This window comes from Gottfriedia acidiceleris (assembly GCF_004138285.1).
Taxonomy (GTDB): domain Bacteria; phylum Bacillota; class Bacilli; order Bacillales; family Bacillaceae_G; genus Gottfriedia; species Gottfriedia acidiceleris_A.
The window spans coordinates 1-57269 of record NZ_SCFN01000017.1; the positions used below are offsets into that span (position 1 = coordinate 1).

The 57269-nt window shown below is 34.6% G+C and carries 65 protein-coding genes and 3 pseudogenes (1 of these 68 running past the window's edge); 16 read left to right on the forward strand and 52 right to left on the reverse strand.

The annotated features are described in order from the left end of the window. Positions 1–69: 69 nt before the first annotated feature. Positions 70–444, reverse strand: a complete 375-nt coding sequence (locus EP747_RS18645; RefSeq protein ID WP_129691588.1) for a MerR family transcriptional regulator — start codon at positions 442–444, stop codon at positions 70–72. Between the two features lie 102 nt (positions 445–546). On the opposite strand from EP747_RS18645, the gene EP747_RS18650 reads away from it, so the two are divergent. Together EP747_RS18650 and EP747_RS24355 are read left to right on the forward strand one after the other, a co-directional pair. Next, a complete protein-coding gene (locus EP747_RS18650) occupies positions 547–810 on the forward strand; it encodes an NAD-dependent epimerase/dehydratase family protein (RefSeq protein ID WP_129691589.1) in 264 nt (87 codons plus the stop codon). Positions 811–839: 29 nt separating this feature from the next. Next, positions 840–995 carry a hypothetical protein gene (locus EP747_RS24355; RefSeq protein ID WP_165347145.1) on the forward strand — a complete coding sequence of 52 codons (156 nt, stop codon included), beginning with the start codon at positions 840–842 and terminating at the stop codon, positions 993–995. A 171-nt stretch (positions 996–1166) separates the two neighbouring features. Here EP747_RS24355 and EP747_RS18655 read toward each other — a convergent pair whose 3' ends face one another. The 5 genes and pseudogenes from EP747_RS18655 to EP747_RS18675 form a co-directional block, all read right to left on the reverse strand. After that, entirely contained in the window at positions 1167–2411 is a 1245-nt protein-coding gene (locus tag EP747_RS18655; protein WP_129691590.1) for an MFS transporter, read from the reverse strand. 125 nt (positions 2412–2536) lie between these two features. Further along, positions 2537–2917, reverse strand: a pseudogene (locus EP747_RS18660) (VOC family protein). Positions 2918–3002: 85 nt separating this feature from the next. After that, positions 3003–4025, reverse strand: coding sequence for an ROK family protein (locus EP747_RS18665; RefSeq protein ID WP_419179327.1), 1023 nt, complete (start codon positions 4023–4025; stop codon positions 3003–3005). A 177-nt stretch (positions 4026–4202) separates the two neighbouring features. Further along, on the reverse strand, positions 4203–4682 hold the full coding sequence (locus tag EP747_RS18670; protein WP_129691591.1) for a PaaI family thioesterase: 480 nt from the start codon (positions 4680–4682) through the stop codon (positions 4203–4205). Positions 4683–4929: 247 nt separating this feature from the next. Then, complete coding sequence (locus EP747_RS18675) at positions 4930–5274, reverse strand: DUF2199 domain-containing protein (RefSeq protein ID WP_235832937.1); 345 nt, start codon at positions 5272–5274, stop codon at positions 4930–4932. Positions 5275–5487: 213 nt separating this feature from the next. Between EP747_RS18675 and EP747_RS18680 the strand changes: the two genes are divergently transcribed. Both EP747_RS18680 and EP747_RS18685 read left to right on the forward strand, forming a co-directional pair. Continuing rightward, on the forward strand, positions 5488–5694 hold the full coding sequence (locus EP747_RS18680; protein WP_129691592.1) for a helix-turn-helix transcriptional regulator: 207 nt from the start codon (positions 5488–5490) through the stop codon (positions 5692–5694). Then, on the forward strand, positions 5691–6122 hold the full coding sequence (locus EP747_RS18685; protein ID WP_129691593.1) for a hypothetical protein: 432 nt from the start codon (positions 5691–5693) through the stop codon (positions 6120–6122). The genes EP747_RS18680 and EP747_RS18685 overlap by 4 nt, the downstream gene beginning before the upstream one ends. Before the next feature lie 252 nt (positions 6123–6374). Here EP747_RS18685 and ltaE read toward each other — a convergent pair whose 3' ends face one another. Next, positions 6375–7397, reverse strand: a complete 1023-nt coding sequence (gene ltaE, locus EP747_RS18690; protein ID WP_129691594.1) for a low-specificity L-threonine aldolase — start codon at positions 7395–7397, stop codon at positions 6375–6377. A 113-nt stretch (positions 7398–7510) separates the two neighbouring features. After that, complete coding sequence (locus tag EP747_RS18695; protein ID WP_129691595.1) at positions 7511–8518, reverse strand: helix-turn-helix domain-containing protein; 1008 nt, start codon at positions 8516–8518, stop codon at positions 7511–7513. 285 nt (positions 8519–8803) lie between these two features. On the opposite strand from EP747_RS18695, the gene EP747_RS18700 reads away from it, so the two are divergent. After that, positions 8804–9958: a tyrosine-type recombinase/integrase gene (locus EP747_RS18700; protein WP_129691596.1), complete on the forward strand. Its 1155-nt coding sequence runs from the start codon at positions 8804–8806 to the stop codon at positions 9956–9958. A 133-nt stretch (positions 9959–10091) separates the two neighbouring features. On the opposite strand, the gene EP747_RS18705 is transcribed toward EP747_RS18700, so the two are convergent. The 8 genes from EP747_RS18705 to EP747_RS18740 form a co-directional block, all read right to left on the reverse strand. After that, positions 10092–10361 carry a hypothetical protein gene (locus EP747_RS18705; RefSeq protein WP_129691597.1) on the reverse strand — a complete coding sequence of 90 codons (270 nt, stop codon included), beginning with the start codon at positions 10359–10361 and terminating at the stop codon, positions 10092–10094. Between the two features lie 3 nt (positions 10362–10364). After that, a complete protein-coding gene (locus EP747_RS18710; RefSeq protein WP_098861249.1) occupies positions 10365–10751 on the reverse strand; it encodes a hypothetical protein in 387 nt (128 codons plus the stop codon). Then, positions 10751–11122, reverse strand: a complete 372-nt coding sequence (locus tag EP747_RS18715) for a DUF2089 domain-containing protein (RefSeq protein WP_129691598.1) — start codon at positions 11120–11122, stop codon at positions 10751–10753. Before EP747_RS18715 ends, EP747_RS18710 begins: the two co-directional genes overlap by 1 nt. 320 nt (positions 11123–11442) lie before the next feature. Further along, the gene (locus tag EP747_RS18720; RefSeq protein ID WP_129691599.1) at positions 11443–12291 is read right to left on the reverse strand and encodes a MerR family transcriptional regulator; all 849 of its coding nucleotides are present in this window, start codon (positions 12289–12291) and stop codon (positions 11443–11445) included. Between the two features lie 79 nt (positions 12292–12370). Beyond that, entirely contained in the window at positions 12371–13534 is a 1164-nt protein-coding gene (locus tag EP747_RS18725) for an MFS transporter (RefSeq protein ID WP_129691600.1), read from the reverse strand. A 263-nt stretch (positions 13535–13797) separates the two neighbouring features. After that, on the reverse strand, positions 13798–14097 hold the full coding sequence (locus tag EP747_RS18730; RefSeq protein WP_129691601.1) for a hypothetical protein: 300 nt from the start codon (positions 14095–14097) through the stop codon (positions 13798–13800). 145 nt (positions 14098–14242) lie between these two features. Further along, positions 14243–14629, reverse strand: a complete 387-nt coding sequence (locus tag EP747_RS18735) for a cupredoxin domain-containing protein (RefSeq protein WP_129691602.1) — start codon at positions 14627–14629, stop codon at positions 14243–14245. 126 nt (positions 14630–14755) lie between these two features. Next, entirely contained in the window at positions 14756–15805 is a 1050-nt protein-coding gene (locus EP747_RS18740; protein ID WP_129691603.1) for an LLM class flavin-dependent oxidoreductase, read from the reverse strand. A 280-nt stretch (positions 15806–16085) separates the two neighbouring features. Here EP747_RS18740 and EP747_RS18745 point away from each other — a divergent pair, with 280 nt between their 5' ends. Continuing rightward, positions 16086–17069 (forward strand): glutathione S-transferase family protein, encoded by a 984-nt coding sequence (locus tag EP747_RS18745; RefSeq protein WP_129691604.1) that lies wholly within the window; start codon positions 16086–16088, stop codon positions 17067–17069. Between the two features lie 22 nt (positions 17070–17091). After that, complete coding sequence (locus EP747_RS18750) at positions 17092–17607, forward strand: GNAT family N-acetyltransferase (RefSeq protein WP_129691605.1); 516 nt, start codon at positions 17092–17094, stop codon at positions 17605–17607. 268 nt (positions 17608–17875) lie between these two features. Here the strand turns inward: EP747_RS18750 and EP747_RS18755 are convergent, their stop codons facing one another. Next, positions 17876–18364 carry a DinB family protein gene (locus EP747_RS18755; RefSeq protein WP_129691606.1) on the reverse strand — a complete coding sequence of 163 codons (489 nt, stop codon included), beginning with the start codon at positions 18362–18364 and terminating at the stop codon, positions 17876–17878. A gap of 183 nt (positions 18365–18547) precedes the next feature. Further along, positions 18548–18760 carry a hypothetical protein gene (locus tag EP747_RS18760; protein WP_235832938.1) on the reverse strand — a complete coding sequence of 71 codons (213 nt, stop codon included), beginning with the start codon at positions 18758–18760 and terminating at the stop codon, positions 18548–18550. Positions 18761–19000: 240 nt separating this feature from the next. On the opposite strand from EP747_RS18760, the gene EP747_RS18765 reads away from it, so the two are divergent. After that, positions 19001–19525, forward strand: coding sequence for a GNAT family N-acetyltransferase (locus tag EP747_RS18765; protein WP_129691607.1), 525 nt, complete (start codon positions 19001–19003; stop codon positions 19523–19525). 175 nt (positions 19526–19700) lie between these two features. Here the strand turns inward: EP747_RS18765 and EP747_RS18770 are convergent, their stop codons facing one another. After that, positions 19701–19895: a hypothetical protein gene (locus EP747_RS18770; RefSeq protein ID WP_088011853.1), complete on the reverse strand. Its 195-nt coding sequence runs from the start codon at positions 19893–19895 to the stop codon at positions 19701–19703. 113 nt (positions 19896–20008) lie between these two features. Between EP747_RS18770 and EP747_RS18775 the strand changes: the two genes are divergently transcribed. Then, positions 20009–20623 (forward strand): LysE/ArgO family amino acid transporter, encoded by a 615-nt coding sequence (locus tag EP747_RS18775; RefSeq protein ID WP_129691608.1) that lies wholly within the window; start codon positions 20009–20011, stop codon positions 20621–20623. A 55-nt stretch (positions 20624–20678) separates the two neighbouring features. On the opposite strand, the gene EP747_RS18780 is transcribed toward EP747_RS18775, so the two are convergent. From EP747_RS18780 to EP747_RS18800, 6 genes are all read right to left on the reverse strand, one after another. Continuing rightward, positions 20679–21374 carry a helix-turn-helix domain-containing protein gene (locus tag EP747_RS18780; RefSeq protein ID WP_129691609.1) on the reverse strand — a complete coding sequence of 232 codons (696 nt, stop codon included), beginning with the start codon at positions 21372–21374 and terminating at the stop codon, positions 20679–20681. Between the two features lie 195 nt (positions 21375–21569). Continuing rightward, the gene (locus EP747_RS25245) at positions 21570–21785 is read right to left on the reverse strand and encodes a protein tyrosine phosphatase (protein WP_328590745.1); all 216 of its coding nucleotides are present in this window, start codon (positions 21783–21785) and stop codon (positions 21570–21572) included. Between the two features lie 142 nt (positions 21786–21927). Continuing rightward, complete coding sequence (locus EP747_RS18790) at positions 21928–22443, reverse strand: YfiT family bacillithiol transferase (RefSeq protein ID WP_129691611.1); 516 nt, start codon at positions 22441–22443, stop codon at positions 21928–21930. A gap of 76 nt (positions 22444–22519) precedes the next feature. Next, positions 22520–23452: a manganese-dependent inorganic pyrophosphatase gene (locus EP747_RS18795; RefSeq protein ID WP_129691612.1), complete on the reverse strand. Its 933-nt coding sequence runs from the start codon at positions 23450–23452 to the stop codon at positions 22520–22522. Between the two features lie 255 nt (positions 23453–23707). Continuing rightward, positions 23708–23869, reverse strand: a complete 162-nt coding sequence (locus EP747_RS24360; RefSeq protein ID WP_165347146.1) for a hypothetical protein — start codon at positions 23867–23869, stop codon at positions 23708–23710. A gap of 67 nt (positions 23870–23936) precedes the next feature. Beyond that, positions 23937–24629: an SDR family oxidoreductase gene (locus tag EP747_RS18800; protein WP_129691613.1), complete on the reverse strand. Its 693-nt coding sequence runs from the start codon at positions 24627–24629 to the stop codon at positions 23937–23939. Positions 24630–24736: 107 nt separating this feature from the next. On the opposite strand from EP747_RS18800, the gene EP747_RS18805 reads away from it, so the two are divergent. After that, a complete protein-coding gene (locus EP747_RS18805; protein WP_129691614.1) occupies positions 24737–26086 on the forward strand; it encodes an MATE family efflux transporter in 1350 nt (449 codons plus the stop codon). A 47-nt stretch (positions 26087–26133) separates the two neighbouring features. On the opposite strand, the gene gpmA is transcribed toward EP747_RS18805, so the two are convergent. Together gpmA and EP747_RS18815 are read right to left on the reverse strand one after the other, a co-directional pair. Next, a complete protein-coding gene (gene gpmA / locus EP747_RS18810) occupies positions 26134–26925 on the reverse strand; it encodes a 2,3-diphosphoglycerate-dependent phosphoglycerate mutase (RefSeq protein ID WP_129691615.1) in 792 nt (263 codons plus the stop codon). Between the two features lie 169 nt (positions 26926–27094). Beyond that, positions 27095–27829 (reverse strand): GntR family transcriptional regulator, encoded by a 735-nt coding sequence (locus tag EP747_RS18815; protein ID WP_129691616.1) that lies wholly within the window; start codon positions 27827–27829, stop codon positions 27095–27097. 394 nt (positions 27830–28223) lie between these two features. On the opposite strand from EP747_RS18815, the gene deoD reads away from it, so the two are divergent. Beyond that, positions 28224–28934: a purine-nucleoside phosphorylase gene (gene deoD / locus EP747_RS18820; protein ID WP_129691617.1), complete on the forward strand. Its 711-nt coding sequence runs from the start codon at positions 28224–28226 to the stop codon at positions 28932–28934. A gap of 203 nt (positions 28935–29137) precedes the next feature. Here deoD and EP747_RS18825 read toward each other — a convergent pair whose 3' ends face one another. The 3 genes from EP747_RS18825 to EP747_RS18835 form a co-directional block, all read right to left on the reverse strand. After that, positions 29138–30583: a DEAD/DEAH box helicase gene (locus EP747_RS18825; protein WP_129691618.1), complete on the reverse strand. Its 1446-nt coding sequence runs from the start codon at positions 30581–30583 to the stop codon at positions 29138–29140. Between the two features lie 295 nt (positions 30584–30878). Next, positions 30879–31304 carry a VOC family protein gene (locus tag EP747_RS18830; protein ID WP_129691619.1) on the reverse strand — a complete coding sequence of 142 codons (426 nt, stop codon included), beginning with the start codon at positions 31302–31304 and terminating at the stop codon, positions 30879–30881. 325 nt (positions 31305–31629) lie between these two features. Then, positions 31630–32175, reverse strand: a complete 546-nt coding sequence (locus EP747_RS18835) for a GNAT family N-acetyltransferase (RefSeq protein WP_129691620.1) — start codon at positions 32173–32175, stop codon at positions 31630–31632. Positions 32176–32359: 184 nt separating this feature from the next. Here EP747_RS18835 and EP747_RS18840 point away from each other — a divergent pair, with 184 nt between their 5' ends. Beyond that, positions 32360–32776, forward strand: coding sequence for a hypothetical protein (locus EP747_RS18840; protein WP_129691621.1), 417 nt, complete (start codon positions 32360–32362; stop codon positions 32774–32776). 405 nt (positions 32777–33181) lie between these two features. Here the strand turns inward: EP747_RS18840 and EP747_RS18845 are convergent, their stop codons facing one another. Continuing rightward, on the reverse strand, positions 33182–33751 hold the full coding sequence (locus EP747_RS18845) for a class I SAM-dependent methyltransferase (protein ID WP_129691622.1): 570 nt from the start codon (positions 33749–33751) through the stop codon (positions 33182–33184). A gap of 196 nt (positions 33752–33947) precedes the next feature. Between EP747_RS18845 and EP747_RS18850 the strand changes: the two genes are divergently transcribed. Next, positions 33948–35015, forward strand: coding sequence for a pyruvate kinase (locus tag EP747_RS18850; protein ID WP_129691623.1), 1068 nt, complete (start codon positions 33948–33950; stop codon positions 35013–35015). Between the two features lie 47 nt (positions 35016–35062). Here EP747_RS18850 and EP747_RS18855 read toward each other — a convergent pair whose 3' ends face one another. Both EP747_RS18855 and EP747_RS18860 read right to left on the reverse strand, forming a co-directional pair. Further along, entirely contained in the window at positions 35063–35293 is a 231-nt protein-coding gene (locus tag EP747_RS18855) for a hypothetical protein (RefSeq protein WP_165347148.1), read from the reverse strand. Between the two features lie 446 nt (positions 35294–35739). Continuing rightward, positions 35740–36246, reverse strand: coding sequence for a sugar phosphate isomerase/epimerase family protein (locus EP747_RS18860; RefSeq protein WP_235832939.1), 507 nt, complete (start codon positions 36244–36246; stop codon positions 35740–35742). Between the two features lie 289 nt (positions 36247–36535). On the opposite strand from EP747_RS18860, the gene EP747_RS18865 reads away from it, so the two are divergent. Continuing rightward, a complete protein-coding gene (locus EP747_RS18865) occupies positions 36536–37069 on the forward strand; it encodes a hypothetical protein (protein WP_129691624.1) in 534 nt (177 codons plus the stop codon). Between the two features lie 634 nt (positions 37070–37703). On the opposite strand, the gene EP747_RS18870 is transcribed toward EP747_RS18865, so the two are convergent. The 5 genes and pseudogenes from EP747_RS18870 to EP747_RS18890 all read right to left on the reverse strand — a co-directional run bounded on the left by EP747_RS18870 (position 37704) and on the right by EP747_RS18890 (position 42749). Then, positions 37704–37898, reverse strand: coding sequence for a DUF2187 family protein (locus EP747_RS18870; RefSeq protein ID WP_129691625.1), 195 nt, complete (start codon positions 37896–37898; stop codon positions 37704–37706). A 1164-nt stretch (positions 37899–39062) separates the two neighbouring features. Continuing rightward, positions 39063–39854 (reverse strand): 3-hydroxy-5-phosphonooxypentane-2,4-dione thiolase, encoded by a 792-nt coding sequence (gene lsrF, locus EP747_RS18875; RefSeq protein WP_129691626.1) that lies wholly within the window; start codon positions 39852–39854, stop codon positions 39063–39065. Positions 39855–39857: 3 nt separating this feature from the next. Further along, positions 39858–40226, reverse strand: a complete 369-nt coding sequence (locus EP747_RS18880; protein ID WP_129691627.1) for a cupin domain-containing protein — start codon at positions 40224–40226, stop codon at positions 39858–39860. A gap of 18 nt (positions 40227–40244) precedes the next feature. Next, complete coding sequence (lsrK, locus tag EP747_RS18885; protein ID WP_129691628.1) at positions 40245–41807, reverse strand: autoinducer-2 kinase; 1563 nt, start codon at positions 41805–41807, stop codon at positions 40245–40247. Positions 41808–41811: 4 nt separating this feature from the next. After that, a pseudogene (locus EP747_RS18890) lies at positions 41812–42749 on the reverse strand (sugar-binding transcriptional regulator). 437 nt (positions 42750–43186) lie between these two features. Between EP747_RS18890 and EP747_RS18895 the strand changes: the two are divergent. Continuing rightward, positions 43187–43456, forward strand: a complete 270-nt coding sequence (locus EP747_RS18895; RefSeq protein ID WP_098809045.1) for an excalibur calcium-binding domain-containing protein — start codon at positions 43187–43189, stop codon at positions 43454–43456. A 276-nt stretch (positions 43457–43732) separates the two neighbouring features. Here the strand turns inward: EP747_RS18895 and EP747_RS25250 are convergent, their stop codons facing one another. Both EP747_RS25250 and EP747_RS18905 read right to left on the reverse strand, forming a co-directional pair. Continuing rightward, positions 43733–43918: a JAB domain-containing protein gene (locus tag EP747_RS25250; protein WP_328590746.1), complete on the reverse strand. Its 186-nt coding sequence runs from the start codon at positions 43916–43918 to the stop codon at positions 43733–43735. A gap of 242 nt (positions 43919–44160) precedes the next feature. Continuing rightward, complete coding sequence (locus EP747_RS18905) at positions 44161–44895, reverse strand: CPCC family cysteine-rich protein (protein ID WP_165347150.1); 735 nt, start codon at positions 44893–44895, stop codon at positions 44161–44163. A 1016-nt stretch (positions 44896–45911) separates the two neighbouring features. On the opposite strand from EP747_RS18905, the gene EP747_RS24365 reads away from it, so the two are divergent. Continuing rightward, positions 45912–46088 carry a hypothetical protein gene (locus tag EP747_RS24365; protein WP_165347151.1) on the forward strand — a complete coding sequence of 59 codons (177 nt, stop codon included), beginning with the start codon at positions 45912–45914 and terminating at the stop codon, positions 46086–46088. Between the two features lie 379 nt (positions 46089–46467). On the opposite strand, the gene EP747_RS18910 is transcribed toward EP747_RS24365, so the two are convergent. The 12 genes and pseudogenes from EP747_RS18910 to EP747_RS18965 form a co-directional block, all read right to left on the reverse strand. Further along, the gene (locus tag EP747_RS18910; RefSeq protein WP_129691630.1) at positions 46468–47268 is read right to left on the reverse strand and encodes a sodium:proton antiporter; all 801 of its coding nucleotides are present in this window, start codon (positions 47266–47268) and stop codon (positions 46468–46470) included. Positions 47269–47472: 204 nt separating this feature from the next. Continuing rightward, on the reverse strand, positions 47473–48336 hold the full coding sequence (locus EP747_RS18915; protein WP_129691631.1) for a kinase: 864 nt from the start codon (positions 48334–48336) through the stop codon (positions 47473–47475). A gap of 19 nt (positions 48337–48355) precedes the next feature. Continuing rightward, positions 48356–49324: an adenosylcobinamide-phosphate synthase CbiB gene (gene cbiB / locus EP747_RS18920; RefSeq protein ID WP_129691632.1), complete on the reverse strand. Its 969-nt coding sequence runs from the start codon at positions 49322–49324 to the stop codon at positions 48356–48358. A 358-nt stretch (positions 49325–49682) separates the two neighbouring features. Then, a complete protein-coding gene (cobU, locus tag EP747_RS18925; protein ID WP_129691633.1) occupies positions 49683–50219 on the reverse strand; it encodes a bifunctional adenosylcobinamide kinase/adenosylcobinamide-phosphate guanylyltransferase in 537 nt (178 codons plus the stop codon). Beyond that, on the reverse strand, positions 50216–51319 hold the full coding sequence (gene cobD / locus EP747_RS18930) for a threonine-phosphate decarboxylase CobD (RefSeq protein ID WP_129691634.1): 1104 nt from the start codon (positions 51317–51319) through the stop codon (positions 50216–50218). The genes cobU and cobD overlap by 4 nt, the downstream gene beginning before the upstream one ends. After that, complete coding sequence (gene cobO / locus EP747_RS18935) at positions 51319–51873, reverse strand: cob(I)yrinic acid a,c-diamide adenosyltransferase (RefSeq protein WP_129691635.1); 555 nt, start codon at positions 51871–51873, stop codon at positions 51319–51321. Before cobO ends, cobD begins: the two co-directional genes overlap by 1 nt. 15 nt (positions 51874–51888) lie before the next feature. Then, positions 51889–52458 (reverse strand): nitroreductase family protein, encoded by a 570-nt coding sequence (locus EP747_RS18940; protein ID WP_129691636.1) that lies wholly within the window; start codon positions 52456–52458, stop codon positions 51889–51891. A gap of 1 nt (position 52459) precedes the next feature. Beyond that, positions 52460–53245 (reverse strand): uroporphyrinogen-III C-methyltransferase, encoded by a 786-nt coding sequence (gene cobA, locus EP747_RS18945; RefSeq protein WP_129691637.1) that lies wholly within the window; start codon positions 53243–53245, stop codon positions 52460–52462. A 19-nt stretch (positions 53246–53264) separates the two neighbouring features. Then, positions 53265–54305 carry a nicotinate-nucleotide--dimethylbenzimidazole phosphoribosyltransferase gene (gene cobT, locus EP747_RS18950; RefSeq protein ID WP_129691638.1) on the reverse strand — a complete coding sequence of 347 codons (1041 nt, stop codon included), beginning with the start codon at positions 54303–54305 and terminating at the stop codon, positions 53265–53267. Beyond that, on the reverse strand, positions 54298–55818 hold the full coding sequence (locus EP747_RS18955) for a cobyric acid synthase (protein WP_129691639.1): 1521 nt from the start codon (positions 55816–55818) through the stop codon (positions 54298–54300). Before EP747_RS18955 ends, cobT begins: the two co-directional genes overlap by 8 nt. Further along, positions 55811–57181 carry a cobyrinate a,c-diamide synthase gene (locus EP747_RS18960; RefSeq protein ID WP_129691640.1) on the reverse strand — a complete coding sequence of 457 codons (1371 nt, stop codon included), beginning with the start codon at positions 57179–57181 and terminating at the stop codon, positions 55811–55813. The genes EP747_RS18955 and EP747_RS18960 overlap by 8 nt, the downstream gene beginning before the upstream one ends. A 17-nt stretch (positions 57182–57198) precedes the next feature. After that, positions 57199–57269 (reverse strand): annotated as a pseudogene (locus tag EP747_RS18965) (cobalt-precorrin 5A hydrolase); it runs 1050 nt beyond the window's last position.

Below are 57269 nucleotides of genomic sequence, written 5' to 3' on the forward strand. Positions count from 1 at the left end.
GGATATACAAATTTCTATTAAAAGAAGACCGTTTGCACACCACTTAATAATATAAATTAGTCAAACAATTTATACATTTTTAGTATCATTATTTAATGTCTTCCTGTATTCTAACATGATATTAAGTGTAACAAGCATTTGATCATATTCATTTCTCATCCGTTCGATTTCAGTAATTTTTTGAGATATCCATTCAATTACCTGTTGATTAGAACGGGTATTTTTATCTTTGTCCTCTAATATATCTTTTAGTTCAGTTAAAGAACACCCTATTCCCTGAAATTTTTTGATGAGTTTCAGTCGTTTAACCGCCTCGTCTGAATAATTACGATAATTATTTTCCTCTCTTTGAACGTGACGACTATCCAATAAGCCTTCTTTTTCATAAAACCGAATAGTGTGGACTGTTAAACCCATCTTTTTAGCTAACTCATTAATCTTCAAAAAAATTCCTCCTAAAACGCCTTGCCTTAGAGCCAACTCTATAGTTTATACTACAATTGTTCAAGCAACTATACAACTAAACAGTTTCAGGAGGATAAAATTATGCGAATATTTGTGACAGGTGCAACAGGATACGTCGGTACTGCTGTAGTACAAGACCTCATTAATGCAGGTCATAAAGTCGTCGGGGTTACTCGCTCAGACAGTGGTGCAATGAAACTAAGAGAAGCCGGGGCTGATGTACATCTAGGAAATCTTAACGACCTCGAGAGTATATATAACGGTGCCAAGGCTGCTGACGGCGTTATCCACTTAGCGTTTAATAATGATTTTTCTGATTTTGCTAGCGAGAAAAAATCGTCATAGGAATATTTTTCTTCTCAGGAATTGTTTCTATGATATCGAGTATTATATTTGGAATCTTGGGAGTAAAAAATAATGAGAAAGGATTCTTAAAATATGTTGGAATGCTAATTGTATTTCTATTCGTTATAGGGGTTACAATTATGCCATTGTTGCTAATGGCTATATTTGGTTTTAGAGAACCATAATGTTTTAGTAGATTTATAGAATGGATATCGATATTTCGCTGTTCATTTAATGGTTATTATAAGACTTAAATGAAAAAGAGGACGATTGATATAGTACGCCCTCTTTTTGTTTTTGAACAAAAGCATGTGTAATCCACATAAGAAAATACTCATTCCAATAAATCTTTCTAACTACAATTTTAGGGAATTAGATACTTTCGAGTCCATTTCCAAATTATTTTGTTTTCTAATTGGTTTCGCAGCTTTTGAAAGCAGTCCAGAGATAGTAACAGCAATTAATACGAAAATCAGAGCGCGAAGTAGCCCTACATATTCACCAATAATTCCTAAAAATGGTGGTCCTACTAGGAATGCAAGGTAACCAGCCGTCGATACTGCACTTACTCTTGCAGCTACTCTATGTGGATCGTCTCCTGCAGCGGATAGTCCAACTGGAAAACCAAATGCTGCCCCAAGTCCCCAAAAAACAATACCAAAAGTTGCTACTTCGAAACTGTGGCTCATTATAACAATCATCAGTCCTACAAAAGCCAAAAGTGCTGATGCTCGCAAAACGATAACTCGACCAAAACGGTCTAATATTTTATCACCTATTGCCCGTCCAATAGTCATTGAACCGACAAAAATACCATATGCAATGGAACCCATAGCTGGGGTAACATTGTAGCCATCAACCACAATAAGGGGTAACCAGTCATTAGCAGAACCTTCAACGAAAGCCATTCCAAGTACAATGATACCAATCATTACTGTGCGTCGCTCTTTCCATACAGCCATATATTCTTTCGTTCTGTTTACCTTAACAGAGTCACTATTAACTTCTTTACCTGTGTCGGCAGGTATGTAACGGTATAAAGACAAAACAGCAGTCAAAATGATAACCAAGGCTGTAAGTGACAAGTGAATAGGTACAGAGATTCCCGACTTAGTCATTGTCGAACCAACCAATGCTCCAAGAAGCGTACCCAAACTAAACGCAGCATGAAAACCGGTTAAGAGCGACTTTTGTGCAGCTCTCTCAACTGCGGTTCCCTCTACATTCATCGCTACATCACAAATTCCTTGCCCAAAACCGAAAACAACTAGCCCTAAAAATACCATAATACTATTTATCAGCCATGAACCACTGATACCAACAATTAAGAGTCCAAAAGAAACTACTGATAGACCAAAAACCATGACAAAACGTCCGCCCTTTTGAGCAATAAGAATACTAGCACTTGTCAATCCGATTATCGATCCTACGGAAAGCCCAAATATGATTACACCCATCTCTGCTGTTGTAGAACCTAGAGCATCCCTAATTGCAGGCGTGCGAGATACCCATGATGCGAATGCAAATCCAGTCAGTGCAAAAATGAAATAAATGGCGACCCGCCATAATTGAATTTGCCGGCTATTTAATGAAGAATCCATAATTAACCTCCTAGTTATAGAGTTATAAAACTTTTTAAACATGTTTAAAAAGTATGGTGAAAACAAACTTATTAAACTTATTTAAAAAGTGAAGAATCAAATACTTATTTAACATCTTTAATAAGTTAGACAGTCAACTCAATAAGATTCCCTTCAGGATCTTTTATAACACTCTCATAGTACCCATCGCCAGTCAAACGAGGCCCATTAATGAGGGAATAACCGCAATTTTTAAATTTGGCACTCATCTGATTGACGGCGTCTTCACTTCCTAAGGAGATTGCAATATGAGCCCAACCAATTTAATCATCGGGATTTGTCTTAACAATTCCCTCTTTACGCATAATCTCTAATCGTGCGCCAGATTCAAAAGTAAGAAAATAAGATTCAAATTTCTTTTCACTATTATGATATTTATTGTTTGACTTACAATTAAAAAAAGTTTCGTAAAACTCCCTCATCCCTTCCAGATCATTAACCCATATAGCAACATGTTCAATTTTCATTTATTTATCACTCCCCAGTATTATTTTTTTCTATATTTTAGAATTAATTGAGGCTCACCACCTTTTTTGACTATCTTTTAAATATTCAATCGATCATAAGTTTAAGACAAAGACTTTGTAATCCAAATAAATAGTCTTGTTTCCAATCACCCGTTGTAAGCACAGGGAGGTGTTCGGACGGAACGTAATTTGAGCTAGTAATTTTAATTTTATCTAATATAACTTTTTCAACTTCATCTTTACAAAAAATGATGATATGAGGGTTAATTATTGCTACAAATGAGGCGATTAACCTGCTGATTGCATCAATTTCATAGTCCTCACTTATGTTTAGGTTTTTAAGTCCTCTTCTATTTTTTAATGCCTGCCCAAAATTTCTTTCATCATACTGAGGAACGAATGAAACCTCTCCTGAGAAAAAAGTACTTCCTCTAACAACATCACCGTTTACCATAATTCCCGCACCTGGACCGTTTTGACCTGAATACAAATAAACAAGGGATTGCTTATCTTTTATATCTCTATTATTGTGAAAACCTAAAACAGCTGCATTCATATCGTTCTCTACTATGACAGGAATCGAAAAATGCTCTTCATAATATTCTTTTAAGTTAATGTTTTGAAACTGTTCGTATCCTGGGATATAAAACATTTTTCCATTATCAACCGCCGCTGGAACTCCAATCGACATTGAACTGATTTTTGGATATTTATTTATTATATTTTCAATAGTCATCGTTAAAAAATGCAAACTATTATCTATTAATGCACTTGGCGCATTGCCTTGTTCCTTTATTTCACCGACACAATTAAAAATTTTATAATTCGTTTCTGTTTTTTCTAAAAATATTACTAATCCTAACATATGTTCAGGATTGTAAGAATATCTTTTTGCCCTTCTTCCACCACTAGAGTTATCTAATCCAACTAAAAGAACTTCTCCTTCTTTTTCCATTTCTGTTAGAAACTTACTAATTGTCGGAAAACTAATTTCTAGCCTTTGACTTAATTCAATTTTAGTTGCACTTCCTAGTTTTAAAAGTGTTGTACGAATACCACGAAGGACCATTTTCTTCATAGTGCTTGGAGTTGCTAAAAATTCATTCACTAAATTCACCCCCTTAAAAAACTTATTAAACGACTTTAATAAGTTAATGACCTTAATTTACCATATACTCTTGATTAAAACAATTGAAATTGAATTATATAGAGAATTATAGATTTATATTTTTGAGTTAGTACATAAAAATAGAGTAGCGAAAAGCTACTCATAATCTTTAACTATTTATTTTAAAAATGTGCTAGGCATTACAACAAGAACTACCTCTCCACGAGCACAAAGAATATCATTTGCGAATAATTCTGTATGAACTTTCCATTTTTTAGGATGGATTTCTTCAACAGTTCCAACTGCTTTTAGTGGAACATCTTGTGGAGTTGGTTTAAGATATTCCACATTGAGGGCAGCGGTTACAAATCTAGGTGGTACTGAGCCATCTCCTATTTCGTTCCCATTCTTACGGTGTAAAGCAAGTGAGGCAGAACCTGTCCCATGACAATCAATTAACGAAGCTATTAATCCACCATAAATAAATCCTGGAATTCCCATGTACTTTGATTCCGGTGTAAAGATCGTAACAGTTTTATCACCATGCCACCCAGTCCGAAGATGATGACCATCTTTATTTAATCGACCACACCCATAACACCAAGCGAAATCATCAGGGTAAATATCTTGTATTGCTTTTTCAATTATTTCTTCCATCATTCATCCTCCATATTAATTTATTAAGTAAAATTCAACGTAATATGAGCAATTGTTCGTTCATATTGTACTATAAATATATACAAGGTCTTACTTATGCACAATAGTTTCCTGATAATTCCGTTAATATTAACTATACTTTTATAATAAAGTAATATTTTTTAAGTTTATAAATAACTAACTTTTGATACTAAAAATTATGTACACAAGGAGAATTAGTAACAGAACAACGTCTTATATTCAAACATTAGTTGAACAATTTCATTACTTTTTCATATGTATTTTCATAGTTCAAATTATTATAAAAATTCATTTCCCAAAAATCATTTATTTTATCGAAGTTCTCTTCGCTTAATGATACCCATACATCCCAAATAAATTTTTGATTTGTATCGATAATAGGAATTTCAATATTTCCACGAATAAAAAAATACTTATCATCAATAATACATAAATCATCGTTCATCTCGACTCGACCTTTGTGCTCATTAACTGGAATTTCAAAAAAATAGTCAGGAGCTGCACTTCCGTAATTCATCGGTAACTCCTCATGATATTTTCCACAACACTTGCATACAAAACCATTACTCAAGTGATTTCCCCCAATACGTTTACTAATTTGATAATAAACTAACTTTTATTTTTGATGAAGTGGAGAATCATTAATAAAACTAGACTGCCATTTACCAAAATAAAAAAAGCCGCATAATAACAGCTAAATGGAAAGTACGCTTGACATTACTCTTGTTGCACGATAAGCTTACTTTACGGAAAGTTAACTTTCCATAACAAAGGGGGGAACACGTTGCTAAACCGTTTAGAAGAAATCCGCAAACAACGCGGAATTAAGCAAGAGGAATTAGCAACAGCTCTTGAAGTGTCAAGGCAAACTATAGGTTCACTAGAAAACGGGCGTTATAACCCATCTATCCTTTTAGCGTTCAAGATTGCTCGTTTTTTCGGTATGAGTATCGAAGAAATTTTTATTTATGAGGAGGATGAAAGTATATGAAAAAAACTAAATCGATTTATTATCTTACTGTGGTAGCCTTAGTACTACTAGTAGGTGGTATATACTTCATCAAAACAAATGGAAATCCACAAGGTTTGCAGCGAGTGTTACCTTATATCTGTTTTGGCCTTGGCTGTAGTATTTTTGGTCACGGTATGGGAGAAATATTGATCCGCTTGGCTATGAAGAATAATCCCGTCGCAGCAAAGCAGCTAGAGATTGACAAGAAAGATGAGCGTAATTTGACAATCGCTAATCAAGCAAAGGCGAAAGCATATGACATGATGGTTATTATGTTTGGAGCTTTAATTTTAGCATTTTCCTTGATGGATATAGATTTAATAATGTTGTTGCCATTAGTTATTGCATATATGTTTTTCCTTGGATATAACAGTTATTACCGTATAAAGTTTTATAAAGAGATGTAATATAATTCATGTAATACCTTTAGCTAAATCATGTACACCGTAAGCATCATTTAATCCAAAAATGCCCTCTATTGACCATATGATTATATAATTTTCACCTATATTACCTTCAGCCCTATTTCCTTTATTTGATAATTCATTATTCAACTAAATTGCCAACTAGTTGAATAAAAAAAGTTTTCCATTTACACAAAAAGTATCCAAAATAAAAAAGAGGAATTTTCCTCTTTTTTTAAATTTCACACCGAAAATTTATATTGTTTTCATCACATCAATTACTTTATCAATATCATTTTTCGTAATCCAGTAATGTGTAGCAAAACGCATCATGCCATCTTCTTCTGGCGCAAAAGTGATAATTCCGTTCTCTTTAAAAATTTGTTCAATTTCTTCTGGACTTCTTCTCATATCAATCATTTGGAAGAATACTAAATTGATATGAAGTTGAGATGTGTCAACATTAATTCCTGGGATTTCACTTAGTCTATTAGCTAAATATTGAGCATTTTCATGATCTTCATGTAATCGTTTTGTCATTTTTTCTAATGCGATTATACCAGCGGCTGCTAAAAATCCAGATTGTCTCCAGCCTCCACCTAGTAATTTTCGTTTCTTTTTCGCTTTTTCAATAAAATCTTTACTTCCAGCAAGGATTGAACCTACTGGAGCACAAAGACCTTTTGATAAACAAAACATTACCGAGTCACTATATTGAGATAATTCTTTAACATCCGTTTTTAAATAAGTAGCAGCGTTAAATATCCTTGCACCATCTAAATGAACAGGAATATTTGCATCTTTTGCTATGCTATAAACTTGCTTCATATAGTCGATATCAACTACAGATCCATTTGAATAAGCATTTTCTAAACAGATTAGTGAGGTTTCTGGATAATGAATGTCATCAGGTCGGATAGAATGTTTGATTCGTTTAATATCCATCTTTCCGTAAGTTGTTTGTAATGTTCTTAGGTGAACACCTGCAATAATTGAAGCAGCACCTACTTCATGTTCGAATATATGGCAATCCTCCCCAAGGATGACTTCAGTACCACGATCACAATGTGTAAACAAAGCAAGCTGGTTACCAAATGTACCACTTGGCACAAATAAAGAAGCTTCTTTCCCAACCATAGAAGCAGCTAGAATTTCTAATTTTTGTACAGTTGGATCATCCCCATAAACATCATCGCCGACCTCGGCTGAAAACATGGCTTGTCTCATTTCATCTGTAGGATTTGTTACAGTGTCACTTCTTAAATCGATAAACTTCATTTTCATTCCCCTTTTTACTATTTTCAGAATTATCTAAACTAGTTTAATAGACGCATCGAGATTTAATTTCTAATACAAGTACCCATCTCGTTGTCGGAAATTGGAGGATAAATTTAGTTATTAAATGCGTTGTTTTTTTCAAATTCCTTTAAACCCATAAGCAAAAGCTTCTCAGTAATGTCCTCAATTCCAGTATGATGATCTAGTGCAATTTGTTTAATCTTTTCTTTTATTAAATCTTTCACAAAAATAGTTAGTTGCTCTTGATTACTCGTAAACACAATAAAACCTGGTCTAGTAGAAAGCTTACCATCAATTAAACAGTTTTGTAAAATTTCAAAATCTTGTTCAATTTGTACATCAAGATACGGTAGTTTAATTGGTTTTATTTCGACCTTAATTGAGTTGTTCATTATATAAAGATTCATATTTTGATGTCCAATGTGTTTATAAAATGAATCGATAATGCCAAAAATCGGGGCGCTAATTGATTGAGGTATTGGAAATTGAAATGAGATCATTCCTCTTTTAGTACTATGACTGGCTTTCTTCATTTCATAGGCCTTTCTAAAACCACGGCTTATAAGTTCTTCTTTGTTTAAAAGTTCTCCCATATTCGTTTTTGCTACGATTTCAGTATTTTCATTAAGCTCGATGATTCGGGCTTTTTCGTTCGAGTTTGGAATTTCATATAGACCGAATAAGTAAAATTCTAAGTCTTTTGTAAAAAATGACTTTTTTCTTGATGCATTTTTTTGTGAGAATTTTAGATTTTCAATTTCTTCTTCTGGAATAAATACAGTTAATCTACCTTTAAAATTTACTTTACTTGCGTTAATTTTTCCGGCTTTTATATATTGATGGATTGTTGCTTTTGATACTCCTAATAAATTAGCTGTTTCAAGAACAGTTAATCCTACCGGTTTTACAGTTTGAGACTTTAACTGATTAAGATCCTCTAGGTAAAACCTCATTGTCCCATCGATTTGCCAATCCTCATAAACAAGCTTAAGTTTCCCAGCCTTTACATAATTGTAAATCGTTTGTTTCGATACACCTAACAGTTCTACAGCCTCATTTGTTGTAACAATCTCTTTCGTATTTTGATCTTGTTCTAACATTGGAATTCTTCCTTTTTCATTGGTTTATAGACTCATTATATCATAATTATTTCCAACAAATTGTTAAAAAGTAATTAAACAGATACAAATTAATCTATTTATTTATAAATAATTAATTATACGTAATTTGTTTAAAGTAGAATAATAGTGTATTTTTCTACCTTAATCATTTCATGCATTTTAATATTTATAAAAAATTGAAGTGAATTATTTAACTGGAAAAAGTATTCGAATTAATACTATAAATACAATGATTTATGTATAATAGATTATGAGGTGAGTAATATGTTAGTAAAATCCAATCTACTTATTACAAATTCAATTCATTTCCCAGCTACGAATCTTATTGAATCCAACATAATTGAGTATTTAATAGATGAAACATACTTTCCTATTCTTCTACAAACAAAGTTTGAAAATGAAAAAAATCATCTGATGATCTATGAAAGTTTTTCTGATTTAGACATGATCTACTACTTTGTCCATCAAAGAAAAGATATTCAAAAATCGAAACAACGAAAAGATAGTACAAAGATGGAATACATACGAGAATTACTGCAGTTTTTTCGATACTTGATGAAGAGTGAAGAATTTTTGCGTCAGGATGTAGAATCTTATATAGAGACTTCATTTTTCAAAAATTTAAAACAAAGACACATCGATTCTTATCAACAATGGCTATCTACTTATCAGTACGGTTCAAACAAGAAACAATATCGTGTTACAACTCTTTCAAGAAAACTTGTGATATTAAAAAGCTTTTTTAAGTTTTTATTTGATAGTCATTATGTTCAAGTACCTTTATACACTCGAATATTGAATGCAAAAATTACAAAAGATGACCTACCAAATCGCGATTTAGAAGAAAGTGAAGTTAAAGCATTATTGAATTTTTATAATGGAAATATTTTAAAAACGACTATAATCAAATTATTAGCTACAACTGGTATGCGAATTCGGGAACTAGCTGAGGCAAATTGGGGTAAAGTTACAAAGGATTCAAACGGTTATTGGCTCGAAATTGTTGGAAAAGGAAATAAAAAACGTGAAGTTAAATTATTAAATCACGTATTTATAGATCTATGTAAACTAAGGAGTCGACGTGGTTTATCAAATCAAATTTCAAAAACTGATTCAAGTCCATTTTTTCCAAATAAACTGAATCAACATTATTCGTTTAAATATTTATCAAAATATGTAATTGAAATGATAAAAGATTCTGAGTTAACTTTTGTGAAAGATCATAATCGAACGAACAATATTAGTCCTCACTTCTTTCGACATCATTATGCATGTCGTTCAATTGAAAAAGGTGCCAGCATTTATCAAGTTAGTCGAAGTTTAGGTCATGAAAGTATTCAAACGACTGAACTTTATTTAGCAAAAATGATGAATCGAACACAAAATGCAAGTAATGTTTGGGATGATGAAGATTATTAATAAGAAAACCCCCATTTTAAAAAAAAGGGGGTTTTTATACTTTATGCTTGTTTACATAATATTATTATAAATAACTCGTTTAAAATATTTGGCGAAATATGAAAATATAAATTAGTGACTAAAAGATGGAACTTTAAAGCTTTACCACTACTTCAGTTCCATCTTTTAGCTTCGTATCAACAAGTATTAGTCCACGGTTTTTAGTAAGTCCCTGCAGTAACGGCTTCAAATCTTTTCTATCAATTTCAGGAAAATTGAATTTGTTACCATTTTTTTTAATTGCTTTATTTATTAAATGATTAAGCCATTTGGATGTGATGATCAAACTAGCTAAATTTAAAGCCGCATATGGAACGGGAATGGAGAATCGCTTTCCTTCTATTTTCACCTTGACCTTTAACATAATCTACTCAATCACAACAAAAACTTTATCACCGTTAGATGAAGTGATGTCAACGATTTGTCCGACCATTTCGTTTTCGATTGCTTCGATTAAGAGATCAACGTTAATATCTTTTACATATTTTTCAGCTTCAGGAATTTTTTCAGCAATATTTGTACCTACTTTTAAAACAGCCTTTACAAGATTAATCGGTACATTAACATTAACATTATCTCCAACTTCAGAGTTCACACGAATCTTTAAAATTTTATTTCCATATGGTTCTTTTTTTAAAGATACTCGTTCTGGCTGGTCTTTATCTTGTAAAATATTAATCAATTCACTTGCTTTATCCTTATCAATCTTTCCTTCTTCCATCAACGTTAAGATTCTTGAAATCTCGTCTTTCATTAAAAGTCCCCCTCTTTTAATAATTGAATTGCTTTCTCAGCCGTAATTTCGCCTTTTTCCAATAATGTTACAATTTTTGATTTATCTATTTCTGGTTTCTTTTGAGTGGAATATCCAAGAGTAGAGATAATTTCATCTAATTTTCCTCTGACGGTCGGATAAGAAATTCCTAGTTCCTTTTCGACCTCTTTGATATTTCCACGACATTTAAGAAAAATCTCAATAAAATGAAGTTGTTCTTGGCCTAGAGCCGCTAATTTCGATACTTCAAATTCATTTTCGATCGTTGTCTGACAATGATTACAATGTAGCTTAGTAATTTTAAGTGCCTTGCTGCAAACAGGACAATTAGTGAGTAAAGGATACGACATACTGTTCTCCTTTCTTTTATTTAATCATATCATACACTATATATTTAATTTTTCAAACAAAAATTTAAATTTATTTATAAAAATTTATATTTTAATTAAATTATTTAATATTTATATTTAATAAATTGATTCGTCGAACGTAAAAGTTTAATCTTTCTATAAATCTTTATCTTTTTATTCATTAATTCAATGTGTATATTAAATAAATTTATTTTTGGATCATAAAAGTAAAAAAAAAGACTCTTTAAGGAGTCTGGATAAAATCTTTAATTAGCTCGCTCATTATCTATGAGCTTTAGAGGATCATATTTTTTGTCTATCTATTCTCTTTCATCATCGACCAATACTCTCATTTCAATTAAAAATTCTTCTTTTTGATTCGGTGAATAATTATTATGTATTAATGACTCATATATATCACTTTTAATCGTTATTTGATGTTTGTCTATATAGTTAATAAGTCTTTGTAAGTTTGTAAAATAATCATCCGATGATACGCTTTTATAAGTAATGCATATGTATTTTCCTTCGGGTATTGTTGAAACCTCGGTACCCGGCAATAGTAGTGTAGTTTGTTTTTTTGTTAAAACGGGTGTAAATAAATATTGATATGTTACTTCATTAACATGTGTATAAAATTTATATGGCACAATGGCACCATACCCATTGTTCCTAAAACCTTCTGTAGATGCAGCAAATTTCTTCAATTTACTGTATGAGGCATTTAAAATATTTTTCGGGTCTATCCCTTTAGCTTTTGTCTGTATGATTTGCATTTCTTCTTCATACGAAAAAAACACTTCACCAAATTGAGGATAATCCTTTTGTTTTTGCAATCCTTTTTTTGCATTCGCGATGATTTTTTCAATTTCGATTAATGAATCTATTTTTTCCTTTACAATTTTTTCTTGTTCTGTTAAAAAGGAGAAAAATTCATCCCTCTTTAGCCCCTGTACTTCTTTCATCTCTTCTAATGGAGTACCAATATATTTGAGTGATTTGATTAAATCGAGAAGATGAATTTGTGAGTCTTTGTAATATCGATAATTCGTATCTGGATCGACATAGGCTGGTTTAAATAAGTTGATTTTATCATAATATCGGAGTGCTTTAATTGAAATATTAACTAATTTGGATACCTCACCTATTGTATAAAGTTTTTCCTTCACTTCAATCACCTCCACAATCTTATTTTAGCAAAAGAAGCATATTCTTTATTCGAAAAAAAGAATACGCTTTTTTGATTAATTATGCTGTTCGATATACTGGCATTTTCCAGGCAATTGTTAAACCAACACCACTCGCTAATAAGACTGTTGCAAAATAAAATGGATAGTTTAAGTCTATATCAAATAGGATTCCACCTATTATAGGTCCTATTACATTCCCAAAACTAGTAAACATTGAATTCATTCCACCTACAAAGCCTTGTTCATTACCTGCAATCTTAGATAAATAGGTTGTAACGGCTGGACGCATTAAATCAAAGCCTAAAAATACTGTAATCGTCACAAGTAAAATCATAAAGTATGAGTTCACAATTGTCATTAAAAACACTAGTATTGTAGAAAGGATTAAACTATATCGAATTAATCGAATTTCTCCCATCCATTTAGTTAATCGATCAAATAGTGCTACTTGAGCAATCGCACCAACGATCCCGCCGCCAGTAATCATGATTGCTATGTCTTTCGGTGTAAAACCAAATTTATGATTTGTGAACAGTGAAAATAATGATTCAAAAGCTGACAATCCAAATTGTGAAATCAATATAACCATAAACGAGATAAAATACATCGGTGCAAAAATCCGTTTAAATCCTGGTTTTTGTCCTTTTTCTTCATTACTGACTTGATTTCGTTCTGGCTCGGGAAGGACTGTAATAGATAAAATCCCTGCGAAAATCGCCAATCCTGCTGCAAAGAAGAAAGGTATGCGTGGACCATATTCTGCTAAAAATCCTCCAACACCTGGTCCAACAATAAAACCTGTTGAAATTGCAGCCGACATATAGCCGAGTGCTTTTGCTCTTGTTTCGACAGTTGTAACATCTGCTATAAATGCTGTTACAGCTGGCATAATGAATGCCGCACTTATACCACCTAGCATACGTGAAATAAAAAGAACCTCAATCGTTTTACCCATTCCGAATAAAAACTCTGAGATACTAAAGATTAATAAACCCGTTATAATCATTTTTTTACGTCCGAACTGGTCTACCCAGCGACCTGCAATTGGTGAAAAAAATAATTGTGTAATAGCAAATGCAGCTACCATATAGCCGACAATTGTACCAGATATATTTAACTCATTCATAATTGAAGGTGTGACTGGTATTACTAAGCCAATTCCTAAAAAAATAATGAATAAATTCATTAATACTAAAGATAACATTATGTTTTGTTTTTTCATCTTAACTCAACTCCTTTTAAAACTCTACAAAACATAATGTAAAGCCTCCTCCAAGGGGAGAGTCAATTGATTTTTTTATCATTTTTAAATTCTATTTTTATGAATTCGCTTTCTTAATTTTATTAAATTAAATCTTTTAATCTATTTCTTTAAAATATAAAAAAGAGCCTCTTTGAGAGAAGCTCATTGTAATTGGTACTTTGCATTAATCTATATAATATCATTGAAAGCTTTTAAAATTTTTATATATCTTAATGATAATCTTATTTAACGTGACGAGTTTTTTGAAACATTCCGAGAATGCTCGATGTGACAAAACCAAGGGTTAGCGCGAAGGTTATATGTTGGTACAGACCGACGTCATCAACAGCACCCATATGATGCCAAATATCGTTTGGTAGCGTTTTCCAAATATACCACAAGCATGATGTTACGATAACGGTAATAATTGGAATAGTCAGGCGCTTCCCAAGCGATGAAGCAATAAACATCATTAAAGCTAAACCAAGAATCGGTGTACTACCAAAAAACCATTGAAGTATATGAAAATCGATATTCTCCATCCATATCCCTCCTCATTCTAATTGTATGAGGAGTTTTTATTAAAAAGTAATGAAATGCCTTTATAAGTTAGAAATTAAGATGGCATTTCTTTAATGTGGAAGTTTATCAATATATAAATAAAGTCAAGGCCGGGTGGCCTTGACTTTATTTTACAATTACTTTTCCTACCATACCTACATTAAAATGGTACTTACATGTAAGATCATATGTATTTGCTTGTTTTGGTAACACTGAAATGGTTTTTTCACTTCTCGGTTGAACTTCTTCATCAATATTGAGCATTTTCACAGTAAATGTATGTGGTTTACTCCCTTTATTTCTCAATAATAAAGTTGTTTTTGTACCATTTGGAATCGTGATGTTTTTCGGATTAAAGTAATCATCATTCAACTCTACTACGATTGTTTGTGCTCGGTCATTTGCATCTGAACCTTTAGATTCAGCAAAAGCTTTGAAATTACCTGGTGTTGCCATCAACACAATCGTTGCTAAAAAAACAATTAGTCCTGATAACCAATTTTTTATTAACATTTGAACTCCCTCCTTTCCTATGCAATATTCTTTTCCATTTGATGGAATATTATCACGATTTTTTAAAAATAACTGGTATAAAAAAACTGTTCTCTTTAGAGAAAACAGTTTTTAATTTATTTCAAGTTATAGATTTGCTTCCCATTTTGCGATTTCTTCTCGTACGATTGGTGCAACTTCTTTACCCAATAGTTCGATTGCGTTCATTACGTCTGCATGTGGCATCGAACCAACTGGTACGTGAAGCATAAATCTTGTAATACCTACATTTTTTCGGAGGTGAATGATTTTTTGTGCTACAGTATCAGAATCACCAACATAAAGTGCACCTTCAAAGCTTCGTGCCGTATCAAATGCAGATCGGTCATAAATTCCCCATCCCCGTTCCTTTCCAAGCTTATTCATAACTTGCTGTGTTGATGGGAAAAATTTATCAGCTGCAGTCCTAGTATCCTCTGCGATGAACCCATGTGAATGGGATGCAATCTGTAGTTTGTTTACATCATGACCAGCATGAGCTGCTGCTTTTTTATAAAGCTCGACAAGTGGTGCGAACTGAATTGCCCGTCCACCTATAATAGCAATTACTAGTGGAAGTCCTAATAATCCAGCTCGAACAACTGACTCACTGTTTCCGCCGCTTCCAATCCAAATTGGCAGGGGCTCCTGTACTGGACGAGGATAGATTCCTATATTGTTAATGGCTGGACGATGTTTTCCACTCCATGTTACGAATTCAGATTTTTGCAAGGTTAACAGTAAATCCAGTTTTTCTTCAAAAAGTTCATCATAGTCGTTTAATTTATAGCCAAATAAAGGAAATGATTCGATGAATGAACCCCGTCCCGCCATGATTTCCGCTCGTCCATTCGAAATACCATCAAGCGTAGCAAAATCTTGAAATACTCTTACCGGATCTGCTGATGATAGTACAGTTACGGCACTTGTTAGCCGAATACGATTTGTTTGGAATGCAGCCGCTGCTAGTACGACAGCTGGCGATGATGCTGCAAAATCATTACGATGATGTTCACCTACTCCAAATACATCTAATCCTACTTGATCTGCAAGAATAATCTCCTCAACCACTTCACGCAATCGTTCTGCATGACTTATTACATCACCCGTATTTGCATCAGGTGTTGTTTCTACAAAAGTACTGATTCCTATTTCCATTAAACTATTCCTCCGAATTTCTGTAATTTTTAATCAGATTTTGAGTAGATTTACAAGTTTCTTTTGCTATATTTATTAATCTTTTTAAATATACCTCAAATTCGAGATAAATTCTAACAAAGTAGTATAACAGCGTTAACTAGTCATTATATGTATTTCGAGAAAAAATACATTTTCTGAATATTTAGAGTATAATAGAGTATTAGAATTACTTCTATGTTCCTCTTCAAAAATTCTAATCAAAAATATTATCCAAAGTAGTGAGAAAGGAAGTTTAGGTATGAATAAAACTAAACCAACTGAAGTAACAGTTGACGGTTTCTTTAAACGTCAGTTAAATCGTTTTTCTACACCATTTGGAAATAAACTAGGAGAACTCCCTGTTGAAACAGGTCGATATCGTCTCATTTGGTCAGCTGCTTGTCCATGGGCCCATCGCGCTGTTATTGTACGAAAAGTGCTAGGCTTAGAAAATACGATTAGTTTAGGAACCGTCAGTCCAATGCGTCCGAGATTGCCTCACTTGGATTGGGAATTTTCTTTGGATTCAGGAGGAGTTGATCCAATATTAGGCGTTCGCTATATGAGTGAAATCTATCAAAAATCTGATCAAAACTATTCTGGACGACCGACAGTACCTGCAATTATCGATATTAGTTCTGGTAAGGTTGTCAATAATGACTATTTTAGGCTAACAAATTATTTCGAAACTGTTTGGAAGCCGTATCATAAAAAGAATGCACCAGATTTATACCCAGTTTCCATCCGCCAAGAAATTGATGCGTTAAACGAAATCATATTCACTGATGTAAACAATGGTGTATACAAATGTGGTTTTGCACAATCCCAGAAAGCTTATGAAGATGCTTATGAAACGTTATTTAATAGATTAGATGAGCTAGAGCAACGCTTATCTAAACAACGTTTTTTATTTGGTGATAAAATTACTGATACTGATGTTAGGTTATTTACAACACTTGTACGGTTCGATGCTGCATACTTTACAGCCTTTAATACGAATCGAAATTTAATACGAGAGTATAAAAACTTATGGAGCTATGCACGAGATTTATATCAAACACCAGGGTTTGGGGATACTACTGATTTTGATGCGATTAAGCGACACTACCATTTATCGATTACCATTTCGCCCGACAAGGAAGAACCAAAAGTCTTACCAAAAGGTCCAGAACTTACGATTTGGAATTCGAAACACAATCGAGAAGATTTAAGTGGACAAAAAGAAAAATTCCTCATTCATTAAAGCAAAAGGAGATGCAATCGAAATGGTAAAAATAGAAATTTGTAATGCCGAAAAAGAGATGTTTCAGTCCATTCGAGAACAAAGAATTAACGCTTATTATGAATACGTGAACTTATTACCAGTTAATCATTGGAATGCTTTAAAGAATTCCTTATTCTCGAATGTTGATGAACAAGAAGGTGTGGAAATAATTGTTGCCACGCTTCTAGGAAAAATTGTCGGAAGTGTTGTTTTATTTCCTGCAAAAACAAATGCCTATGAAGGTTATGTCGACGAGCTTGATTACCCTGAAATACGAATGCTTGCTGTAGAGTCAGACTATCGCGGTCAAGGAATTGCTTCTGCGCTAATTTCAGAATGTATTAATCGGACTAAGGCAAAAGGATTCGATGCGATCGGATTACATACTGGTGAATTTATGAAAAATGCCATAAGTTTATATGAAAGTATCGGATTCAAACGATTGCAGAAGTTTGACTTTGAACCAGCAAATGATGGGATTATCGTCAGAGCTTATCAGTTGAAAATTAATGAATAAGATTAGATTTTAAAATTAGAAAAAATCACATTTAAAGGGCTGTCCAAAAATTCACCACCTGCAAACAGCCCTTTTTAGTTTATTCATATGTAGTATTAAAAAAACAAAGAGCCCTTTTATTTTTTAGCAACATATTTACTAGGTGGCAAAATAAGATTATCAGCAAAAAAAAATCGACTAAAGAGTCGACCTACTAAATTAGCTATTCATTTCTTCTACAGGATAAATTATTCCCATGAAATGTACAAATGAGTGACGTTTCACTTACTTATTTTTTATTCGAAATAGAAGCTAGTCCTCGTCCTATTAAGTTCGCAGAAATAGGTTTTTTACCTAATTCCCTTGCCCAAATTGATAATTGTCCGATGTGGTGAATTTCGTGAGCGATAACATGTCGCATGATTTCTCCCCAAGTATCCGTCAAAACTCTACCATCTGGAAGTGTATCGTAAAATAATTGATTTTCCATACGATTATCCCACTTGTTCACAAAGTTCTCGACTTCGATATGAAATTTTATATCTAATTTTCGAACCTTTTCCAAGCTATTATACTGTTCGAAATTCTCTTGAAAATCATCCTTACCTTGCAATAAGCGGATCCAACTCCACTCCACATCAACAATATGAAAAAGAGTATGTAAAATACTTCCCATTCCACCCGTTCGTTTTCTAAGAAGCTCCTCTTCACTTAACTCTTCACACCAACGATACCAATCTTCTCTAACCACCCAGTTATATTTAAAAAAAGTCTGCAAAAAAATCCTCTCCCCTTTATTAAAAAATTAACCAGTAAAATATACAACTATTAAAGTTTTCCTGTTAATTAAAGTAAATTACTAATATATAAATAATTATATGTATCCATGCCCATATTTTACACAAAAACATTAAACAACTCTTGTCTCCAGCTAAGAATATAAGAAATCCAAGTGCTTATATTACTGTGATGATATAACTTTTACTAGCTGAGGCATTATTGAACCGAGATGTTTCGAATATTGGAGTTGAATGACAGCATTACTATGGAAACTATTATAATCTTCTAAAATGATTTTATTATCTTTCATAATGATTAAAGCTGAGCCTGAACTTTGATTGCGTACTTTTATTTCTTCAACCCAGTTAATGATTTTATTGAATTTATCACACATATTCTTAAGCCACCTATCATTCATATAAATCTTTAATTTCAACAAAAAATTAGGATTTTCTTGTCCAAATAAAGCTGCATTGTAATTCACCTATGTAATTCTACTTTTTAAAACACATCAAATGATTTTGTGTTAAGCAACTCTCCTATTTAATTTGTGTTAATTAATCAGAAATATCATCTTCACTTAAGAATACTATCTTATTATGATGCTTTTTAATTTAAATTTGGAGTGAATTAGTTGTCAAAAACAGATGAATCAAACATTTTAATCGAGCCTTGGAACGAAGCAGATCTTAATTTACTTCTGTCATCAAATACGAATAGTATGATGAAATATCTTGGAGGACTAGAAAGTTTGAACCAAATTATGAGTCGGCACAAGCATTATCTTGAAATGAGTAGAATAGGTACAGGACAAATGTTTGCAATCATTTTACTTCCGTACAGAACAAAAATTGGAACTGTTGGCTACTGGGATCGAATATGGGATGGTAAACTTGTTTATGAAATTGGTTGGAGCATTTTACCACAATTTCAACGAAAAGGTATAGCAACAATTGCAGTAAAAAAAGCTATTAAGAAGGCTCAAAAAGAATCAAAGCATAAATATATTCACGCTTTTCCTTCTGCTAATAACATTCCATCTAATAAAATATGTGAAAAATTAAATTTCAAGTTTATTAAAAAATGTAATTTTGAATATCCAATCGGTCAATTTATGGTATGTAATAATTGGCGACTAAAGACAATAAAGAAAAAATGAAGTTAAGTCTAACGATGGCTTAGCTTTCTTTGTTTGAACCAAATTCCTTTTAGAACCCGTTATGTTTATCTATAATTCTAGTATTCTCACTAATTTTTCAATATAATAAGTAGATGATTTGATTACGCAAAAAAAGCTGATTCCAATTTAATATTGGCTCAGCTTTAAGTATATTTTATTCAAAATAAAATAATGAATCGTGAGAAGTATTTGTCTGATAGTAATTTACTAAATCTTCTACAGAGATCCCTCTAATTTCAGCAATATCATTAAAACTCATATCATAGTGATATGACAGTTCATGTAATGATAATGCTGGATTATTCGCTAATAATTCATAATCAGGTAAATTTTCAAATTGTTGTGACATACTCTTCACTTCCTTTTACAGTTTCTTACTATCCTTTCCTAAAATTTACAAATTTAGTCAAGATTCGTAAAAAGAAATGAATTGTACATAAAAATGATTAGTTAGGTGGTTCTATGATTCAAACTATTTTACACGCTGCTTTATTATCTTTTGGATTAATTCTTCCTTTAGGGGTACAAAACGTCTTTATTTTTCAACAAGGTGCAACTCAAAAAAGATTTATTAATGCACTTCCTGCTGTAATAACTGCATCGATTTGCGATACATTATTAATTACTTTATCTGTTACAGGGGTTTCAGTGCTAATTTTAACATCACCTTATTTAAAAACCGCTCTTTTAAGCTTTGGCGTTTTGTTTTTAACATATATGGGCTGGCAAACATGGAAAGCTAAATCTTCAAAAGTAACTACAAGTCAGGAGCATTTTTCAGTAAAAAAACAAATACTGTTTGCTACATCAGTTTCACTTCTAAATCCTCATGCAATTTTAGATACTATAGGAGTAATTGGAACAAATTCACTTCAATATGATGGAATTGAAAAAATTGCTTTCTTGGTAACTTGTATTGCAGTTTCGTGGATCTGGTTTTTGTCACTCGCAATAGCCGGTAGAACGGCTGGAAAACTTGATCAATCAGGTAAATTTATGCTGATTATTAATAAAATATCGGCTATCATAATTTGGTGTATTGCAATTTATCTAATTAAAGGTATATTAGCTGGATAGAAAATGCAGTTAATGGATATATCCTGAATCCTGCATTTTAATTTTTTCTATAAAATTAGAAAAAGTGGAAAGAAGACAATGTTAGAAAAGCTTCTATTAACCTCAATAATTTCTCTTTTTCTTCCTCGTTTAGCATTGAATTAGCTTTACGTATGAGGTTCATACCTTCTATCCAATCATTTTCATCCATTGGTACATACCCAGCTAATTGAAACAACTGCATAACAGGAACACCGAGTGGTTCTGCCAACTTTCGTATAATTTCAGTTGATGGAATACCTCTTTTACCATTCTCAATTTGTGAAATATATGAATGGGATACATTTGCTTTTGTTGCAAGGCATTTTATTGATAGTTTTTTTTGTAATCGTGTCTGTCTAATAAATTCAGAAAATATTTTTGAACGTTCCTCAATAATTTTATCCTTATAGACCACATCTATTTTCAGATTACCTTCCATTTCTTTCTTTCCAAGATTGAGTACTTCTTCTGAAATGTTTCGTAAAGGAGTTTTCAATCTTTCAGGTGCATTAATAATATAAGCACACCAAATTAATTCTTCAGCATTTCCACCAGTCACTTTTGCAATCGTTCTAGTTAATTTTTCCTCAGGTGGAGTCAACTTCGCATTTTGTAATTTGCTTAAATAGCTCTTGTCTTTTGAAAAACCCAACTTATTTAATTCTTTGGCTATATCAGTCAAACTTAAATTTGAATTTTTAATATATTGCCTTAATAATTTGTAGTACATACTCACACCTTTTTCTTATTTTGTTCTATTTTTATTTTTATGTGTACAACATGTACTTTGACACAGTTGAAAATTGGGTTATTTTGGAAATTTCTATTTTCATGACGAAATGCTTAGTAACTCACCTACCAAATAGGTAAAATGAACTAAACCCACTCTTTTGCTGAGTGGGTTCCTTAAAAACTTATAAATTTTTTACGCTTCCTGCCCATTTACCTGAATTATTTCGGATACTCTATTTTGGAGAATTTCAATTAATACTTCGTCCATAAACTGATAGTCATCAGCTATATCTAGATTGATAATCTTTTTTTCATAAAGTAAATCACCGAACTTATCGCGAATTCTTCTTAAATGTTTTTTCTCCATTACAAAAATAATATCTGCCCAACCAATATGTCCCTCTGTCACTTTTATCCTGGCACCAGCTTCTGTCCCTGCTGATCTTGCTTGGTAGCCATTATATAAGTGAAAAATTTTTTCTGCTGTAGGACTTCTCCATTGATTTTTGCTACAAATGAATAATAATTTAATTCTTCTTCACACCTTACTATTAATTATTTTTCACTAAATAAATATGAGCCAAGTGATGTTCAGTATGCCAAGCATATAAAGCTAAGATGAAATCTATACTAATATTGATTTTAAGCTCAGGGTGATAACAAGTTCGATTAAACTCTTCCTCTGTTAGTGATTCAAGTAAAACTACGTAACGTTCGTGAATACCTTCGATTATTTTTAAAGAACTATGAAAAGCAAAATTCGAATCACTTAATGAAATCCATGCATTTTCATCATATGCTTTGATAGTAGGATTTTCTTCAGTTAAAGCTAATTTAACTCTAATAAGGCTATTCATATGGCTATCAGCAACATGATGAATAACTTGTTTTGGTGTCCAACCACCATCACGATAAGGTGTGTTTAATTGTTCTTCAGTAAGTGATATGATTGCTTCTTTATATTTAATAGGAGCATCTCTTAGAATTTTAATAAATTCTTTACGTTGTTGATGAGTGTAGCTTGATGGTAAAGTAAATCTGCCAATCGGATATTTTAAATTTTCCATTTCAAATCCCCCGTTTATTAGCTATTTATAAAAAAACAACAAAGCCTTTCAAAAGACTTTGTTGTTAAATTACTAATTAAAGTGTATTAAATGTTTCAGTTAATACTGGAACGATTTGTTTTTTACGAGATACAACACCTTTTAACAAAGCAGTGTTGTTTTCTAAAGTTACATTGTATGCTTTTTCAACTGCATTAGATGCATTTCCTTTTGCAACTGCGATCGAGTCGTTTGTTAAAATATCAGTAACAACGAATAAGAATAAGTCTAATCCTTTATTAGCAACGATGCCGTCAAGTACATTTTCTAATTCAGCTTGACGAGAAAGTACGTCATTTGTATCAACTGCGTTTACTTGCGCGATTTCTACTTTATAGTTACCCATTTGGAATTCCTTAGCATCAAGTGAAACTAAAGACTCTATCGATTTATCAGCTAGATTTGCACCTGCTTTTAACATTTCCAGACCATATTCTTCTGCATTTACACCTGCGATTTCTGCAAGTTCTTTTGCAGCAGCAACATCTTGATCAGTACAAGTTGGAGATTTAAATAATAATGTATCAGAAATAATTGCTGAAAGCATTAGACCAGCAACTTCTTTCTGAATTTCGATATTATTTTCTTTATACAATTTGATTAAAATTGTAGCAGTACATCCAACTGGCTCACAACGGTAGTATAAAGGATCGCTAGTTTCAAAATTAGCAATACGGTGATGATCAATAACTTCAAGTACACGAACTTGTTCGATATCATCAGCACTTTGTTGACGCTCATTATGGTCAACTAAAATTACATTATTTGTTTCAGCTACAACTTTTTCTACTAAACGTGGTGCTTCAGATTTAAACGTATCAAGTGCAAATTGTGTTTCTGCACTTACATCACCTAAACGAATTGCTTCAGCATTTTCACCTAATGCCTTTTTTAATTCTGCATATGCAATTGCAGAGCAAATTGTATCTGTATCTGGGTTCTTATGACCAAAAACTAGTACTTTTTCCATCAAAAATTCTCCTAACTATATCTTGTTTTTCATTTTTTTATGTATTTTAATGCCAGGAATTGGCTTAAATATAAAACGCTTCAATAATAATACCATATCAAAATAAAAAAAAATAGCCAAAATGGCTATTCTTTACAGTTTGAAGTCAAAGTCAAAAAAACATGTCAATGAGACTAATTGAAAGCGCTTAATTTCCAGGTCACTAAGCCTACTCATCCTATGATACAAAACAAGTCTTTTCAAACAAAAGTTTATTTAATCTTCAGCATTTTTATATGACATTGTTTCCGTAATCGGTTCACTTTTTGGTAACCAATCGATTGGAATATCATCTGCAGCTTTATGATCTTCAAGTAATAATTCGTCAAAATTATTTTGATTTGATTCAATTGATTTGTGCTTTTTTGATTTGCTCATCTATTATACCTCACTTAGTCCTTAATGATTTGGATATAGTTTGTGTAAAAGGCGGCTTCGTTAATACTTATTTTATGTTTTTTATGATAATTTCAGGTATGGATATATTTTTGCGTGGTTTTATATTTTCAATTATGATTTCAGCTATATCTTCTGGATTCATCATTTTTGAAGTTTTATCTTCATCAAAAATACCTGCCCAAAAATCTGTATTCATTCCGCCCATATATGCTGCAAACACCGAAATTGGCGTTCCTGTTAATTCAACAACCAAACTTTCGGTAAAGCCTTTAACTCCGAACTTACTTGCGCAATAAACTGATTCAGTTGCTTTTCCAATTAGACCTGCAGTAGAGACAATATTAACGATCGTTCCACTATTTTGTTTTTTCATTTGTTTTAAAACTTCTTGTGAACAGAAAATGGTTCCCTTTAGGTTAATATCGATCATATTATGTACTGCTTCTTCATTTAATTCTTCTGCAAGTTCAAAAATTCCAACACCTGCATTATTAAATAATAAATCAACTTTTCCATATGTTTGAATGATTGTATCGAAGACTCTTTTTACATCTTCATGTTCTGAAACATCAACAGTATGTATTGAATAATTGTTAGGTAATTGTTTACCAATTTCTCTAAGTTTACTTTCAGTTCTTCCTAATAAACAAATGTGATCTCCATTCTCAGAATACTTTTTAGCTAATGACGCTCCTAATCCACTTCCTGCGCCTGTTATTATAATAACTTGATTTCCCAATCTTAGACCAACTTTCTTTATAAAATATTTATCCGAATAATTTCATTATAGCTATTAAACCAAAACATGATACAATTGTAAAAGTGTTTGTTTAGGAGGTCGATAAATTGAATACTACTAAAACGGATAAAATATCACGCTTTTTTAAACTACTACTTCCGATTTTAATCACTCAAGTGACATTATTTTCGATGTCATTTTTTGATACAATCATGTCTGGTAATAGTAGTCCAGGGGATTTAGCAGGGGTTGCGATAGGTGTTAGTATTTGGACTCCAATCAGTACTGGGTTAACTGGCATTTTAGTCGCAATTACGACAATGGTTGCCAATTTAAATGGTGCAAAACAGGATGAAAAAATAACGCCTCTTGTTATGCAGGCACTTTATTTGGCTGGGATTATTGCAATTGTCATTATTATTATTGGTATATTTTCAATTCATCCAATCTTAAATCATATGAATCTTGATCCGAAAGTTCATCGTGTTGCTCTTCATTTCTTATTCGCATTATCATTTGGAATTTTACCTTTATTTCTATATACAGTCATACGTCAGTTTATTGATGGTTTAGGTAAAACTAGAACGACTATGGTCATTACAGTTATTTCAGTACCAGTTAACGTAATTTTGAACTATTTCCTTATATTCGGTAAAGCTGGTCTTCCACGTTTAGGTGGCGTAGGTTCGGGGGTAGCGTCTGCAATAACGTATTGGATTATTTTTGGAATTGCTTTTTACATTATTAAAACTAAAAAGCCATTTAGCACATTCAATCTATTTAAAAAACTTCCTCCAATTTCATTTGCAACTTGGAAAAGTATTTTAAAATTAGGAGTTCCAATTGGACTTAGTATCTTTTTTGAAGTAAGTGTATTCTCGGTCGTAACATTATTATTAAGTGAATTTGATACTGAAACCATTGCTGCACATACAGTGGCAATGAATTTTGCGAGTCTTCTCTATATGGTTCCATTAAGTATTTCGATGGCTTTAACAATTGCTGTCGGCTATGAAGTTGGAGCGAAAGAGTTTCAAAATGCAAAAGAATATAGCAAAATTGGTTTAGTAATGGCAGTTTCAATTGCTTCATTTTTTGGTATCATCATCTATTTATTCCGATATGATGTAGCTGGATGGTATACAAATGATCCATCTGTACAAATTTTGGCAGGCGGATTCTTAATCTTTGCAGTCATGTTCCAACTATTTGATGCAATTGCTGCGCCAATCCAAGGTGCATTAAGAGGTTATAAAGATGTGAATGCCACGTTAATTATGATGATTTTAGCTTATTGGGTAATAGCATTACCAGTCGGGTATGCACTCTCTAATACAAATCTTGGTGCAAAAGGATACTGGGTTGGATTAATTGTCGGTTTAGGAGTGTCAGCACTAACATTATCTTTCCGATTAGTACAACTACAAATAAAAAAACTAAAGTTATCTGAAGCATAATGAAAAGGATGGGAAACACAATTGCTCAACCCATCCTTTTTTGTATCTTACTCATCTTGTATTGTTATATTAGGATGATCATCATCCAATTGGTCAAGTAATTCGCTAGGGATATGTTTTGGAATTACATCGGGTGGAAGTTCACCATCCATACCTAAATAGTAATGTCGAATAGGCTTTAGTTCGTTAGTCAATTCATAGACTAAAGGAATACTTGTTGGAATATTAAGCGAGGCAATTCCGTCAGCTGAGACTTGATCTAAATATTGCACGATTCCCCTCAAAGTATTTCCATGTGCAGATATAATAACCTTTTTGCCTGCTTTCAATGCTGGTACAATTTCTTCATCCCAATATTTTAATACTCTTTTTTCTGTATCCTCTAAATTTTCAGTAAGCGGGAATTCATCTTTTAACAAGTTTTTATAACGAGGTTCATTTATTTCATATCTTGGATCATCCGGTTTTAGAGCAGGTGGTCTAACATTCATAGATCTTCTCCAAATATTAACCTGTTCTTCACCATATTTTTGGGCTGTTTCGGATTTATTCAACCCCTGAAGTGAACCGTAATGCCGTTCATTTAATCTCCATGTCTTATAAACAGGAATCCACATCATATCAATTTCATTTAAAATAATCCATAATGTACGGATCGCTCTTTTAAGTACTGATGTATAGGCAATATCAAATGTAAATCCATTTTTTCTTAAAACGATGCCAGCTTCCCTTGCCTCGGAAAGTCCGCTCTTCGTTAAATCAACATCAGTCCAACCTGTGAACCGATTTTCAACATTCCATATACTTTGTCCGTGTCTGATTAATACAAGTTTAATCATATTGCTCTCCTTTAAAATCAACTAAATATGATATAGTTTGTTGAAATGTTCATAATTTGATTCACAATAGATTGGAAGAGCAAAATCTTATGTAATTAAAATTCTCAATTAAAAACTGTCATACTTCACCTAGTTAACAATTCTTTTTTTACAAATACTACTTTTTCCACTATTTGTTTATTCGATTTATTTTTATTGAGCTAAGTTCTATTGGAATATAAATCTTATTTTTAAGTACAATATTCCCCATTGAATCATATAGGTTTTCAATTAGTAAAACGAATAAATTATTAGTTGAACGTAATTCATAGTTTGAAGAAGGAAGAACTGATTCTGTAAATTTTATTTCGATTGTTGATGAATGTATTAACTTATAAATATCTTCTTCAAGTATTTTTAGTACACTCTGCTGGTCACCTAAGTTCATTTGATATTGGGAAGCTGTCTCACTTGGGAACATTGTAAAAACATGGGCGACAATTTTATTTTTAGATTTGTACCATCTATTAAACCTGATCATCACTGCCGAATCTTGATTAAATATCTTTTTAACATATTCAAAGTCATCTGAAAAACTAATTTCTAAATAAGCATCTACATCATCAATTGTTTCTGTACAACATTGAAAAACTGTATTATCTATTTTTTCTAAGCCAACACTTCTTAAATTCACATTTTGTTTTATGAAGTTACCTTGTCCATGGATTGTTTCAATATAACCGTCCTCTTTTAGTAAACCCAATCCTTGTCTTAGGGTCATTCTGCTAACATTCATCATCTTAGAAAGTTCTGGTTCAGAAGGAAGCTTACTTCCAATTGGATAGACTCCCTCATTAATTAGTTTAAATAGTTTTTCATAAACCCCTACGTATAAAGGTAATTTTTTTTTATTTTCAACGGACATATCAACACTCCTTATAAATATTATATCGAGTTATGAATTATTCGCAAACTTGTCTGTTAAAGTGGAAACGGTAAACACGATCATTTTTCTTTTAAATAACGTTCCCTGAAAATTTATAAGTATTAAATATAGAGTGCTTAGTTTTCTATTGATTTCTATATTTTGTTGAAATATAATTTAGTTGAAGAAAAATAGACAACTATGTATACAACTATACTTCGTAGTATTAATTTATCATTATTTTGAATAAGTTGTTTTGTTTTATTTTGTAAACGGAATCATATTAGGAAAGAATGATAACCTACAGATAATTTAACATGTGAAATGAGTAAGAATATTAGTTGTATAGGATTAGTTAAGTAAATTTTTAAAATAGAAATGGAGAGAAAATAATATGACAACGCCACATAATACAGCCAAATCAGGAGAAATTGCAAAAACAGTTTTAATGCCAGGGGATCCACTACGTGCAAAATTTATTGCGGAAACATATCTAGAAAACCCAGTACAATTTAATACTGTACGTAATATGTTTGGCTATACAGGAACATATAAAGGAAAACAAATATCTGTTATGGGATCTGGTATGGGCATGCCAAGTATAGGAATTTATTCATACGAATTATTTAAATTTTATGATGTAGAAAATATTATCCGAGTAGGTAGTGCAGGAGCTTATACAGATGAACTAAACATTCACGATATTGTGCTTGTAGATAGTGCTTGGAGTCAATCTACATTTGCAAAGACTCAAGCAGGCGTAGAAGGCGATATTCAGTATCCTTGTGAATCATTAACAAACAAAATTGAAGATACTGCAAAGCAGATAAATACTCCTTTTATTAAAGGAAGAATACATTCTAGTGATGTTTTTTATTATGAAAGTTCAGTTCCAAATTTTGTTGATTTTTATAAAGAGCATAAGTGTATTTGTACAGAAATGGAAAGCTATGCACTATTCCATAATGCGAAAGTCTTAGGAAAGAAAGCAGCTTCTTTACTTACTATTTCAGATTCTTTAGTTACTCATGAAGAGATTAGTGCAGAAGCAAGACAAACTTCATTCGATAAAATGATGAAACTTGCATTAGAAGCTTGTTTATAAAATAAAATTGATTTATTCCTTCTATTGTAGAAAGATAGTGAAGAACAAAAAGTCGATTTCCGCTTTTGGGAAAATCGACTTTTTTGTTCTTATATAACTAAACCCTTTAAATAATATTTAGGTCCTAAATGTTAGGCCCCTTTTTCACTATAAGCGAGTAATTTTTAAAGTGTTAGGAATTAAAGGGCTTTCTATATACTTCATTATTTAATTGCTTTACTCACTTTTAATTTTTTTCCTTTGACCGTCGCATTCTCCATGGCCTGTAAAACTAGTGATCCTTTTCCATTCAGAATATCAACATATGACATTTGATCATGAATGGTTATGATGCCGATATCATCTGCTGTGACACCGGGGATTTTTGCGATTGTTCCAACAAAATCAACAGCACGAATTTTCTTCTTTTTTCCGCCGCTGAAATGGAGTTTCATAATATCTTGGTTAATTCGGGCTGTTTTATTATTTCTTACAATTCGCCTGCTGTTTAGTTTTTCTTCGAAGATAGCTTTTCCACCAACCACCTCTTGATGACTCGGTGCCTCTATGGTAGGTAACTCAAAACCGATGTAATTTTCAATTGCTTTTACGAACTTACCTTCAAAACGTGTGGAAAACGTAATTGCTTTTCCTTTATTTCCGGCACGGCCAGTTCTTCCAGTACGGTGCACATAGCTCTCTTTTTCCATAGGAACGTCATAATTAATGACTAATGTTACATTATCTATATCAATCCCTCTGGCAGCTACATCGGTTGCGACTAGATAGCGGAAGTTCCCTAGTTTAAATCCTTCCATTACAGCAAATCGGTCTTCTTGTTCCAGTCCCCCATGGAGTCTTTCACATGAATAATTAGCTTTTTCCAGTTCACTATACACAGCATCAACGTGTTCTTTAGTCCGGCAGAAAATTAGGCAGCTGTCTGGGTTTTCTACAACCGTGACGTCTTTAAGGAGTGATATCTTTTCTTCTTCTTTCACTTCTATTAAAAAATGTTCAATGGTATCGGCTGTTACACCGGTTGATTCAATCTCTATATGAATAGGATCTTTCATATATTTATGGCAGAGATTTTCAACATCTTTAGGTAAGGTAGCAGAAAAAACCATCGTTACCCGGTTTAAAGGTAGCTGGTTGATGATAGATTCTACCTCATCGATAAAACCTCTATTAAGCATCTCATCAGCTTCATCTATGATAAGATATTTTATTTGATCTATATCGAGGGTTTCTCGTTCAAGATGGTCCAATACCCTTCCAGGTGTACCAACTACTACATGTGTTTTTTGTTCCAATTCTACCTTTTGTTTAGTAAGCGGTTCTTTGCCATATACTGCCACCGCTTTTATGCGTTTAAACCTTCCAATATTCGTAATATCTTCACGGACTTGAGCTGCAAGCTCCCTAGTTGGAGTTAGAATTAAAGCCTGTGGTTTTTTTTCCTCCCATTCAATCATTTCGCAAACAGGAATACTATAAGAGGCAGTCTTGCCGCTTCCTGTTTGTGATTTAACGATTAAATCTTGATTTTCCATTGCTAATGGTATGACTTCACTCTGAACTTCAGTTGGAGTTTCGTATTTTAATACAGCAAGTGCTCTTTTAATTTCATCACTTAGATGATATTCCGCATAACTTCTTTTAGTCATTTCTTAACCTCGTTTTTGTTTTTTTTCGATATATGTATAGATTTCTCTCAAAGAAAAATCATATTCATTAATTGAATATGATTCATTATACTTGAAAAATGCAAGATAAAACGGTTTTTATTTTCAATTTAAAAAAGTAATAGATCAAAATGGTAGGAATTTAGGAGTTGAACTCCCAAAAATAAAAAAAGAGTCACAAAAGTAACTCTTGTCGTTAAACTATTTATTCGTCAGTTCCTAGGAGTTATCTCCACACTTTGCCGGACTTATACGCTATACAAGAAGCATCATTTAACTATTGAGCTGACTGTGTTGAAACCTGCCATGTAACACCAAATTTATCGGTTACTTGTCCGTATAAAGGACTCCAAAAAGTTTCGTGTAATGATATGATCACTTTTCCACCATCTTGTAATTTACCGAATACTTCTTTCGTTGTTTCAACGTCATTAATTAAAATAGCTAAGGTGGTTTGGTCGCCAATTTGATAAGGTAGACCTGTAAATGTGTCTGAAATCATTAAATCTGTTGATCCAACTTTGAGATGTGCATGTAAGATACGATTTTTTTCTTCTTCAGATAGATTTGTATTTTCTTCCCCAGGCATGTCGCCAAATCTTTGAAGGACAAGGGTCTTTGTATTGAATGCATGTTCATAAAATGAAACAGCTTCCTGTCCATTCCCATTCAATATTAAATAAGGGTTTATACCTAAAATCATTAAAAACACCTCTTTTTAAAATTTTGGTCTAATCTCTTCTTTTTATTTCTTATTGTTAATCTCCTATAGCTATACGAGTTCGTCATGATTAAGTTCCCATTTAATAATTTCTATTTCAAGTCATTCATTCCTTCAAATTTAAAAGAGTTTATTTTAGAAAATTACCAATCGCTTATAAATAGAGCATTTTCAATTAATCTATTTGCTCAATTTTAAAATCCTAGAAAGCGCATAAAACACTGGATTTTTCAGAAAATACATTTTATAATATTTAAAATGTATTTTTATGAATCCCCCACTTTTTAATACTTATTATTTATAACATTCATTTTTTAAATCTACCCATTAATATTGTATTATAAAATCTCCCATCAGAAAGTAGTTTATCGTTTTTTAATACGCCTTCAATTTCGAAGCCTAACTTTTTATATAGGTTAATTGCTTTTTCATTCGTTTCTAAAACACACAAATTGATTTTATGAACATCATTAGAATCCGCCCAAGAAATTGATTGTTTTAAAAGATGTTTACCAATCCCGTATCCCCAATATTCTTTTAAGACACAAACTCCAAATTCTACTTTATGGGAAAGTCTTTTTAATTGACTTCCTTCACATCTAGAAAAACCTATTATTTTATCTTGAACTTCAGCTACTAAAAATAAATTTTTAATAGTTTCTGTATCTGAGATAATTAATTGTTCAAAGCCTTTTGGATCAATAAATGCTTCCCCTGCTTCTCGGTCTAAATTTTCTGTCTCTCCGTCAATCTGTACTCTCAAACTAGATAATTGTTTCGCGTCAGTAAGTACTGCATGTCTAATAATATATTGAAGGCCATTTATCGTAAATTTCTGATATTGTATTTTCATCATATACTCCTTACACTTGTATACTTTATTTTAATAGAAAAGAAGGATTGTTTGTGTACTACTTCTAGTGGATAAGTCACATTAATAAAAATGATTATTGATTCATACTAAAAGAGATCATCCTAATGTTAATATTAAAAGTTTTTAGTCAAAACTATATTAATATGAAAGAGGTGTATCATAAGTGGAATTTAGAAGTAGTGGAAGGCTTTCCAATTTTTTAGTTGCGATATTGTTTACGATTTGTATGATCACTTTCATCTTTTATGTACGAAGGCATGGATTTCCTAATACGATTAAGTCCTATATGATATTGATTATGGTAGGCATAATCTTTCTAGCTTATATTGGTTATATTCGTAGTATGGTTATCAGGATAAACGATCACGGTGTTACATACGAACATTGGGGTTTTAAGCGAACGATACCCGCACATCATATTACACGTGTTAATTTACAATATCGCTATAAAGAAACACCATCACATAGTGCTTATCTAGTAATTAACCATCCCGAAGAATCTATTTTCATCCCATCTATGATGTTTCAAGGTCAAATCGAACGAATAACAAAAGAAATCAGAGATATAATGATCTACTAATTAAATCTATTTAAAGAACTGAAGTGAAGCTTCAGTTCTTTGCATGCAGTTGAAAAAACAATCTGGTTAATTAATTTTAAAATTTTCGTAAAAGGAGCATGCGTGATGTTGATTTCCACTACAGGATGCTCGCTTTCCATGGGGCGAGACCTGAGCCTCCTCGTTCCCTGCGAGGTCTCAGCCTTCCCGCATTTCCCATAGGAGTCGAACATCCCTCCGTTCCAATCAACTTATTCATCAAAATTGCCCAAACATATTAACATTTAAAATCATTAATACAAAAAAATGATTATTTTATTCAATACATTTATTTTAATATACATATTCCTTATTGCCCCGTTTTATATTTCAACACTCAATTAAGAATTGAAATGTCAGTTCATAAGAATATATATCTTTATTAAATTATAGCTTTATTGCATCGACAATGATTGAAGGAAACAGGACTTTTTCCCCGTGATTTCTAGGATCGTATTTTTTTGAACGGAAAATAACACCGTCTTTACCATCCCATTCTTTACAATGAAAATTTCCTTCTTCATCGCAATATTCTAGTAGTTTAACTTCAAAACCCGCTGTTTCAAACATGTTAACTAGTGTTTTATAGTTATATACAATTTTATGGCTTGCAGCAGGATGATCTTTTGGTCCAGGTCCACCAACCTTAACAATACTTTGATACATTTCGTCTTGAAAAAATCCATCTGGTACCGCACAGCGAATATAGCCTGATGGTTTTAAATATTCATAACAAATTTTAGCAGCTTCTAAACCTTCATCATATGTAAGGTGTTCCCAAACATGTTCAGCTAAAATAGCTGTAATAGAATTTTTCTCGAATTTATTTTCCCAAGTTGACTTAACTAATAAATTAAGTTCTTCTTCCTGAGTTTGAATCCATGTTGGATTATTGTTATATTCACCTGCTCCAATTATAACTTTTAATTTATCTTGTTTAATCACTAGTAGATTCACCTCATACTAAATTTTGATCGATTAGTAGTGTTCTACAAAAGTTACATGAATTCCTTCTATAAAATGTAGAAAAATGTCAAAATTTAGAAATGAAGATTATTTGAGCTATTCTTCTTTAATTAACACTTCATAAATTATTTAGATTCTTCTAATTCATCTTGGGTATAATAATTCCAGTAAATGGAGGCGATATCAAATGACAATCGATCGAATTTGTACGATTGGACCAGCAAGTTTTGATAAAAAAATATTGTCTGAATTGATTGAACACGGCATGACGATCGCAAGACTAAATTTTTCACATGGAACTCATGATAGTCATCACACTGTAATCGAACTAATAAAATCAATCAGAAAAGAGACAGGAAAAGAAATCAAGATTTTAGGAGACCTCCAAGGTCCAAAAATTCGATTAGGAAAAATTGAAGGGGAAAAAATAAATCTTGAACCTAATCAAACTTTTACACTCATAATTGATGAAATAACAGGTGATCGTAATCAAGCAAGTGTTGATTATAAAGGATTAATAAACGATGTGAAACAAGGAGATCGTATATTAATTAATGATGGTGCCGTGGAGTTATTTGTTGAAAATATAGAACAAAATAAGATTGTCACTTCAGTGAAAACTGGTGGCGAAATTTCTTCACATAAAGGGGTTAATTTACCTGGAGTCGTTACAAGTTTACCTGCTATTACAGAAAAAGACCGAAAAGACATCGAATTCATTTTGCAAGAAGGTTTAGATTATATTGCATGCTCATTTATTCGACGGGCATCGCATTTACAGGAAATCAGAAGTTTTATGAATTCAAAAAGTGATAAAACACCTCAATTAATAGCAAAAATTGAAACGATCGAAGCAATAAAAAATTTCCAAGAAATTAATAAAGAAACAGATGCAATTATGATTGCTCGCGGTGATTTAGGTGTTGAACTACCCTATCAATGGATTCCTCTCTTACAAAGAGCAATGATTCATGAGTGTAATTCAAATGGGACATATGTGATCACAGCAACTCAAATGCTACAATCAATGGTAGATAATTCACTTCCAACAAGAGCTGAAGTAACTGATGTATTTCAAGCTGTGATGGACGGCACCAATGCCGTAATGCTATCCGCTGAAAGTGCTGCTGGCCACCATCCAATCGAAAGCATTGAAACATTAAAACTTGTATCTCAATTTGCTGAGACGGTAAAATCGAAATCTCCGTTTGATTTTGATGATATGCTTGAATTGATTAACTCAACTATCAAATAAACTTAACTTCCAGACAAAAACGCCCCAAAAGGGCGTTTTTAAAAATTTCACTTTTCTTTTTTATAAAATCGTTCGCCTGTATCTGGATTATAGTAAACTCTTGTTTTCTCCCCTGTTACCGGATCAATATTTACTTCGCTAGTTCGTTGAAATCCTTCTGGTATTTGGTTTCCATGATTTCGATTAAACCGTTTATCGTATATAAAATAACCAAGCAATAAACAAATAATTAAAAATAAAATTTGGATTCCATAAAAACCGAAAATAAATGTTTTCACTATATTTTCTCAACTATTAATGAAGTTAAACTAGCGACAATATCTATCATTTTATTCTCCATGTAAATAGACCTCCTAAAAGTATTGATGTTACAACACTAAACAATTCCACTCGCTAATAAATGTACGGTATTTTGATAGTTCGAAATCATAACTTTAAAGACCATGCAATATTTTAACAAGTTAGTTCTTCCTCTAGAATTACCTAATCACATTATGAATTTGATTATATCAATTTTATTTTTTTAGGTCTACGTAGCAATATGAGTAATTCCTCCTTTAACCCCTTTAGAAAAAACATCGACCCACTTTACTTTGATCTTTTAAATATTCTTTAAATATATCTTTTTACTCATAATTATCACTAATTAGATTTTTTTAATTATATTACATGAATATTGGAGAAATATTGAAAAAATACCGCGAATGTGAACTTATATTTATTCTTATTTACTTCTCAAATAGGCAATGCTTTTATCTATAAACGGTTCCTTTGTTCCTTCTATTAAAATATTTATATTTGGTTTTTTTTCCTTTATTAGACCAAATAGCTTATCGTAATTTAACAATCCATGCCCCACTGGCACTTGTTTTAGTGAGCCACCCCCAATAATAAAATCTTTCGCATGGAAAATAACCATTTTGTCTCCTAATATGTTAAATGCGTTTTCAAAAATCTCCTCCTGATTTATATAGTTATCTATGGTCAATAGATTAACCGGATCAAAAATAACTTGGAGATTAGGAGAGTCAATCATATCTAAAAGACGCTTCATGGTTGGGACAGAATAAATCGGATGATTTACTCCCGCTTCGATTCCAGCAATGACACCAAATTTTCCAGCCTCTTTAACAAGTTCTGAAACACTTTCAACTACTTCCATAAAAGGCTTTTCTTTAAAGTTTTCTTCTGTATATATAATTTCTGCATTGACGTTACCCGCTGTTGTCAAACTCACAAAATCATATTTTTTAATGAAATAAATTGAACAAAAGAAATGATTGCTTTTAGAATTGGTATATTTGCTGAATTAATCACATTTTCCAGAGGAAACTTAGCTTTTATCATTTTTAAAAATGAATGAAAGAGTTATTTTTAATATTATATTTATCTTTTACTTTCTCTCTCCTTCTATCGACAAATTTATATTTATTATCATGCTAATATAAAATGAATTAAGTTTTAATTAAAAGGAGAATAAATTATGATTAAGAAATTATATTATAATTATTGCTGCAATGATGCTTACTGCCTGTTCTGATTTTAGCAAAACAACAAAACAAAAAAATGAACAATCAACCGAAGCGTCATCTTCTGAAACATCAAAGAAAGCAATTAAAAAAGTTCTTGAGCACCTTTTTACTGGCCCAGATAAGAAGCTTATTGATCTAATGTGGAATCCTAAATATAGGACTGTTGTAAATAATAAAGAAGAAAACCCAACGTTCGATAAATATGTAGCAAAGGTATACGGACCATACATTACAGATTCTTATCTCGATCCCTTTGTTTCAACAATTCTTAGTCAATATTCGAATGCTTACGATAATGGATATAAGTTTAGTCTTAAGAAGATTTCAATTAAGCAAAGTGATAATGATTCAACTCTTTATACCTTCATAGCAGAAGTCAGCTATCAGAAAAATGAAGATGAAGAAAAAACTGCAAATGTAGAAGGTAAAGTCTACTTTTATTCCAAATATAAAGGAAAAATCTCGGTAATCAAAATCATTAATGACAATGGCTTATCGGATAATTTAAGAACGAAAAATTAATTTTTTTTTTACAAGTTTGCATTTTTCGGTTCAAGAAGTTTTATTAAGAATGTAAGTTACCTCTCAAGTTTTACGACCTCACACCTCCCCGTGAATACTAAACTTGTTAAGCCTATCTATATTTTTTCTTAGTTATCATTATTTTCCCCCCTCAAGAAGAAGGCAGCCACCCCCGGTTGCCTTTTTCTTATGAGAGATATTTAGAAAGAAGCTATTATGAATGAAGAAGAAACAATCTAATCGAATTGGTGAAATGCCGAATAGCCGAATAACTTGGGGAAGTAGATACTAACATACAAATGGGAGGGGGTAGAGAATAGCCTAGGGTTTTCGTTTCCACAACAAAAACTGGATAGCATTTTAAAACTATCCAGTACTTTCTTTTTATCCAATTACATTATTACTCTTATTACTTTTTATTAATTCATCACATTTTCAAAAGCATTAACAATTTCCATTACATATACTATTTCATTAGTCCCTTGTATTGGCCCCGCCTACGCCAAATACAATGATAGCCACACATGCCATCCACCTATTATTTAGTATAACAGAAAACGCTTACATTTTCAATTTTTAGAATATTCATTAAATATATTTTAATAACTCAAGAATAACTGCCTTTTCTTTTCCTTCAGACACCATCAATCACTTTGTAATTTTTATGTGATACAACTGTTCTGTTTCCTTCAAACACCAATTCCGTTTTATTATCAATTATATTTACAATAACTGTATTTTCATTGACCTTTTCAACAATCCCTTTAATTCCATTCTTAAAAAAGACATGTTCCCCTAACTCAGCTATCTTTTTTGCTTTGAATTTCATCTTCTTCTCCCCAATCATCATCATTATTTTTCTTAGTTTTACTTCGTTGTTATATTTTGATTTTTCTTAATCACAATTGAAAACGCCTTCATCAATATGTAGATGAACATTAATTCGTACCAAGTTAGCTAGATCCTTAATGAATAATACGACTAAATCCTTTTTGTAATTCTATCTTATTCAAATAACCTAGTGGACATTTTTTTATTCGTTTCATAAAATGATGAAAAATTAAGAAGTAATGATTTTAATTACTTTTTCTTGCAAACTACTTTTTTATTATATTACCAAAATTTTAGATATAAATATAGTATTTATATTAAATAATAAAATTTTAGGAGTGTAGCATCGACTTTTCATTTTTAACATTAAAGAAAGTACTTTTAGACATTGTGTAAGTATCCTAGAAAATGAAGGTTTTGACATCGAGAGGGATAGTAAAGAAACATAGAACTTTTTCAACTCATAAAGACATATGGGATTATGAAATTCAATCTGGGCTAATGAGGGATCTGGTTAATGCTAGAGTAGAAAAGGCATTAAAGGGGTATGAACAAAAGGCAGAGGAAAGACATGAAAAGTGCTTATGGAAAATAAACTATTAAAGCAAATGTTTTCAGCATTTACTCAAGAACAGAAACAAGCGCAGTTTGAGACAGCAAGTACAAAGGAAAAGAAAACATCCCTCAAATAGTGGCCGAATTTTTCGGAAAGTAAATCACTAACCTGTATGAAAACAACTTCCCACCAATCTATATATAAGAGAATGGAACGACAGTATCTTAGGGTATCGTCTTTTTTATTTAATTTGATACTACGGCTATTGAAAGATTTCTATAAACTACAAAAAAGATCAGTCTCTTTTTTAAAAGAACTGGGACTAACTGTAGTGTAATTGCATTTTCGAGTTACTATATAAACTGGGAAAACACGTTGCTCGTATCAATTTTCACTTATTAAAACTAACAATCTTTTAAATTAATAAAAAAGTGCAAGAAATTTTTACATCCCTACACTTTTCTTAATTGATTAATTTTTTTCGTGATATTGTTATTGTTTTTGGACTTGTCGTAACTTTAAAGCCTTGTTTACTAACCACTTCTGCTGATACTGGCTCTGTACAATAAGGGTGTTATTGTACAAGCTATCCTTTTTTTACACATTTTAAGCTTTTACTTTTGAGGAAGATTCATATAAATCTACCGCTTCATTTACTGTGAATCCTTTATGAACGATGGAATGTATCGCTTGGATCATTGCAAGAGGATGCTGAGATTGCCAAATATTTCTTCCCATATCCACACCAGCTGCACCTTGCTCCATAGCATTATACGTAATTTCTAGTGCTTCACGTATTGTATCAAATTTTGGGCCACCTGCAATAACTATTGGAACTGGGCACTTACTCGTTACCTGTTCAAAGTCGTCGCAGTAATAAGTCTTAACAATATCGGTTCCCATTTCAGCTAGAACTCTTGAAGCTAATGCTAAGAACCTAGCATCCCGTTTTTCAAGCTCTTTTCCAACTGCAGTAATTCCGAGTACAGGTATTCCGTAATCATGAGCATCAGTTACAACATGAGCTAGATTTGTTACTGTTTGAGTTTCATAGTCAGATCCGATAAAAACTGAAACCCCTACACCAACAACATTATGGCGAATTGCTTCTTTTATTGAAGTAACGATCCTTTCATTCGCTAGGTCCTTCCCTAACGTTGTAGGACCGCCTGAAACACGAAGAACCATTGGTTTTTCCGTATTTTTCGGAATACACGCTGCAAGTGTACCTCTTGTTAAATATAGCGAATCCGTGTATGGAAGTAAGTCTCTGACAGTTTCCTCAGGCTTTTCTAAACCTCTTATTGGCCCTAAGAAATAGCCATGATCTATCGCAAGCATAACTGCCCTCTTATTTGGTAAAATTTTGTTTAATCGATTTTGAAATCCCCAGCTCACTATCTATTCACTCCTTAACTTGATTTCTGGATTTTTTATATTAACAACATCTCTTTCCAAAATATGCGGAGATTTAATGAAGAGGGCTTTAAAGGTTTTATCAGTTTGATTGATAAGGTAATGAGCATCGCCTGGGCGGCATTGAATCATATCACCTGGTATTGTAGGAACTTTATTACCATTAATATAGAAATCTATCTGCCCTTCTAGAATATAGAAAATTTCTTCGCAAACTGTATGATAATGGTTTTGGAAGTCTTGACCTGGTTTCAATACAACCACACCAATATCTATGTTCGGACCTTTTGTTAAATATTTTGGCCCGTTGTCGCCAAACCGATAATCGAAGTCATTTTCGTGAACTTTCTTCATCCCTTCCCCCCTTTAACATTATTCCAAACCTGGTGCCTTCCACATATGAGTCGTTATACCACGATCAGCAAGTTGAAGCTGTTCTAAATATACACTTCTCCATTTTTCATAGATTTCTAGGTATTGGTCATGGTTTTCATTGTTAGGTATATGTGTCCTCTCCCACTTTACAACTTGATTAACTGCTTGATGGATATTCTCATAAATTCCTATGCCAATCCCCGCAAATAATGCGGTGCCTAGTGCTGCTGTTTCTTTAACTACAGGTACTTTCACTGGTACTCCAAGGACATCTGCTAGGGTTTGACTCCAAAGCTTTCCTTTCGAGGCACCACCTGTAAAAATAACTTCACTTGGATAATAACCAGTTTCTTCTTCTATAATCTTTAAGTTTCCTAGTGTGATAAGCGCAGCATTTTCTTGAATCGATTTAAACATTTCTTTTTTACCAGTCCTTTGAGGATCTAGAGTGAGATTAATAAATGATGGAGATGCATGGCGCCAAGCGCTATAATTCATCGTATCTGAAAATATAGGAATAATCCCATTTGCCCCGATTGGAACATTTTTTGACTTTTCTTCTAAAATTTCATACGGGTCTCGACCGGTCACTTTTGCTTCTGTTTTTTCCAAATCACAAAATGCATCACGAAACCATCTCATTACGAGCCCGGGGAAAAAAGCAATGGTTTCTAGCTGCCATAATTCAGGCACTGCATGGCAGTTAACCCGGATACGGCCACTTTTGTCAACTAAGGGCTGTCTCACATTGACTTCCTGCTGCCAAAAAGATCCACCTGATACAACGGCTTGCCCCGCTTTTACCGCACCGACACCAACAGAAGCCATTTGAGCGTCTCCGCCTCCACAAATAACCGGAGTTCCTGAATTCAAACCTGTATACGCCGCTACTTCATCTGTCACGTAACCGATAACGGTACCAGCTTCATTTACCGGCGGAAATAAATTATTTTTTAGTCCGCACATTTTTACTACATCACTTTCCCAATTCCTTTTCTCAATATCAAATATCCCTGTAGTACACCCATTTGAAGGATCCACTTGTAGTTTCCCTGACAATTTATAAAGAATCCAATCATTAATCATAGTCATGACCGTGGCTTTTTCATAAATCTCTGGTAAATGATTTTTTATCCACAAAAGCCTAGGCAGTGCCCCTAATGCAAACATTTGACCTGATAACCTATAAATCTTGTATTCTAATTCAGGATCTAATTCCTTTAATGCTTTGACTTCATCCGAAGCTCGAGCATCTACATTTGCACAAGCCCAAATTTCCTTACCCGTTTCATCATAAAGGACAACTCCTTCCCTCATACTCGTGGCACTTATCGCTTTTATATTTTTTGCGTCAACTCCTGTTTCTTCAATAACAGACTTTACACACTGAACAACTAACTTCCAGTTTGTTTCCCAATCAAAATCCATTGATCCTGGATACTTATCATTTGATAAATGGTTCCATTCTATTTGTGAAAACCCGACTTGATTTCCTAATTGATCAAACAAAACAGCGCGAATACTACCAGTACCAGCATCAAATGCCAGAATGTACGCCATTAATTTATTTCACCTCCATATTGAGTAATAAAATAGCTGTAGCTTCATCTGTTATTAACGTCGTAATATACTTACCTTTTAAAGCTCCGTAAATGGCATCAATTTTTTCTCACCACCAGCCACAGCTATAACATTTAAGGCTCTTAGACTCTTCAAGTCCGTTCTGATTAACCTTTTATGGTGTGGCAAATCGATAATTTTACCATTTCGATCGTAAAATTGACCTAAAATATCGCAGACTGCATTCTGATGTTTAATAAATGTCAGTTCGTTCATGGTCATTTTTTCTTCCTGAATAATCGTGGCATCAGGATATTTCCGCCAATTACAACAATGATATATTTTGTGAATTTAGCCAGCTCGAGAATGTCCTAAATTGAAGGCTCAGATAAGAATTTTCCTGCCATTTCTTCGGTTGAAGCCAAAAATGAAGCAGGAATTACATGAATATCCTGAAACTTTTCCAAACCGCCCTTTTTTTTGGCGACGATTATGGAGATAGTAATGAACTCCCCCAGTTAAGGTCACAATTGAACTATGACTAATGGGTTCAATTGTCAAGTATTCAATCGTTCTGGAAACGGCTCTTCCCCAACCTAGGCCAACCATATCAATTGGCCGCAGTTTGTTCTGTAAATACTGAGCAGCTGCCTTTGATAAAGAATCGCTCAAATCCACTTTATTTAGAGGGGTTGGTATAATATAGGCGTTTTTTAGATAAAAGGCTTCCTTGAATTCTTTTTCGATACTTAAACCATTTTTACCAATTCCTTTAATTTGGATTTGTACAATTCCTTCAGACCTGGCCCGCTCCAGCATCCTAACAACCTTGGCCCTTGACAATTCTAGTAAATCAACGATCTCATTTTGAGTTAAGTTCTCTTTATAGTAGTACCAGGCTACTTTCATCAGCATATTTTCCGTATAACGATCTTGGCTCATCTACTACTACACGCCTTAACAAAAGTTCCCCATGAAAAAAATTGTTCACCTGCTTATTAGAAATATATCCGTAATTTTAATAATAAGACCTTACAAAATAAGTTTCCGAACATTCAATATTCACTTCAGACTGTTAATATTTTTGTAATTTTTGCAGTAATAATTAACTACTGTTGTCATCAAATACAGAGGAATTATTCGTAATTTTATCCGGACGGTTTGTAAGCGTTTCCGAACTTTTTATTGGGGTAGTGACAAAAATCCAATGAATCGTACCGAAGTGACTCTACTAGAAATAGATCAGGTATTGAAGCAATCTATGGAATTTCTGTTTTAAGTGGGGGTTACTATGTCCCTACAAAAATGATAAAGGATTATTTTCGTTAAGTAGGAAAGGATAATTTCAAACAACACATAAAAGAAAGGTATGATTTACTATGAAAAAAGTATGTTCTATTTTATTATCAACAGGACTAATTTTAGGAATGTCTACAGGTGTAAGTGATACATCGCACGCTGCTACAAAAATCGTTAAATATAAAAATTGTAAGGCGTTGAATAAAGTATATCCTGGTGGAGTTGCACAAGCTAAGAACGTTAAAAATAAAGGTGGAAAAACTAAGTACAAGCCGTTTGTTTCAAAAGCATTATATGACAAGAATAAAGGACTAGATAGAGATAAAGATAAAATTGCATGTGAAAGATAATAAGTAGACTAATTAAGCCCTTCTCATAGTGAGAAAGGCTTATTTTTTATTATAAGTTTATTTATATGCTTTTTTAAAGAGACCACTAGATTGTATCCCTAAAAGTAGCATAAATTCTTTATCTTCAATTGCTTTAACTCCCAACAGCATGATGGTAAACATACAAAACAATTCTACTAAAAAAGATTGCTCTCTGTAGTCTTGTGGAACATGTTTAAGTGCTTTTTTAAGCTGTAATGATTCCCTTTATAACTAACGATGTTATAGTCAAGGACTTCAATGCCAATGATTTTTTCCTGCTTCAACAAGTCGCTTAGTTACTTCAATGACTTCCCTACTCGGTGTACTATCTCCGCTTGGTTGCTGATGAATAATATTAATAGAAGCCGCATTGTTTAAAATAGCCGACTTCATCACTTCACGCGGATGGGCAATACTAGAATTAAACTTTCCACATGGCACTTATGTAGCCCAACCACCTCATTTATTGTGTTTAACTGCAACTTACGATAAGCAAAATGGAGCGTTTCGTTCATTATGACTAAACTGCCATTTAGCTTAATAAAAAAATTAACCAACACAGCCGATCTTGTTGTTCAACTAATGCATGCGTTCGTATAATATGAATAATTTGCAATTTTTGGGCTAATTTTGATTTCCCCTTAAGAAAGATAGCTAACCGTTTCTATTCGAAAAACGACCAATTAATGGAATAAATTAGATTTCGTTCCTACAGCAATTACAAACTTGCCCATACTTAAAGCATTTTGAGATAAATCTTTTAAATCTTCTGCAAATTCTTTTATTTCCTGTTCCTCTCTAGTATTTTTTGTATACATATTTACTAACGTTTCACAGATATGGATTAATTCATTAATTTCTTGCGTGTTGAATTTCTTTTTCCCACGATCATTTAAGAAAAGCAGCATATCAACTTGTATAGAATTCTTTGTTAAATCACGAGAAAAAAAACCTTCTTTATTCATAAGGAAATAGTGTGCGTTATCTCCCAAATTTATATATTCATCCGATTTAGGCACTTCTTTAAACGTTTTGGCCACGCAGAAAACAATTCCATCCAGATACCCTTTTTCCCTCATTAAATTGTACTCGCAACACTTTGCTTTTCTCCAAAGCTTCCTATATGTTACCGGATCGGAATTGCCTTTTTTTAATTCTTCATAGGCACTGATTAACGCTTTTTTCGCTTCAATCTTCTGAGGAGTTTGCATATCGAGAATTCTTTTTTCACTATACATAATGTAATACTTATTAAAGTTTCTTCTTGATTCCGCGATATAGGAATCATTGTTTGGATCGACATCTTCAAAATTTTCGCCGAATGGCAAGTCTTCCCAATGACATAACATACAGATATCACATTTATCACGTTCTTCTAATGTTGGGTAACCACAACACGGACAAATTTCACGTTTCACTTTAATCCCTCCTTACAATTCTAATGGAAGGTCTCGCCAATATCCCGTGGACCCAAATCCCACCAACCGGCACCATCATTTCTTATCAACTGTGGTATATTACTGAAGAAGGGTTGATTTCGAGGTCTATTGTCGACACTAATCATCACCTTTCTTGCTGGTCATTAGTCTAATTTTATGCAGTTCCAGTTGGAATTAAAATTTGTCCTTAGAAGCAAAACAAATAAGCATCTATTAAGTTTCTGTAATTCCATATGTATGTCTTATTACACTAACCTCTATTTAGTCCAATAAAAAAAGACCGCCGTAGCAATTACAGCTTTGCATGAAGTTGGATTTCTTCTTAGTTCACCTAAAACATAATCCATTTGGTTGGCGTAACCATATACAGGCTTAGCAAAATAATGTTATTGACTAAAAAGGTAAGATTTGGGACGATTGGGCAAATCCGAAAACTAGTAAAATTCTCAAAATCGTTTCCGTTTATTTTAATAACAATAGTTACTTTCTTTTACCTATTAATTTGGAAGGGAGTTCTCCTTCACCACTTAAGCAGCTTGACTCTTAATTAAATTAGCCGTTTCCATTAACACCCCAGTAAGACCGTCAGCAGTTAAATTTAAGAATGGAATTGTGATTGATTCAGCGGTCTCCGTTCGGAAAGATAAAGAGTAATACCAGATTGGTATGCTCTTTTATTTTTACATAAAAAAGAGATGGAGAGGATTTTAAGTAGATCACTAGCTACTGCTAGGGACCTTGTTTTTACCATCACAACAAAGTATGCGAAAATCCGTAAGAATTAAAGAAGCCTCTCGATTTAGACAATCTCTTAATTACATTGCGCAAGAGAAGGAGGCACTTCTACTTCATGACCATTTAATCTCTTTTGTTTAGTGTATAAATGATGTTTCTCTTCATTCGCTTATTTTATGAGTGCATTTCACCGCTTTATTTGGTATGCTTAACGGACAGTTATTGACCGGTTCAACTAAACTGAAGGAAGAGGGTGTCACATGGGGAAATTGAATGCAGTCGAAAAGTTACAAAAAGAATTAATTAAGACGCGCGAAGCCATCGACGTCGTAAAAACCATCTTAGCGAAAAAACATGATCCTCAGCTGGCGGAACAGTTAACGAAATTAATTAACGAACACAATGAAATCGTGACACAGATAAAAAGCATCCAGTAAGGATGCTTTTTTGGTTCCGAATGTGGGACACTAAAACCAACAGACTCGAAGGACCAGTCTACCTATTCATTATTTAATATATTCTGATCTCTAGTTGTTTAAGACGAAACCATTACAATGCCGACAGTAAGAAATCCGAAACGAAAAGAAATCCATTCACGTCATTCCCAAAACTCGCAATGAATGCGTCAAAAAACCTTGAAATGACAAGGTTTTTTAATCATATTTTCTCGACTAAAACTGCAGTTCCATATGCGACAATTTCACGGTACATCTGCATAATCTCATCCTAATAGATTCATATTTTACGCAATTTTATGGACGATTATTATAGAGAATAAAAGAGCTCTGACACTATAAAATTGTCAGAGCTTTATAATTAATTCATAGTATTTATTTTGTGATTCTGTTTTTTTGAGTAAACGCTTATAAAGATAAATGATGTGACTAAGAAAATGAAAAGAATGACTCCCACGATTTCGAAATCTAGTTCTGCCCAAGGGTTAAAAAAAGTAAATGCCAGATAGAAGGAAACTCCGTATGCCAAGACAACAATCACCCAACCCATTAGTCTTGACGCAGCTTGACCGATTTTGCTGGACTGGTTAACCATTTTATAGATAATCATCGAATCAATTGTATCCGTAATCATCATACCAAACATAAAAACTAGCCCTAAAAATATAGGGGTATATTCACTTACGCTTCCTGCCGCCAAAGACCAGACGGCGGTTTGACTTACTGTCTCGGCAGCCAAGGCAAACAAAGCTCCCACTAAAATAATAAGAAAAGGATTTGTAGTCCCCTTGGCAATTTTTGGGATAAACTTTCCCTTTAGTCCGCTAAGTTGAAACTCTTCGTGATTGTTTCTAGTGCGTAACAGATTATATGTATTTAACGTTCCAATTAGGAATAAAGAAAAAATCGACACCCATGAAGCAATATTATCAAAATAAGCAGGGAATGAAAAATTCTGTATCACCATTCCTAAAATACCTGCTGTTAATGCTACCATTCCTCCGTGACCCAATGAAAATAATGTTCCCACCCAACGTGCAAACGAACTGCCCATTCTCCAATTATAACGAGTTTGTCCATCAATAAAGGCAAGATGATCAGCATCCAACCCATGCCTAAGCCCCAATACAAAAACAAGTAAAAACATTGATAAAGTTTCCATAAAAAAAATTCCTCCCTTTTTTAAACAGTTGCAACATAAAAAATCAATCCTAACCCTTTGACAGATTGAGGATTTATGAGGACATCCGGGAGAAAAGTGCGGTCAACTCTCCTTTTATAATTGAAAAATCACTTTTCGTTCCTCTTGACTAAACATGTTACCACCCTTTTGTAGTCAAACTTTGTGAATCATTCAAATCATTATCTATTCCTTGCTTTCATAATGAAATAAATTTATAGGTACACCTTTGTAAGCGAGTGACATTTCCCTAATTAAGTGTGAAACTACCAATTCACTGTTTGGAAGATTTCCATCTAGTAAAATACCCCCGACCGTTCCACTGTGGGCGACAACGATTCCGCCCTGATAGCGATCGGCCAACTGATCTAATAAAGGAAAAACAGGCTTTGGCAATATTTTTTGATTCACCCTTGCACTTAGGGTTGCTGCATCGCCAATATAAGTTATATTTTTTTCCTTAAACCCTTTTGTAACCAGATCAAAAGCTTTAATAAATTGCTGTTGATCGTCCTGGCTGTACACTTTCGGAACTTCATTAAATTCTATTGTGTTGATCATACCACCAAGATCGATACCAACGAGGATGAATGGGGGTAAGGTCCCAAAGCTTGCAATCAGCTGACCTTTAATATATTCATAGACCACGACTTCCTCATACATTACCCCATCGGTAGGTTCCACTTTTGCGGCAATCATCGAGATCATTTCATTTGTGAGCGGAAAACTATAGCTGTCAGCAATTGCTCTTAATGAAGCAACAATATCCGCAGAACTGCTAGCCATCCCTTTGCCGGCAGGGATATTGGAATGTATTTCAAGATACCCACCTTCTCTTATCCCAAAAAGTTGGAGTAACGATTCACCCGCTTTCTTCGCTTTCATTTTTGAATTTACGACCCTTATCTGGGAAACGGCTGCGTCAGGAACAAATCTAGCCTCACTTCGTAAACTCTGGATAGGCAAAGTGATTAAAAACGGACGCTCTTCCATGATACCTTGGACCAATTCTCCAAATGTGCCATTGCAGCTTCCTCTTCCTAGTTTCATTGTACAGGCTCCTATCCCCTTACTTCATGGAAAGCTCCACTAATATCGAAAGTACCATAAATAATACGACACAGATAATGGAGGTAGTTTTCATAACCGTTACTGTATGTAAAATATCATCTGCTTTGATCTTCCGTAATGGTTCGCCCATCTTTGCCCGTTCAGAGACTTTACCGAAATAATAATTCGTTCCTCCAAGTTGTATCTGAAGTGCACCTGCAATCGTCGCTTCTGGGTAACCGCTATTTGGACTCGGATGAAGTTTAGCATCCCGTTTTATCATTTTCCAAGCGCCTTGTATATCGAGACGTTTAATCGAACAAGCAAGCAGCATCATTCCAATCGTTAACCGGGCAGGCAAATAGTTTAATAGATCATCTAGTCGAGCCGAGGCCCAGCCTAGGTTTTGATATTTTTCATTTTTATATCCTACCATCGAATCTAACGTATTAACCGCTCGGTACAACATTGCAAGCGGGGCACCCCCGATAAGGGCAAAGCATAACGGTGATATAATGGCATCGACAATGTTTTCGGCTACGGTTTCCACTGCCCCCCGCGAAATTTCACTTTCCTCAAGGTTTTCTGTATCTCTTCCGACAATCATTCCCAGACTTTGTCGTGCAGACCTTAAATCCTGATTTTTCAAGTGTCGGAATACTTCCAACCCTGCATCAGCCAATCCTTTTGTCGCGATGGTCGTTGAAATTAACCAGATTTCCGCAATGACAGCAAGAACGTGATTCACCTGATTGAGGCCGAAAAGCAGCAAAGCAACGATTAAATAGCTGCCGCCAGCAATCAAAATAGGAAATAAGAGTCCTGCCAGTTTCAAATACCTTTCCTTTACGATGAAAAAACGAATCGCTTTTTCCAAACGACTAATAGACTTCCCAATGATGACCACCGGATGTAGCAGCTTTCGGGGGTCACCAATGATTCGATCAATAAGATAAGCAATAACAATATTAATGGCATGAACTAACATCGAATTCTCAGCCCTCCTGATTCCTTACTGCTTCACATATGGCCTCATAAACAAGGCAGCCAATCTCCGTGGGAACTGAAATAAGAGATGCTCCTCTTTTTTCACTATCGTTATTTCCGGCCATATTCTAGATGTATACTGATTCTGCTTGCGAAATGGCTGCACCTTTTTCTCCTCGCTTTTATCTTTAATTTGATATCTAAACAACTTCGTTTGATCATTCCACTCCATTACCATAGCTATTCAAACTGCCAATCAACAAACCGATCATTGCAAATAAACAGGGCTTTTTTTCCAATCGATTTTTGAAACCTCTATCTTCGGAACAGGAACATCAGGGCTGCTAGGAACGCCTTCATTATTTTAGCCTTAGTTGCAGACCGGAAAAGACGGTGTATGCTTCATCTGCTTCTGCTGCCAATAATTGATTGATTTTTCCTAGAACATCCTGAAAAAAACGCCCCAACGACGATAACGCGACACCACCTAGACCTACCTCATTAGAAACGACAATCACATGCTGATGATTTTCTTGTATTACCTTAATCCAAAGATCCACTTCCTCTATTAAACTGGTTTTCTTGTTTTCATCCTTCAGTTCCTGATCTGTTAACCACATACAATGATTGGACAGCCACGAAGAAATACAATCAACTAAAATAACATCGTAGCCTTGATAGACGGTTTGAACGGAAGTTAGTTCGTTCGGTTCTTCTAATACGTCCCATTCACTTGGGCGCCGCTTCTTATGGCTATCAATTCTTTTCTCCATTTCTTGATCGGTTTGAACTCCGAACGCAACATAAAGGACTCTTCCTACATGACTGAAAGCCAAGCGTTCCGCAAATTCACTCTTTCCGGAGCGAATTCCTCCAGTGACATAGGTTAAGGTCATGATGGATTCACCTCTTTACTTACTTCAATTAAAGCTTGGATTAAGCATTGATTTTCTTCTTCGGTTCGAATCGCAATCCGAAAATCCTGATCCGTTAGCCCCGGATACATGTTACAGGAGCGTATTAAGATTCCTTTATGACCCATGAGCCACTGTAATTCAGCCGCCGTGATGCCAGCTGTTATCCTAACTAACAGAAAATTCGCTTGTCCCGGAAAAACCTTCCACCCAAGCTTTTCTTCAATGGCTAGTTTGACAAAGCTTCTTTGCTCCTGAATTAGGGTAATCGTTGCTTCCTCGTATACTTTTTCGTTTAGGACCGCTTCACCAGCCAATAGGGCCATTTGGTTGACACTCCAAGTTACTTGTTTTGCCTGCAGCTTTAATATCAGGGTTGGATCGGCCACCATATACCCTAGCCGGAGACCAGGGATCGCATAGAACTTTGTCATCGAGCGTACCAGGATTACTTGTTTCCAACGTTGCAAATCCTCAAGCAGCGTGATTCGTGTGTCGATCGGAAGAAAATCAATGAATGCCTCATCTATTATCAAATATGTATTTGTCTTCTTTGCCTGTTCTGCCATCTCGACAAGTTCTTCCTTCGAATATGTTACACCAGTGGGATTGTTGGGATGTCCGACAAATACAAGATCGGTTTTCGCTATTAATTGAAGGAATTCCGATTGATCAGGCTTAAAATCATTTTCTTCCCTGCCAACCAATGAATTGATGGTAGCACCATAAGCTCTAGCAAGCTGTTCGTATTCCGAGAAACAAGGATATACGGCTCCCACTGTTTCAGGCTGCAATCCTAAAATCGCAAGGGCGATACACTCAGCTGCTCCATTTCCTATCAAAATCTGTTCTGGTGAAACGGAGTGTTTTTCCGCCAGCTTTTGTTTGAGAACACGATGGGCGGGATCGGGATAATGGAAGATCGACTCCAGTTGCTTCTTTATCAACTCAATTACACTAGTAGGTGGACCGAGTGGATTGATATTCGCACTGAAATCTAACAACTGCGATGAATCTTTACCAAACAATTGTTGAGCCGTCAGTAAATCGCCACCATGTCCAAATTTTTCAATATAGACCATTAAAACTCAATTCCCTTCACGGCAGGAATTCCTTCGTTATAATAATGCTTAACGGGCCTCATTTCGGTTACTAAATCCGCACAAGCGATGATTTCCTCTTTGGCGGACCGTCCGGTAATCACCAAATGCATCCCCTTAGGGCGCTGCTGAATCAACTCAATTACTTCTGTTAACGGAAGGACATCGTCTATTGGGAATTTATCAATCGCGAGCGCATTATTTAGTTCATCTAAAATGACAACATCATAGCCGCCAAGGACCTTTTCTTTTGTATAAGACCACGCGGTTTTTAGGGCTGCTCGATGTTCCTCTGGTGTTTTCGTCCACGTAAAGCCGATTCCTGTCTGCACGATTTCAATCCCTAATTTTTTGAACGTAATTTTTTCCCCATACGTTCGTTCAGGCGATTTAATAAATTGAATCATAAGCACTCGTTTTCCCCGTCCTGCGGCACGAACTGCGAGCCCAAGGGCTGACGTCGTTTTCCCTTTTCCATCACCGGTGTAAACTAATGTAAGACCGCGCTTTGCTTTGTTTTCAGTTACCTCTTCCATACGCTTCACTCCTCGTTACAGCCAGACTGTCTTTTCTTTAAAGGATGTCCGAGCCGGCACCTTCGCCTTTTTTAATACTGCTAGATCGGGATAACCGATAAACAAATTACCGATGATTTTCTTGTTTTCGGGTGAGCCAATAAACTCATACATTCGTTGGTCACGAACAAGTCCGACTCCCCTTGTCCGCCAGACCAGACCTAATCCCAATTCTTTGGCGGAAAGCCACATCGAATGGATCGCACAGCATACGGCATATTCATTATCGGCAGATGCCTCTTCATCGTCTGGAACGATGTCAGCGGTAACGACGATATGGACCGGTGTTGTTTTTAGTACCTTTAATGAGCTTTCGATTAAATTTGGTTTGGTTGGAAAGCGTTCCTGTAGATATTCATTGGCCAACTCTTCATAGCGTTTTTTTGCTTTGCCTTTAATCACATAAAAGCTCCATGGTTCACGCATCCGGTCATTCGGTGCCCATGTCGCTGCTTCTAATAAGGTGTGAATCTTTTCGTCCTCGACCTCTCGAGCCGCATAATCACGGATCGCTCTTCGGCTTTTGATTTCCGCTAAAATCGACATCTTAGACCCTCCCTATTCCAACTAATTGTTTTTCTTCTGCTTCTTGAAACCAGCGTAATTTCTCGCGAAGGCCGACCACATCACCCACGAGAACAATTGCTGGATGAGTAATCCCGGCTTCTAGAACCCGGACTTCGATATCCTTTAAACTTCCGGTCACCGTTTTCTGCTTGGCCGTGGTCCCCCATTGGATAACGGCGGCTTTCGTATCAGGGCTTTTTCCGTTCTCTATTAATCTGGAAACAATATAAGGTAAATTCCCAATTCCCATATAAAAGGCAATCGTATCGATTCCTTGAGCGAGAGCTGACCAATTTAATTGATCCTCACCCTTTTCTGCACGGCCGTGGCCTGTGACGATCGCGAAAGTGGAAGCATAATCGCGATGGGTCACAGGAATTCCGGCATAAGCAGGCGCTGCAATACCAGCTGTAATCCCTGGCACTATTTCATAGTGAATCCCATGTTCTGCGAGAATTTCCGCTTCTTCACCGACACGGCCAAAAATGCAGGGATCGCCTCCTTTTAATCTAGTGACAGTCTTGCCCTGACTGGCTTTTTCAATTAACAGCTGGTGAATTTGATCTTGAATGATCTGATGTTTTCCTGGCAGTTTTCCACAAAATATCAACTCTGCCTCCGCCTTTGAATACTTCAACAGTTCCTCATTTACTAAACGGTCATATAAAATCACATCCGCCTGTTGGATACACTCCATCCCGTAAACCGTGATCAGCTTAGGGTCTCCCGGTCCAGCACCAACAAGATACACTTTTCCATTTGTCATCTTCTCGCTCCTTCCTAAATCACTCATTTGAAATTCCAGCTGATGCAAAAGTTGCCATTTCTTTCAGCATTAAGGTCGCTGATTGTAAGATTGGAAAGGCCACTGCTGCTCCACTTCCTTCTCCTAACCGCAAATCTAAATCAAGTAGTGGCTTCTTGCCTAATAACTGCAGCGCAATTTCATGTCCAGGCTCGACGGAACGATGGCCAACAATCATATACTCCGCTGCTGTCTCACAGATTTCCCTTGCCAAAAGAGCTGCAATCGTGCAAATAAACCCATCTACCAATATCGGAATCCGATTTTGAGCGGCGGAGAGCATTGCACCTGTCATTCCGGCAATTTCCAAACCACCAATTTTTGCTAAGATATCGATGGGATTCTTCCGGTCAGGGTTCCTTTCCTTTATCGCCCTTGTGATGACCTCTTGTTTATGACGAATTTTTTCTTGTGCAATCCCTGTTCCTCGACCGACGAGTACATCGATGTCCTGCCCGCTTAAAACCGCTGCAATCGCACTACTTGACGTTGTATTACCGATCCCCATTTCACCAACAATTAGGCATTTGATTCCTTGTTTAATCATCTGTTCTGCCCGTTCATAGCCAACAGCGATGGCTTGTTCGGCCTCTGCTCTTGTTATTGCATCTTGTTGGCAAAAATTGTTGGTTCCATAGCGAATTTTCCTATTCACTAACCCGTCAGCCTCAATATCTGCTGCCACACCGATATCGACGACTTCAAACATGGCTCCGATTTGCCGGCTAAAAACATTGATGGCCGCACCGCTGTTTAAAAAGTTTATGACCATTTGCACGGTAACTTCCTGTGGGAAAGCGGACACCCCTTCTTCGACTACACCATGATCGGAGGCAAAAACTATCACACCGGGCGGTGACACGACCGGGAATGATTCAGATGTCATTTCCGACAGATGAATGGCTAATTCCTCTAATCTCCCCAAACTTCCCGGAGGTTTGGTTAACGTTTCGATATACTCACGAACTTGCTGTCCCATTTCTCTATCAAGAGGCTGAATTCCTGTTTTTACGCTATTCATTGGATGATCTCCTTTTTTGATAATCCTTCATTAAATGTTCAATGACATTTAGTTTAACATGTGCCCTTACATGTTCTGCCAACCGGTCAAACGCTTCTTCCCGCAATTGGTTAAAAGATGGGCGCATGTGGATGGGCTCCAATCCCTTTTTACGGCGGATCTGATTAAGTAATTCCTCACGAAATTCATCATTATGGAAAATTCCATGAAAATAAGTGCCAATGATGGTTTCGTCTGGGGAATGACAACCATCCCATTTTTCATTTGTAAAAATAAGCCCATGGGACGTTCCTGTCGCCGCGGTTTTACCCATATGAATCTCGTAACCTGTCACATGAAAGTTTTTTCCGAAAAGATGCAACTTCCCATTTGATAGGATCGTCGTCTTTTCTTTCGTAATGGTAGTTTCAATTGGCAGAAACTGAAGTCCTTCGATTTCTTTATGGAGAGACTCGATTGCCAACGGATCCTCAATTTTATCACCGAGCATTTGATAGCCGCCGCAGATCCCGAAAAGAACGGAGTGTTTCTTTTTGTGTAATTCTGCTATTTTTTGAGCGATGCCGCTCTTTCGTAAAAACAGTAAATCTTCAATTGTATTCTTGCTGCCCGGGAGAATGACTAAATCTGGATGGAGTAATTGATCCGCTCTCGTTATAAAACGGACATGACAATCCGGCTCAGCAAAAAACGGGTCGACATCGGTGAAATTTGAGATTTTCGGATACTGAATCACCGCGATATCCAATTCTTTTTCAGTATTTTGAGTATATGTATATTGATTTAAAATCACAGAATCCTCGGCATCAATATTTAGATTCTCCAAGTAAGGAATCACGCCGAGAATGGGTTTTCCTGTATACTCCTCAAACCACGTTAAACCAGATTCTAGCAGGCGGAGATCACCGCGGAATTTATTGATGATTACACCAATTACTCGATCGCGGTCCTCTGGTTCCATCAGCTGAAGGGTTCCTACTAAACTAGCAAACACTCCGCCTTTTTCGATATCCCCAATTAAAATCACAGGGGCATCCGCCATTTTGGCGACCCGCATATTAACCATTTCCCGGTCATTCAGATTAATCTCGGCCGGACTACCAGCCCCTTCAATTACAATTCGTTCATAATTTTGGGACAGGGTGGACAGTGATTGTTGAATAAGTTCCAATCCCGTTTGAAAGAATTCCCGGCGGTACCTTCCTGCTTCCATATTTTTATATGGTTTACCATGGACGACAATTTGGGATTGGTTATTCCGGTTCGGCTTTAGTAGAATCGGGTTCATATCGGTGGTTGCCTGAATACATGCGGCTTCGGCCTGAACTCCCTGTGCTCTGCCGATTTCTTTTCCATCCACTGTGATATAGGAATTTAATGCCATATTTTGTGATTTAAACGGAACCGTTTTATATCCGTCCTGTGCGAAAATCCGGCAAAAGGCGGTCACGATAACACTTTTGCCAACATCCGAATTGGTACCTTGAAACATAAGTGGAAGAGCTTTAGTCATTTTGTTTGAACTCCTTACATTTCTCCACCCAATTTTCGACAAGCTCAGGGCATGAGCCAAAATGAAAATGGGTATAACCTGCAATTAAATTCCCTTTCCTATAGCCCTCTTGCTTAAACCCACGCATTCCTTTCGTTTGGTAGGCCGGTTCAAAAACCGTTCTCGGATGAAAGGTGGAGTAGTGAAATTCATGGCCTCTTGCACTCAGATTTCCCGCTAACAAGAAATTTTCTTCTTCTGCAGTGATTTCCCGGTATCCCAAAGTAGCTAGTTTTGTCTGCATTTTCACCTTTCCAGGAATGATTCCGACCATTTTGTAACTCGTTTCATCCGTTGTTTCCAACGATTCAGTTAAGTACATAAAACCGCCGCATTCCGCCAAGGTTGGCAGTCCTTTTTCAATGGCCGTTCGAATCGAGTTGTTTACCTCTGTCTGTTTGGTCAGCTCCTCCGCAAATTCCTCTGGGAAACCGCCACCGATATACAAGCCATCGACTTGTTCCGGCAGGCATTCACCTTTTAATGGAGAGAACTCGATTAGCTCGGCTCCGGCGGCTACTAACATGTCGAGGTTTTCCTGATAGTAAAAATTAAAAGCAGCATCTCGTGCGACTGCAATTTTAACAGTTGCCTGCTCCGCTCTTTTAAACTGGGATTCTTTTATCTTTAAAAAGGGGGCCTGTGCCAAGTCATATATAGAATCTACATCAACGGTTTCAAGGACTAAATCACCTAATTGCTCAAAAAATGGATCCAATTCTCCCCGTTCAACGGATGGTATCAACCCTAAATGCCGTTCCGGAATCGAGAGTTCCTCGTTTCTTTTCAAATAGCCAAGGACGGGAATACCGCATTCTTGCTCAATCGCGGTTTGAACGATTTTAAAATGGCCTTCGCTACCCACCCGATTGGCGATCACTCCGACAATATTGGCTTCCTTCAGAAACGCTTGAAATCCCTTCACAATGGCCGCCGCACTACGGGCCATGCTGGCACAATTCACGACCAAAATGACCGGACTTTCGGTGACGAGACTGATTTCGGCAGTTGATCCTGTATTATTTAGAGGATTTTTCCCATCAAAGAATCCCATTACCCCCTCGATGACGGAAATATCCGCCCCATTACTTGCTCGGTTGACAATTTCTTTGACCATCTCGTGGTTGAGCATCCAGCTGTCAATGTTTCTTGACGTTCTCCCCGTGACCGCCGTATGATAGGTCGGATCGATATAATCTGGACCGCATTTAAAGCCCTGAACGGTATAGCCTTTTTTCCTTAAAGCAGACATCAGCCCGATTGTCAGCGTTGTTTTTCCGACACCGCTGCCTGTCCCTGCAATTAAAAGTCTACGAGTAGACATTCTATTTCCCTCCTCTCTCAATAGGGAATCACCGCTACTGATATGGTGACATTACCTGATTTCTTCTTCATCAACGTTAGATGTTCCG

What these genes read in the sequence shown, in the direction of transcription:
- EP747_RS18650 (WP_129691589.1), top strand. Translation starts at nt 547, where the DNA reads ATGCGAATATTTGTGACAGGTGCAACAGGATACGTCGGTACTGCTGTA.
- EP747_RS24355 (WP_165347145.1), top strand. Translation starts at nt 840, where the DNA reads ATGATATCGAGTATTATATTTGGAATCTTGGGAGTAAAAAATAATGAG.
- EP747_RS18655 (WP_129691590.1), bottom strand. Translation starts at nt 2,411, where the DNA reads ATGGATTCTTCATTAAATAGCCGGCAAATTCAATTATGGCGGGTCGCC.
- EP747_RS18670 (WP_129691591.1), bottom strand. Translation starts at nt 4,682, where the DNA reads ATGGAAGAAATAATTGAAAAAGCAATACAAGATATTTACCCTGATGAT.
- EP747_RS18685 (WP_129691593.1), top strand. Translation starts at nt 5,691, where the DNA reads ATGAAAAAAACTAAATCGATTTATTATCTTACTGTGGTAGCCTTAGTA.
- ltaE (WP_129691594.1), bottom strand. Translation starts at nt 7,397, where the DNA reads ATGAAGTTTATCGATTTAAGAAGTGACACTGTAACAAATCCTACAGAT.
- EP747_RS18695 (WP_129691595.1), bottom strand. Translation starts at nt 8,518, where the DNA reads ATGTTAGAACAAGATCAAAATACGAAAGAGATTGTTACAACAAATGAG.
- EP747_RS18700 (WP_129691596.1), top strand. Translation starts at nt 8,804, where the DNA reads ATGTTAGTAAAATCCAATCTACTTATTACAAATTCAATTCATTTCCCA.
- EP747_RS18705 (WP_129691597.1), bottom strand. Translation starts at nt 10,361, where the DNA reads ATGTTAAAGGTCAAGGTGAAAATAGAAGGAAAGCGATTCTCCATTCCC.
- EP747_RS18710 (WP_098861249.1), bottom strand. Translation starts at nt 10,751, where the DNA reads ATGAAAGACGAGATTTCAAGAATCTTAACGTTGATGGAAGAAGGAAAG.
- EP747_RS18715 (WP_129691598.1), bottom strand. Translation starts at nt 11,122, where the DNA reads ATGTCGTATCCTTTACTCACTAATTGTCCTGTTTGCAGCAAGGCACTT.
- EP747_RS18725 (WP_129691600.1), bottom strand. Translation starts at nt 13,534, where the DNA reads ATGAAAAAACAAAACATAATGTTATCTTTAGTATTAATGAATTTATTC.
- EP747_RS18730 (WP_129691601.1), bottom strand. Translation starts at nt 14,097, where the DNA reads ATGGAGAATATCGATTTTCATATACTTCAATGGTTTTTTGGTAGTACA.
- EP747_RS18735 (WP_129691602.1), bottom strand. Translation starts at nt 14,629, where the DNA reads ATGTTAATAAAAAATTGGTTATCAGGACTAATTGTTTTTTTAGCAACG.
- EP747_RS18740 (WP_129691603.1), bottom strand. Translation starts at nt 15,805, where the DNA reads ATGGAAATAGGAATCAGTACTTTTGTAGAAACAACACCTGATGCAAAT.
- EP747_RS18745 (WP_129691604.1), top strand. Translation starts at nt 16,086, where the DNA reads ATGAATAAAACTAAACCAACTGAAGTAACAGTTGACGGTTTCTTTAAA.
- EP747_RS18750 (WP_129691605.1), top strand. Translation starts at nt 17,092, where the DNA reads ATGGTAAAAATAGAAATTTGTAATGCCGAAAAAGAGATGTTTCAGTCC.
- EP747_RS18760 (WP_235832938.1), bottom strand. Translation starts at nt 18,760, where the DNA reads ATGTGTGATAAATTCAATAAAATCATTAACTGGGTTGAAGAAATAAAA.
- EP747_RS18770 (WP_088011853.1), bottom strand. Translation starts at nt 19,895, where the DNA reads ATGTCACAACAATTTGAAAATTTACCTGATTATGAATTATTAGCGAAT.
- EP747_RS18775 (WP_129691608.1), top strand. Translation starts at nt 20,009, where the DNA reads ATGATTCAAACTATTTTACACGCTGCTTTATTATCTTTTGGATTAATT.
- EP747_RS18780 (WP_129691609.1), bottom strand. Translation starts at nt 21,374, where the DNA reads ATGTACTACAAATTATTAAGGCAATATATTAAAAATTCAAATTTAAGT.
- EP747_RS18790 (WP_129691611.1), bottom strand. Translation starts at nt 22,443, where the DNA reads ATGGAAAATTTAAAATATCCGATTGGCAGATTTACTTTACCATCAAGC.
- EP747_RS18795 (WP_129691612.1), bottom strand. Translation starts at nt 23,452, where the DNA reads ATGGAAAAAGTACTAGTTTTTGGTCATAAGAACCCAGATACAGATACA.
- EP747_RS24360 (WP_165347146.1), bottom strand. Translation starts at nt 23,869, where the DNA reads ATGAGCAAATCAAAAAAGCACAAATCAATTGAATCAAATCAAAATAAT.
- gpmA (WP_129691615.1), bottom strand. Translation starts at nt 26,925, where the DNA reads ATGATTAAACTTGTATTAATCAGACACGGACAAAGTATATGGAATGTT.
- EP747_RS18815 (WP_129691616.1), bottom strand. Translation starts at nt 27,829, where the DNA reads ATGTCCGTTGAAAATAAAAAAAAATTACCTTTATACGTAGGGGTTTAT.
- deoD (WP_129691617.1), top strand. Translation starts at nt 28,224, where the DNA reads ATGACAACGCCACATAATACAGCCAAATCAGGAGAAATTGCAAAAACA.
- EP747_RS18825 (WP_129691618.1), bottom strand. Translation starts at nt 30,583, where the DNA reads ATGACTAAAAGAAGTTATGCGGAATATCATCTAAGTGATGAAATTAAA.
- EP747_RS18830 (WP_129691619.1), bottom strand. Translation starts at nt 31,304, where the DNA reads ATGATTTTAGGTATAAACCCTTATTTAATATTGAATGGGAATGGACAG.
- EP747_RS18835 (WP_129691620.1), bottom strand. Translation starts at nt 32,175, where the DNA reads ATGAAAATACAATATCAGAAATTTACGATAAATGGCCTTCAATATATT.
- EP747_RS18850 (WP_129691623.1), top strand. Translation starts at nt 33,948, where the DNA reads ATGACAATCGATCGAATTTGTACGATTGGACCAGCAAGTTTTGATAAA.
- EP747_RS18865 (WP_129691624.1), top strand. Translation starts at nt 36,536, where the DNA reads ATGCTTACTGCCTGTTCTGATTTTAGCAAAACAACAAAACAAAAAAAT.
- EP747_RS18870 (WP_129691625.1), bottom strand. Translation starts at nt 37,898, where the DNA reads ATGAAATTCAAAGCAAAAAAGATAGCTGAGTTAGGGGAACATGTCTTT.
- EP747_RS18880 (WP_129691627.1), bottom strand. Translation starts at nt 40,226, where the DNA reads ATGAAGAAAGTTCACGAAAATGACTTCGATTATCGGTTTGGCGACAAC.
- lsrK (WP_129691628.1), bottom strand. Translation starts at nt 41,807, where the DNA reads ATGGCGTACATTCTGGCATTTGATGCTGGTACTGGTAGTATTCGCGCT.
- EP747_RS18895 (WP_098809045.1), top strand. Translation starts at nt 43,187, where the DNA reads ATGAAAAAAGTATGTTCTATTTTATTATCAACAGGACTAATTTTAGGA.
- EP747_RS24365 (WP_165347151.1), top strand. Translation starts at nt 45,912, where the DNA reads ATGGGGAAATTGAATGCAGTCGAAAAGTTACAAAAAGAATTAATTAAG.
- EP747_RS18910 (WP_129691630.1), bottom strand. Translation starts at nt 47,268, where the DNA reads ATGGAAACTTTATCAATGTTTTTACTTGTTTTTGTATTGGGGCTTAGG.
- EP747_RS18915 (WP_129691631.1), bottom strand. Translation starts at nt 48,336, where the DNA reads ATGAAACTAGGAAGAGGAAGCTGCAATGGCACATTTGGAGAATTGGTC.
- cbiB (WP_129691632.1), bottom strand. Translation starts at nt 49,324, where the DNA reads ATGTTAGTTCATGCCATTAATATTGTTATTGCTTATCTTATTGATCGA.
- cobU (WP_129691633.1), bottom strand. Translation starts at nt 50,219, where the DNA reads ATGACCTTAACCTATGTCACTGGAGGAATTCGCTCCGGAAAGAGTGAA.
- cobD (WP_129691634.1), bottom strand. Translation starts at nt 51,319, where the DNA reads ATGGTCTATATTGAAAAATTTGGACATGGTGGCGATTTACTGACGGCT.
- cobO (WP_129691635.1), bottom strand. Translation starts at nt 51,873, where the DNA reads ATGGAAGAGGTAACTGAAAACAAAGCAAAGCGCGGTCTTACATTAGTT.
- EP747_RS18940 (WP_129691636.1), bottom strand. Translation starts at nt 52,458, where the DNA reads ATGTCGATTTTAGCGGAAATCAAAAGCCGAAGAGCGATCCGTGATTAT.
- cobA (WP_129691637.1), bottom strand. Translation starts at nt 53,245, where the DNA reads ATGACAAATGGAAAAGTGTATCTTGTTGGTGCTGGACCGGGAGACCCT.
- cobT (WP_129691638.1), bottom strand. Translation starts at nt 54,305, where the DNA reads ATGAATAGCGTAAAAACAGGAATTCAGCCTCTTGATAGAGAAATGGGA.
- EP747_RS18955 (WP_129691639.1), bottom strand. Translation starts at nt 55,818, where the DNA reads ATGACTAAAGCTCTTCCACTTATGTTTCAAGGTACCAATTCGGATGTT.
- EP747_RS18960 (WP_129691640.1), bottom strand. Translation starts at nt 57,181, where the DNA reads ATGTCTACTCGTAGACTTTTAATTGCAGGGACAGGCAGCGGTGTCGGA.